47 protein-coding genes (1 of these 47 running past the window's edge) are annotated in these 57,671 nt (G+C 48.1%); 26 read left to right on the top strand and 21 right to left on the bottom strand.

The annotated features are described in order from the left end of the window. Positions 1–214: 214 nt before the first annotated feature. Positions 215–961: a flagellar brake protein gene (locus RN22_RS15240; RefSeq protein WP_046305582.1), complete on the bottom strand. Its 747-nt coding sequence runs from the start codon at positions 959–961 to the stop codon at positions 215–217. Positions 962–1,459: 498 nt separating this feature from the next. On the opposite strand from RN22_RS15240, the gene RN22_RS15245 reads away from it, so the two are divergent. Both RN22_RS15245 and RN22_RS15250 read left to right on the top strand, forming a co-directional pair. Next, the gene (locus RN22_RS15245; protein ID WP_231590910.1) at positions 1,460–1,945 is read left to right on the top strand and encodes a hypothetical protein; all 486 of its coding nucleotides are present in this window, start codon (positions 1,460–1,462) and stop codon (positions 1,943–1,945) included. Between the two features lie 76 nt (positions 1,946–2,021). Beyond that, a complete protein-coding gene (locus RN22_RS15250) occupies positions 2,022–3,473 on the top strand; it encodes an HD-GYP domain-containing protein (protein ID WP_046305583.1) in 1,452 nt (483 codons plus the stop codon). On the opposite strand, the gene helD is transcribed toward RN22_RS15250, so the two are convergent. Next, a complete protein-coding gene (helD, locus tag RN22_RS15255; protein ID WP_046305584.1) occupies positions 3,470–5,554 on the bottom strand; it encodes a DNA helicase IV in 2,085 nt (694 codons plus the stop codon). The genes RN22_RS15250 and helD overlap by 4 nt on opposite strands. Before the next feature lie 219 nt (positions 5,555–5,773). Here helD and yccS point away from each other — a divergent pair, with 219 nt between their 5' ends. The 6 genes from yccS to RN22_RS15285 all read left to right on the top strand — a co-directional run bounded on the left by yccS (position 5,774) and on the right by RN22_RS15285 (position 10,913). Beyond that, positions 5,774–7,948 carry a YccS family putative transporter gene (gene yccS, locus RN22_RS15260; protein ID WP_046305585.1) on the top strand — a complete coding sequence of 725 codons (2,175 nt, stop codon included), beginning with the start codon at positions 5,774–5,776 and terminating at the stop codon, positions 7,946–7,948. A 157-nt stretch (positions 7,949–8,105) separates the two neighbouring features. Next, complete coding sequence (locus RN22_RS15265) at positions 8,106–9,284, top strand: methyl-accepting chemotaxis protein (RefSeq protein ID WP_046305586.1); 1,179 nt, start codon at positions 8,106–8,108, stop codon at positions 9,282–9,284. Positions 9,285–9,510: 226 nt separating this feature from the next. Beyond that, positions 9,511–9,876 carry a hypothetical protein gene (locus RN22_RS15270; protein ID WP_046305587.1) on the top strand — a complete coding sequence of 122 codons (366 nt, stop codon included), beginning with the start codon at positions 9,511–9,513 and terminating at the stop codon, positions 9,874–9,876. Positions 9,877–9,892: 16 nt separating this feature from the next. Continuing rightward, entirely contained in the window at positions 9,893–10,087 is a 195-nt protein-coding gene (locus RN22_RS15275; RefSeq protein WP_046305588.1) for a hypothetical protein, read from the top strand. A gap of 5 nt (positions 10,088–10,092) precedes the next feature. Then, the gene (gene sodN, locus RN22_RS15280; protein WP_046305589.1) at positions 10,093–10,593 is read left to right on the top strand and encodes a superoxide dismutase, Ni; all 501 of its coding nucleotides are present in this window, start codon (positions 10,093–10,095) and stop codon (positions 10,591–10,593) included. A gap of 23 nt (positions 10,594–10,616) precedes the next feature. After that, positions 10,617–10,913 (top strand): S24/S26 family peptidase, encoded by a 297-nt coding sequence (locus RN22_RS15285; RefSeq protein ID WP_046305590.1) that lies wholly within the window; start codon positions 10,617–10,619, stop codon positions 10,911–10,913. A 29-nt stretch (positions 10,914–10,942) separates the two neighbouring features. Here RN22_RS15285 and RN22_RS15290 read toward each other — a convergent pair whose 3' ends face one another. The 3 genes from RN22_RS15290 to RN22_RS15300 form a co-directional block, all read right to left on the bottom strand. Next, positions 10,943–11,473, bottom strand: a complete 531-nt coding sequence (locus RN22_RS15290; RefSeq protein ID WP_156168212.1) for a hypothetical protein — start codon at positions 11,471–11,473, stop codon at positions 10,943–10,945. 108 nt (positions 11,474–11,581) lie between these two features. Further along, complete coding sequence (locus RN22_RS15295) at positions 11,582–12,340, bottom strand: hypothetical protein (RefSeq protein ID WP_052737550.1); 759 nt, start codon at positions 12,338–12,340, stop codon at positions 11,582–11,584. A gap of 168 nt (positions 12,341–12,508) precedes the next feature. Next, positions 12,509–13,078, bottom strand: a complete 570-nt coding sequence (locus RN22_RS15300) for a hypothetical protein (RefSeq protein ID WP_046305592.1) — start codon at positions 13,076–13,078, stop codon at positions 12,509–12,511. 488 nt (positions 13,079–13,566) lie between these two features. On the opposite strand from RN22_RS15300, the gene uvrB reads away from it, so the two are divergent. The 5 genes from uvrB to RN22_RS15325 all read left to right on the top strand — a co-directional run bounded on the left by uvrB (position 13,567) and on the right by RN22_RS15325 (position 19,220). Beyond that, positions 13,567–15,549, top strand: coding sequence for an excinuclease ABC subunit UvrB (gene uvrB, locus RN22_RS15305; RefSeq protein WP_046305593.1), 1,983 nt, complete (start codon positions 13,567–13,569; stop codon positions 15,547–15,549). A gap of 147 nt (positions 15,550–15,696) precedes the next feature. After that, positions 15,697–17,310, top strand: a complete 1,614-nt coding sequence (locus tag RN22_RS15310) for a phosphoethanolamine transferase (RefSeq protein ID WP_046305594.1) — start codon at positions 15,697–15,699, stop codon at positions 17,308–17,310. A gap of 490 nt (positions 17,311–17,800) precedes the next feature. After that, entirely contained in the window at positions 17,801–18,007 is a 207-nt protein-coding gene (locus RN22_RS15315) for a hypothetical protein (RefSeq protein WP_156168213.1), read from the top strand. A 34-nt stretch (positions 18,008–18,041) separates the two neighbouring features. Further along, a complete protein-coding gene (locus RN22_RS15320) occupies positions 18,042–19,028 on the top strand; it encodes a hypothetical protein (RefSeq protein WP_046305596.1) in 987 nt (328 codons plus the stop codon). 9 nt (positions 19,029–19,037) lie between these two features. After that, entirely contained in the window at positions 19,038–19,220 is a 183-nt protein-coding gene (locus RN22_RS15325; protein WP_039850493.1) for a hypothetical protein, read from the top strand. A gap of 168 nt (positions 19,221–19,388) precedes the next feature. Here the strand turns inward: RN22_RS15325 and RN22_RS15330 are convergent, their stop codons facing one another. After that, complete coding sequence (locus RN22_RS15330) at positions 19,389–19,832, bottom strand: VOC family protein (RefSeq protein ID WP_046305597.1); 444 nt, start codon at positions 19,830–19,832, stop codon at positions 19,389–19,391. A 304-nt stretch (positions 19,833–20,136) separates the two neighbouring features. Between RN22_RS15330 and RN22_RS15335 the strand changes: the two genes are divergently transcribed. The 6 genes from RN22_RS15335 to qatD all read left to right on the top strand — a co-directional run bounded on the left by RN22_RS15335 (position 20,137) and on the right by qatD (position 26,164). Then, positions 20,137–20,661, top strand: coding sequence for an RNA methyltransferase (locus RN22_RS15335; protein ID WP_046305598.1), 525 nt, complete (start codon positions 20,137–20,139; stop codon positions 20,659–20,661). 540 nt (positions 20,662–21,201) lie between these two features. Beyond that, complete coding sequence (locus RN22_RS15340; RefSeq protein ID WP_046305599.1) at positions 21,202–21,444, top strand: hypothetical protein; 243 nt, start codon at positions 21,202–21,204, stop codon at positions 21,442–21,444. A 65-nt stretch (positions 21,445–21,509) separates the two neighbouring features. Beyond that, positions 21,510–23,273 carry a P-loop NTPase fold protein gene (locus RN22_RS15345; RefSeq protein ID WP_046305600.1) on the top strand — a complete coding sequence of 588 codons (1,764 nt, stop codon included), beginning with the start codon at positions 21,510–21,512 and terminating at the stop codon, positions 23,271–23,273. Further along, positions 23,273–24,115 carry a hypothetical protein gene (locus RN22_RS15350; protein ID WP_046305601.1) on the top strand — a complete coding sequence of 281 codons (843 nt, stop codon included), beginning with the start codon at positions 23,273–23,275 and terminating at the stop codon, positions 24,113–24,115. Before RN22_RS15345 ends, RN22_RS15350 begins: the two co-directional genes overlap by 1 nt. Further along, on the top strand, positions 24,108–25,439 hold the full coding sequence (qatC, locus tag RN22_RS15355) for a Qat anti-phage system QueC-like protein QatC (protein WP_046305602.1): 1,332 nt from the start codon (positions 24,108–24,110) through the stop codon (positions 25,437–25,439). Before RN22_RS15350 ends, qatC begins: the two co-directional genes overlap by 8 nt. Further along, positions 25,439–26,164, top strand: coding sequence for a Qat anti-phage system TatD family nuclease QatD (gene qatD / locus RN22_RS15360; protein WP_046305603.1), 726 nt, complete (start codon positions 25,439–25,441; stop codon positions 26,162–26,164). The genes qatC and qatD overlap by 1 nt, the downstream gene beginning before the upstream one ends. Before the next feature lie 201 nt (positions 26,165–26,365). Here qatD and RN22_RS15365 read toward each other — a convergent pair whose 3' ends face one another. Beyond that, on the bottom strand, positions 26,366–26,842 hold the full coding sequence (locus RN22_RS15365; RefSeq protein WP_046305604.1) for a Dps family protein: 477 nt from the start codon (positions 26,840–26,842) through the stop codon (positions 26,366–26,368). Between the two features lie 477 nt (positions 26,843–27,319). Here RN22_RS15365 and RN22_RS15370 point away from each other — a divergent pair, with 477 nt between their 5' ends. Then, a complete protein-coding gene (locus RN22_RS15370) occupies positions 27,320–27,904 on the top strand; it encodes a cysteine dioxygenase family protein (RefSeq protein ID WP_046305605.1) in 585 nt (194 codons plus the stop codon). Positions 27,905–28,050: 146 nt separating this feature from the next. On the opposite strand, the gene RN22_RS15375 is transcribed toward RN22_RS15370, so the two are convergent. Both RN22_RS15375 and RN22_RS15380 read right to left on the bottom strand, forming a co-directional pair. Then, entirely contained in the window at positions 28,051–28,788 is a 738-nt protein-coding gene (locus RN22_RS15375; protein WP_046305606.1) for a glycerophosphoryl diester phosphodiesterase, read from the bottom strand. 134 nt (positions 28,789–28,922) lie between these two features. Next, complete coding sequence (locus RN22_RS15380; protein ID WP_046305607.1) at positions 28,923–38,192, bottom strand: retention module-containing protein; 9,270 nt, start codon at positions 38,190–38,192, stop codon at positions 28,923–28,925. A gap of 387 nt (positions 38,193–38,579) precedes the next feature. Between RN22_RS15380 and RN22_RS15385 the strand changes: the two genes are divergently transcribed. Then, positions 38,580–39,749 (top strand): Card1-like endonuclease domain-containing protein, encoded by a 1,170-nt coding sequence (locus RN22_RS15385; RefSeq protein ID WP_002541761.1) that lies wholly within the window; start codon positions 38,580–38,582, stop codon positions 39,747–39,749. Positions 39,750–39,826: 77 nt separating this feature from the next. Here the strand turns inward: RN22_RS15385 and udp are convergent, their stop codons facing one another. The 7 genes from udp to RN22_RS15420 form a co-directional block, all read right to left on the bottom strand. Further along, entirely contained in the window at positions 39,827–40,594 is a 768-nt protein-coding gene (udp, locus tag RN22_RS15390) for a uridine phosphorylase (protein ID WP_046305608.1), read from the bottom strand. Between the two features lie 247 nt (positions 40,595–40,841). Continuing rightward, entirely contained in the window at positions 40,842–43,181 is a 2,340-nt protein-coding gene (locus RN22_RS15395; RefSeq protein ID WP_197076305.1) for a zinc/cadmium/mercury/lead-transporting ATPase, read from the bottom strand. Positions 43,182–43,259: 78 nt separating this feature from the next. Then, positions 43,260–43,733 carry a response regulator gene (locus RN22_RS15400; protein WP_002541755.1) on the bottom strand — a complete coding sequence of 158 codons (474 nt, stop codon included), beginning with the start codon at positions 43,731–43,733 and terminating at the stop codon, positions 43,260–43,262. Positions 43,734–43,745: 12 nt separating this feature from the next. Further along, positions 43,746–45,161, bottom strand: coding sequence for a DASS family sodium-coupled anion symporter (locus tag RN22_RS15405; RefSeq protein ID WP_046305609.1), 1,416 nt, complete (start codon positions 45,159–45,161; stop codon positions 43,746–43,748). A gap of 204 nt (positions 45,162–45,365) precedes the next feature. Continuing rightward, complete coding sequence (locus RN22_RS15410; RefSeq protein WP_046305610.1) at positions 45,366–46,841, bottom strand: MATE family efflux transporter; 1,476 nt, start codon at positions 46,839–46,841, stop codon at positions 45,366–45,368. 121 nt (positions 46,842–46,962) lie between these two features. Further along, positions 46,963–47,382 carry a CBS domain-containing protein gene (locus RN22_RS15415; RefSeq protein WP_002541752.1) on the bottom strand — a complete coding sequence of 140 codons (420 nt, stop codon included), beginning with the start codon at positions 47,380–47,382 and terminating at the stop codon, positions 46,963–46,965. 220 nt (positions 47,383–47,602) lie between these two features. Next, a complete protein-coding gene (locus RN22_RS15420; protein ID WP_046305611.1) occupies positions 47,603–48,916 on the bottom strand; it encodes a DUF945 family protein in 1,314 nt (437 codons plus the stop codon). A 174-nt stretch (positions 48,917–49,090) separates the two neighbouring features. Here RN22_RS15420 and RN22_RS15425 point away from each other — a divergent pair, with 174 nt between their 5' ends. The 3 genes from RN22_RS15425 to RN22_RS15435 all read left to right on the top strand — a co-directional run bounded on the left by RN22_RS15425 (position 49,091) and on the right by RN22_RS15435 (position 52,282). Beyond that, positions 49,091–51,046 (top strand): ATP-binding protein, encoded by a 1,956-nt coding sequence (locus RN22_RS15425; protein ID WP_046305612.1) that lies wholly within the window; start codon positions 49,091–49,093, stop codon positions 51,044–51,046. Next, on the top strand, positions 51,043–51,543 hold the full coding sequence (locus RN22_RS15430) for a response regulator (RefSeq protein ID WP_046305613.1): 501 nt from the start codon (positions 51,043–51,045) through the stop codon (positions 51,541–51,543). Before RN22_RS15425 ends, RN22_RS15430 begins: the two co-directional genes overlap by 4 nt. Before the next feature lie 181 nt (positions 51,544–51,724). Then, positions 51,725–52,282 (top strand): outer membrane beta-barrel protein, encoded by a 558-nt coding sequence (locus RN22_RS15435; RefSeq protein WP_002541746.1) that lies wholly within the window; start codon positions 51,725–51,727, stop codon positions 52,280–52,282. 73 nt (positions 52,283–52,355) lie between these two features. Here the strand turns inward: RN22_RS15435 and RN22_RS15440 are convergent, their stop codons facing one another. From RN22_RS15440 to RN22_RS15455, 4 genes are all read right to left on the bottom strand, one after another. Further along, complete coding sequence (locus RN22_RS15440) at positions 52,356–52,733, bottom strand: hypothetical protein (protein WP_046305614.1); 378 nt, start codon at positions 52,731–52,733, stop codon at positions 52,356–52,358. 19 nt (positions 52,734–52,752) lie between these two features. Further along, positions 52,753–53,202, bottom strand: a complete 450-nt coding sequence (locus RN22_RS15445; RefSeq protein ID WP_002541743.1) for a TetR family transcriptional regulator — start codon at positions 53,200–53,202, stop codon at positions 52,753–52,755. 234 nt (positions 53,203–53,436) lie between these two features. Continuing rightward, positions 53,437–54,357: a DNA-binding transcriptional regulator DsdC gene (gene dsdC, locus RN22_RS15450; protein WP_046305615.1), complete on the bottom strand. Its 921-nt coding sequence runs from the start codon at positions 54,355–54,357 to the stop codon at positions 53,437–53,439. Between the two features lie 182 nt (positions 54,358–54,539). Further along, positions 54,540–55,124, bottom strand: coding sequence for a TfoX/Sxy family DNA transformation protein (locus RN22_RS15455; protein ID WP_002541741.1), 585 nt, complete (start codon positions 55,122–55,124; stop codon positions 54,540–54,542). Positions 55,125–55,579: 455 nt separating this feature from the next. Between RN22_RS15455 and RN22_RS15460 the strand changes: the two genes are divergently transcribed. Together RN22_RS15460 and RN22_RS15465 are read left to right on the top strand one after the other, a co-directional pair. After that, complete coding sequence (locus RN22_RS15460) at positions 55,580–56,500, top strand: HDOD domain-containing protein (protein WP_046305616.1); 921 nt, start codon at positions 55,580–55,582, stop codon at positions 56,498–56,500. A 119-nt stretch (positions 56,501–56,619) separates the two neighbouring features. Beyond that, positions 56,620–57,519: a lysine exporter LysO family protein gene (locus tag RN22_RS15465; protein WP_046305617.1), complete on the top strand. Its 900-nt coding sequence runs from the start codon at positions 56,620–56,622 to the stop codon at positions 57,517–57,519. A gap of 81 nt (positions 57,520–57,600) precedes the next feature. Here the strand turns inward: RN22_RS15465 and ptsG are convergent, their stop codons facing one another. Then, positions 57,601–57,671: the final stretch of a PTS glucose transporter subunit IIBC gene (ptsG, locus tag RN22_RS15470; protein WP_002541737.1), read on the bottom strand. The gene runs 1,363 nt beyond the window's last position; only the last 71 of its 1,434 coding nucleotides appear in the window; its start codon lies off the right edge, out of view; the stop codon is at positions 57,601–57,603.

Here is a 57,671-nt window from a genome sequence, read left to right on the forward strand (position 1 = left end):
AGATGTGTATAAGAGACAGGCGTTTGTGGGGACTTTCTCCTGCGTTATCGGCTTCTCATGTAGGCCTGCTACACATCGAAGCCTCTGCCTTGAATAAAGCCCCCCACAAACTGCTGCAAAAATCATCACTAAAGGTCAACAGACCCTGGAGTTTCTTCGATTTCAGGCATTAAAAAACACCGCAGTTGCGGTGTTTTTACTAACCCTCGCCCAGCTAAGCACCCGGCGTCGGATCTTTTTTCGGGCTCTTGAACACGTATTTTGTCCCGTCGTAAATCAGGTTAGACAGCAACCGACGGCAGTTCGCCTTTCCGGGTTCATCAAAGACCATACCGTAATTCTGCTTACCCCGCTTTTTACGGCAGTTTTTCACGGCGCCACTCAAGGCGTAAGTGTCGCCATTGGAGCCGTTGATAACTTCCAACACAATTTTGGTGTCCACATCAAATTCTGGGGAAATGGCATCAAAACTAAAGCCACACCCACCGGATGAAACGTCGGTCAACACCACACGCAATTTGCGGTTTGAGAGCTGAATATCACCAGGAAGTTTAAGTTCATAGCGCACTTCATTACGCAGCAACACCAGTTTTGCTTGCTGCGGTACAGGGAAAACCAGAAGCTGAATAGGCCTGTACACCACATGTTCTATTCGCGTTCTGAAACGAACCAACGCCCCTTCACCTTGCTCAGAAATGCCTTCAATATCGACGTTGAAACCTTGCATGAAGAACTCTTCATATTCGGTCTTCTGAAGGCGAGGCATCGTGAAGAAGATATGTTGCTGGTCATCAAACCCAATAAAGTTGGATTTGAAGTTAAGACGTTGCCCCAATGGCGTCACAATCTCCAACGAAGCTTCGGTGCCATGTTGGATAAAATCCATGGCCTGAAGCCCCATAATGACGCGTTCTTTTTGTTTTGCCGGCGGCTTTTTCACTTGAGCCGAATTTGTGTTCATCTAACATCCTCGCCGGAAATGCTGCTCTGAATGGGATACCTTTTGCCGTTAACAGAAAGTGGCTTTGATGTTTTCTTGGAGGCACTTTCGGCAAACCCTGAGTGTTACGTGCTTGCTCTGCTATCGACTGAGCTTATTAAAACTGTTGGATATTTTTACAAAAAAATCACAACAAACGTTGGCTAAACAACTCATTGCATTAATAACTTATAGGCAAAAGAACACATTATTTCAAAGTGATAGTTACTGTTTCATAATTAATAAAACTATCATTTCACCTTGTTTATCCAAGGGTTTTCTGAACACTCACTCTCAAGAATAAAATTCACAATTGAAACTTTTTGTTTTCTTTTGTGACAGTGTCATCAAATAATTTCTCAAGAATCTCAGCATGTGACCGCTATTGGCATTAAGGGGCATTGTTCAAAATGTGTGCAATCCCAGCATCACATATCGACGATCGTTCACCTTGTTACGGCGACCATTGAGAGGTTTGTTATGGCTAATCGCTTAGTAAAAACAGTCTGCTTTTTCATGGGGATTCTCTTATCACCAAGTGCGTTAAGTGACCGCAGGGACAACACCTTCCCGGATTCGATTCAAATGAAGAATGCGCTCTTTGCTCTGGGGTTTGACGAACCGTGGAATGCAACAGAAGACGGAGAAAAGCAAACCCTGACCAACGGGGAGTTGTGGATTCGTGAAGGCAATTACTTTGCCGTGATGGCGGTACATGATGACAACGAGCAAGTCATGCAACTCTCGCTGATCAATAATCTTTCTGTCTGTGCGCAATTAGGTATTGCTGCAACAGGTGATTCTTCAAAATCGGTTTTCAGTGCTTTTAGCCATCTCACCGGACAAGCCTTAACCCAGCCAGAAACCACTGCTTTCAATCAGCACCGTGCTTTTCATTACCATGTGTTGATCACCGAAGCGATCGCAGAGAGAACCCTGATGCAATGTGGTGTTAAAAATCAATGAAATAAGTTCGCCGCCTTACGGGTCTCATTATTAAGACTAGAATTTTAGAGATACCGATATAAAGGCAAAGGGACTTATGACAGATACCACACACTATCAGTCGCCGACCCGCGCGGTGCTTCACTACGTCACCGCCGTGTTTATCTTCACGCTCTATGGCGCCAGAGTCTGCCCCTTTATCGATGCCTTGCCCACTGCCGTCCTCTTCATCCAAACCGCGACCGTGTTCATTCTGCTCTATTTTGCCCGTTTGATTATCCGCGCTGTAAAACATGACGAAGCGAGTCTGGCCACCAATGTGGGTTTATTTACGATTGTCGGGATTGGCTTTGCCGCCTGGTACTCGGCTCTTTACGATTTTCCTCTCGATAGCAATCTCAAGGTCATTTTCGGTATGGCCCTGCTGGGCATTGTGATTAATCTGGATTTGGCCATTTCCAACGCTCGCCACCTCTCCAAGCACAAGATTGATAAGAACCAAATGCCAGACAATATCAAACCGCTAGCGGGTCAAATCGGCTTGGGTGCCATGTTCCTCACCGTGATGGTCACCGTGCTACTGGGGCTGGTCGTGACGAAAGATTTGTTGTGGCTGGTTGAACACACTGAACATCAGGTCGACATTGCAGACATCGACAGCATCCTGAAAGAGTTCGTGTATGTTGCAGGCGTCGTTTTGGCATACATCGCTCTGATATCTTTTAACGGCAGCGCACTGATCAACGAACAACTCACCCGCCAGACCAACGCCATGACATCCGCGGCGTCCGGTAATTTCGATGAAAGAGTCCCTTTGAACCAGACCGGTGAGCTCAGCGTCATTGCCTACTACACCAATAAGATGTTTGGCGATCTCAAGAACAGTTATGACGAGATTAACCGCACCCGCGATGCCACCATTATCGGGCTTTCTACCTTAGCGGAAGTCCGTGACAACGAAACCGGCGCGCATATTCTTCGCACTCAGCATTACGTCAAAGCCCTGGCCGACGTGCTGAAACGCCAACCGAAATACTCGAGCTACCTGACCGAAGAAACCATCGACCTACTCTACAAATCAGCACCGCTGCACGATGTCGGTAAGGTGGGTATTCCGGATTCGATTCTGCTCAAACCCGGCAAGCTGACAGACGAAGAATTTTCCATCATGAAAACCCACGCGCAGCTTGGCGCAGATGCCCTCAGCATCACCGAGAAAAGTGGCGATGGCATTGCCTTCCTGCGCTTTGCCCGCGAGATTGCTGCCACCCACCATGAAAAATGGGACGGTTCAGGGTATCCAAAAGGTTTGTCCGGCGAAGAGATCCCCCTCTCAGGCAGGTTAATGGCGCTGGCAGATGTTTACGATGCACTGATTTCCAAGCGCGTCTACAAACCCGCTTTCAGCCATGATGAAGCCAAAGCCATCATTTTGGAGGGACGATGCACCCACTTCGACCCTGCTGTGGTGGATGCATTTCTGGCCTGTGAGCATACCTTTATCGATATTGCCCAGCAGTACAAAGACGAAGATGTGAAGGCGGCTTAAACCGCCTGCAGCACCTTCTTCGAAAGCTTAGACGTGACAGGATAACTTCCTTGCCATAGTTCTTTGGCAAATACCGATGTTTTTTCGGGATGCGAGAACACCCAGCATTCATGTCGTGCACGGGTCAAGGCAACGTAGAACAGGCGTCTTTCCTCCGCATGTTCCATTTCATCTGCCACTGACAGCAATGCAGATTCCAATCCTTCACCTGATGATTTGGCCGGAAACGTGCCGTCATCCACATCCAGAATAAAGCTGTAATCTGCTTCAAGACCTTTACTGCCGTGTGCCGTGACATAGCTGATGGAAAGACTCGGATACTGACTCTGCCACTCACCAAGAGATTCTGGTTTGTTGGCGTTATTACGCCCCATCAACAACAGGCTGGTTGGTTTGTCGCCAGCGGATTTTGCCAGTTTCTCCAATACCGACTCCACCGCATCCGAGGGCATCAAATGCACCGCTTTTTTCTTTTGCTCTCGTGCACTGTCGAGCGGTTTGCTGAGTTGCTGTGGGTCAACCTGAATAAAGGTATTGGCAACAGCGCCAATCTGAGAATTAAAGCGATAAGTGGTATCAAGATAACGAATCACACCAGAAGGAAAACGGCTCATAAAACCCGTGGTCAGGCTGACATCAGATCCCGCAAAGCGGTAAATGGCCTGCCAGTCATCCCCCACCGCAAACAGCGACGGCGCACGGTTTCGTTTACCGCCGCAAAGTGCTTCCAACAAAGCAAGGCGCGCTGGCGAAATGTCCTGATATTCGTCGACCATAATGTGATCGTATCGCGCCCCAAAAGCTTCGCTTTTCTTGGAAAGCAGCTTGGTGGCTTCTTTGATCAGGCTGTTAAAGTCGAAAGCCTTCTGTTCTTTCAGCGCCGCGAGGTAGCCTTTTAGCACTGGCTGAACCAATGCCAGTTCACTTTCGGCTTTTTCGTCGCCTTTAATCGATGCCTTAATCGCAGTTGCTGATTGGCTTTGTTGCGCCAGCAAATCCACCAGTCGCCACAGCCACCTTTGCAGCTTAGCCTCGTGAGCCTGTTCCACCAGCGGACGCTCTGCCGATACCCCCGGAATTGACCACTGCGCCAAATGCTTGAGCCAGCGCTTTTCAACCGTAGGCTGTGCGAAGTTTTCCGCCAGCCACAAGGTCATCCAACTGCGTTTGGCTTCTTCATCCGTCGCTATCGTTGCAATGTTAGCGTCCTGCCCAGAAATCTCTTTGATTGCCTTGAGCGCAAAGGCATGGAAGGTCGAGGTTTCCACGCCATTCAAACCCGCTTTCGCCAAACGCTCCGCCATTTCCTCGCTGGCTTTCTTACCAAACGCCAACATCAGAATACGCGAAGGTTCAGTTTGCTGGCTGGCAACCAAATACTGCGCCCGTGCCATCAGCACACTGGTTTTGCCCGAACCCGCACCCGCCAACAACAAGTTGTGGTTATCGTCCATCAACACCGCCTGACGCTGTGAATCATTCAACGGTGATGATTCCACCCCATCAAACCAGGTTGACCAACGCGCTAACTCTTCATCACGCCATGCAGTATTTCGGGCGTTGCGCTGCGCTTCACCGTTTTGCAGCCAGCCATAGAGTGATTGATAAAGCGCAGGATTGGCTGTCGCCATCACTTGCGGTAACACACCGCACCGCTCAAACACTTCCTGCGCTTTCACCTGCCACGCTTTCAAATCTTCAAATCGCAGAAACCCCGAGAAGTCGCGCAACTCATCACGCAGCGCAACCAATTCCGGCTCCACCAGCATGAACTTGTTCTGTTGCTTACCCAGCCACGCTTGATAGTGCTCAGAGAGTGTCTCAGCAAACTCATGCACCTGATTCCAGGGCAAACCATAAACCGTGATTTTCTGTGCGGGCCGATCTGCAGGAGAAACAATGAAAGTCAGTCGCCCCCAAACCAGACCGCGAGACACGCGGCACTGTCCATCCCAAATGGAAAAAGGGACGGTTTGCGTCATTTGTTTGGATTCAAAAACCAGTTGGTTTTCGTCCAGCGCGATACTGTAGTGATCGCCCTGTACAAACCACTGAGCCAGATTGGAGGCGGAGAGTTTCATGGTTGGATTCTATTTTCCTGTCTATATGTACAGCATATCAATTTCAGGTGTTATTTATAGCCCAACAACGCAAAGAGTTTAGATAGATGAATGAAAATCAAGCAAAAGGACGCTTTCCCTGTCTTGTCCAAGCGAAATAGTCTTCCTTTTTGATCTCGTCCCTTGGATGACACCTTTAATCTGCTATCTTAGCCACACTTGCCTTAACGCTGCATTGAAATGATTTCAAAGAAAACTTCTCTTACATTCAGGGAATACTGGGCCAACAGCCGCATTAACTACAGCGTCCGCGTGTTTATCGCTCTCGTTGGTGTTGCCCTTCCTTGTTGGTGGTATGGCGCCTCAGAAGCGATCACACCACTGGTTCTTGGCATTATTGCCTCTGCACTGGCAGAAACAGACGACAACTTCTCCGGCAGACTCTCTGCGCTGCTCACCACCCTTTTCTGTTTCGCCGTCGCCACCTTCTCCATTGAGCTGCTTTTTGATTACCCATGGTGGTTTGTTACCGGTCTCATGACCTCAACCTTCGGTTTTATCATGTTGGGCGCGATAGGTGCGCGGTATGCCAGCATTGCATTTGCATCCTTGCTTATTGCTGTTTACACCATGCTCGGCGCGCACGAGTCACAAAACCTTTGGTATCAACCTTCACTTCTGCTGGCAGGTGCAGCGCTTTACGGCGTTATTTCACTGATTTGGCTGCTGCTGTGGCCGCACCAGCCGGTACAACAAAGCCTCGCTGCATTGTTTAAATCCCTTTCCGGTTATCTCGACCAGAAATCAGAGATGTTCCACCCAAGTAGAGATTTAAAACCACAGCCATTGCGTCTGCGTGATGCAAAAGAAAATGCGCTGGTTGTCACCGCGCTAAACACAGCCAAAGCCGCGCTGCTAAACCGTGTTCGTGGCGGCAGACTGAGCGACAGCAACCGCCAATACCTCAAGATTTACTTTCTGGCGCAAGACATTCACGAGCGCGCCAACTCCTCGCACTACCGCTATCAGGAACTGGCAGAAGTCTTCTTCCACAGTGATGTCATGTTCCGCCTGCAGCGTCTTTTGCACCTGCAATCCAAAGCGTGTTTGGAAGTTTCTCAATGTCTGACTCTTGGACAGCCTTACCGACACGGTGAAGAGAGCGTAAAAGCGCTGGATGAATTGAACGAATCCCTGCTGTATGTGAAAGCGCAGAACAATCCAGAATGGACACCATTACTGCCGCAGCTCGATTTCCTGTTCCGAAACTTAGCGACCGTAGAGCGCCAGCTTTCCAACGTCAGCAACCCGGATGCCACACAAAGCGATGAAGACAAAGAGATCGCCGATTCAGATGCGCACGGCTTCCGTGACAAGCTTTCGCGCATTCGCGCCCAGTTAACACCGAAATCTCTGCTGTTCCGTCATGGTGTGCGTTTGAGCCTCGCTTTGGCGGTCGGTTACGGCATTATTCAAGGCTTTGACCTCACCCGAGGCTACTGGATTTTGCTGACTATCCTGTTTGTCTGTCAGGCCAATTACTCCGCCACGCGTAGCAAGCTGACAGAACGTATTTCAGGCACTTTGATAGGTTTGTTGGTGGGTTTGCCGCTGCTGACTCTGTTCCCGGATTTGACCGGACAACTGGTATTAATGGTGCTGTTCGGCGTGCTGTTCTTTGCGTTCCGAACCACCCATTACGCCGCCGCCACCGCGTTTATTACCCTGCTGGTATTGATGTGTTTTAACCAGTTGGGTGAAGGCTACGCCGTGATACTGCCGCGCCTTGGCGATACCTTAGTTGGCTGCGCCCTTTCCGTGTTGGCAGTACGTTTTGTGTTGCCGGATTGGCAGGCTCACCGACTGCGCGGGATCATGAAAGATTCTGTTGCGGCTAACCGAGATTATCTGGCGCAGATTATTGGCCAATACCGCATTGGTAAGCGTGACAACATGGCTTACCGTGTCGCCCGTCGTGAAGCGCACAATGGTGATGCCCAGCTTACGACCGCTATCAGTAACATGCTGGCGGAACCTGGCCGGTATCGCACAGCCACTGATGAAAGTTTCCGATTCCTTTGCCTGAACCACGCCATGCTGAGTTATATCTCTGCACTGGGCGCACACCGCATGCAAATGGACGACGACAGCATTCACGAGTTGGTTTCCAAAGCGCACCGTGGCATTCACGAAGAACTGGATTGTCTGGTGTCGAAGCTTTCAGGCGAATCGTTCGAGAAAACGCCGTTTCTTGATGAAGCGCTAGGCAAGCACCTTGAACGCTGGCGTGAAGAAGAAAGCAGCTCTGCCCGTATGGTGCTGCAACAGCTGCATTTGATTCACCGCATCATGCCGGAAATGCACAAACTGACCGATGAACTGGCGAAGAAAGCGTTAAAGAGTTCGAAGTCCTGATTCGGCTCTCAGATGACAAAAACACCTATTTTGAAGGCCTTAAAATGCTCAACTACACTGAGATAAGTTTGCGTCTCAAAAATGAGCCTCACCTGAGAACAGATAGTAAAGGGGAGCTCAATAACATGAGATACGCCAGTTGTGTTGAGGAAGGTCTATGTCATCAAAAAACGGCTTTAAATCGCTATTTACAAGAATGAGGCTCATCCACTGGGTGGGTATTTTGCTTCTTCTCGTCAACGCTCTACTGTTAACCGAAAATACCTATTCTGTCATTATCCAGCTCGTCCTTGTCGGTGTTCTGCTCATCCATGATATTGATGAGAAAAAATGGGGTGTCGACTCTCTGGAACAAACGAAGGAATACCTGAAAAACTTCGAGCGAAATGACCTCAGTGTCAAAAACGAAGTGAAATCCTCACTGAACAGTGAAATGACCGACTTTCTGCGTGTCATAGAAAACTTCAGAATCAATATCCGCAACACACTTCAAGCTATTGATGAATCGTCAGTCGAATCAAAAACACTGTCTGACTCAATGTTTATGAAAGTGAAGAATATCAATGCAGACCTTTTAGAGCAGGACCAAAACTACGAAGTTGCCAGTACCAACCTCTCCTCTTTGAGTTCATTCTCTACTTCTATGGTACAAACCCTCAAAGAGACAGCCTCTTCCACCGAGCAAGTAAGAGGTGATTTGGTGGATATAAGCACTAAAAATATGTCATCGCTTCAGCAATTAGATAACTACGCCAATAGCGTTGAACAGATGTACATGTCGTTTACTGAGCTGAAAGCGCAGGCAGAGTCTATTGAAAAATTTGTTGAGGTCATTAAGTCCATCTCGGAGCAAACTAACCTCTTGTCTCTGAATGCAGCGATAGAAGCAGCCCGCGCCGGTGACCAAGGACGCGGATTTGCCGTTGTTGCAGATGAAGTGCGTCAACTGGCTTTATCGACGCAAGACAGTCTGGGAGACATCACCAAGATCGTCGGAGAAATTCGTAATTCGGTGGTGCAAATCAGTGAGCGACTGACCGCGCAGAAACAAGAGCTGTTAGACATCATCTCTCATTACCAAAGCTCCAACCAAACGGTGGAAGAAGCGGTGGTTTCTATTGAAAAAGTGGTCTCACTGATTTCGGCAGAGGACAATAGCAGCGGGCTCGATCAACTCATCAACCAAATCGAGCACTTAAATACATCGATGTTGAACATCAAAGCTTCAAAAGACTCCATCGTGACGCTCAGTGAGCAGATCAGGGGAGATAACGAAAATCTCGTCAATTCAAATGAAGTGTTAAAGCAACGCGTTGGTCAGTTCACACTGAATTAGCCGCTCCCGCACCGCTTTCATAGACCGCATTAAAAGCTAACACCCCGGCAATCTGCTTGCCGGGGTGTGTTGTTTTTGTCTGTTTCATCGAATCATCCACTCTCGAATCTGCATCACATTTCGGGCATTCCAATTACTCTCTCTTTGGAACTGTCTTTACTTTCCACCCAAATCGATAATAATTATCACTTGCGAATAGTTATCATTATGATTGAGGCGCAGTGATATGGATGATTGGAGAAACTTGATATTGGCGGGGAACCAATACTTCGCCATTGATGAGATGGAGCATGCTGAAGACAACTACTTCGATGCCCTCACCTTGCTGGATGAGAACAGCGAGTCTCTGTTCACAGACCGCGAAAAGCTCTCAGCCTGGCTGGCCTGTCATCACAACCTCGCCACCGTTTACAAGCAATCAGATCAATCTGAGCTCGCCCGATTCCACCTTGAATCGCCGCTGGAAATCATCGAAGTCCAGTTGAAAAAGGCCTCACCGGACCACCAGCATTTTGTTGAGCTTCTAAAAGCTTATTCAGCCGGACTCAGTGAATTGGTCGTGTTTAAACAAACTGCCCAACGCGCTGCCTGAGCGGCCGGAGGAAACCATGTTCAAGAACTTCACACTGCTTGCCCTTCTGTTTCTGTTCAGCACAGAAGCGCTCGCCCACAAAGGCCACGATCACGCGCATTGGACAGCCGATTTCATTCACTTTCTGTGGCTAATGCCAATCCTGTTTGGCTGTGCGCTCATCATCTTTGCGATTACTTATCTGGATAAGAAATCCAAGTCACGGAGATAACCACCATGCTTCATTCTCTGATGGAACGCCTCGACCACACATTCTCTTTCGGCAGAGTTTCTGCCCACTGCGATATTCCCTGCAAAATCTACGATCCGGTTCATGCGCAAATCGCCGTTCTGACGATGATCCGTATGATTGACCTGCTCAACGAGTTGCCAGAGCAAGGTCTGACTAAGCAACAGAAAGCGACGTTTGCCCGCCTGATTGAACAGAAAGAAGAGCACGGTAAAAAGCTGAAAGAAGAAGTTCGGATTATCTGGGGAGATTATTTCAAGCAGCCACAGCTTGACCAGTTTCCGGAAATCCACTCCCTGACCCATGAAATCATGATGCTGGCGTCAGTGGTTAAGCAGGAATCAGACAAGGACGCGGCACTGAAACTGTTGGATAAAGTGAACCGCTTTGCAGAGATATTCTGGGCAACCAAAGGCGTGAAAACCTATACGGCAGACTGTCCCTATCTCCCCGAGTTGCCAACTTTGTATCCTGACCTCAAGCCCTAAATGCCTAAAGCGAAACCTTTGAGATGCTGAAGATCATGCGTATTGCGGGCTCCTCAATGAGCCCGACACTCAACACAGACGATTACGTGATCGCCATCCGCCAACCCAAATGGTGGCCGAAGAAACGCGATCAAATATACCTGTTCGACCACCCAAGCATGGGGTGGATAGTGAAAAGGTTTCAGAAAACCACACTCGGCAGTTTCTTCACATTCCGTGGTGAACACCCGTTCAGCATCACAGAAGAAGCTATTGGCCCTATCGACAATCAATTACCGCTGTATCGTCTAGTCTTGGCGATTAAAGCAGAAGAACCCTAAGCCACCTTAGCTAACCAACGCCGTCCGCATTAAAACTCCAATACCCTGTTAAACACATAACGGACATATCCATCGCGCAACACTGTACCGCGGGAAACAAATTCCACTGTCCAAAGCGGATAACTTCTCGATTTCAGCCCCAGCGAGTCAACAAACTCCATCGCTTCTGATTGGGTGAACTCAACCTCTTTAGGGAACATATCTCCAACGTCCTCTGTCGACTGATCCTCGGGCGCTTCGACACGACAGTGGAAGACGGTATTGATGGGTTCAGGCTTGTATCGGAGAAATTTAGCGTAGAGCTTGGGATGACTTTTGATGTAAAGATCCAAGTCGTGTTCAGCCTCCCCTTTTACAGGGAATAATGAGTTGGGAGAAAAGAATTCCTGAGTAAATGCTGCCTTGCCCGTATCGTCGATAAACCGCTTCGCGAATACTAGCGTTTTATCTTCAAGTGCTTTGCGTGAAGGGCTGAACGCCTTAAAAAGCTCAATACGGTAGATCTGCCAAACACCAGATTGCGTGGTGAACACCCAATCGCCAGTTTTAAATTCAAACATCCATACCTCTCTGGCTGTTTTTTCCAGCGCAAAATCCATTGTTCGTCATGCTCTCATTGCCGCTTCTATCAATACGACACGCTCAGCATTACCTTCGACAATCTGTCGTTATTCTTCCCGCGGTTCTTCAGGTGAAGGCATTGAAGGGTCTTCACCTGTAATATCCTGATAGGCGAACGAGAGCGCGATAACCGCCAAAACCGTTACATAGGAAATCATGAGGTTGGTTGCCAGAATGGCATACAGGGGAGAATTTTCAGGCGCGGTATAGGCAATCAGCGCTGTGATGGGAATAAACACAATGCCAAAGATAAAAGGAGCAATCACCACCACGCCGATCATCAGCCAGGTTTTTTGCACCGTTTGCGCCCAGGCATAAGGAAAAGAGACACCTTTCCCCATCGCAATCGCGGGGAACACCAAGCTAAGTCGACACCCGAAGACCAAGCTGATAATCAACAGGAAAATGAACAGCGAGCCTATCCAATTCATCGCAAAGGCCATGAGCAAATACGCGACACCAAGTCCCATATAATGCAGCCAAAACCAGATTTCGATTTTGCCGAAGGTAAAGCGCCCAAAGGTCGGCACAGAATCCGGCCCCATTAACACAACCCGATGCACGTTTACCGCGAGAATGGTACTGAGCACACTCCACAAGAAGTAGTCGACCCACACCATCCATTCACTGTCAGAAGAAAACGCAGCCACTTCCAGTGCGGCCGTCAGAAGAATGGGGATGAGAGTGACGCGAAACAGCAACCCCTTGTAGCTATATGCAAAGTTAAACGCTGAGGAAAGAATGTTTCCGAACATCGCCAAATCCTTTTCAATCCATTGAACCCACTCGCCATAGAAGCGAGTCACTGCATCCTTTCACCAAACTATCGCAATTCTCCTTACAACTATCGTTCAAAACTAAGACGCGATGGAGAAAATTGATAAGCAGGAATCCGTCATAGGAAGAGGTTTTGCGCGAGAAGCCTTCCCTAGGTAAGCCCCTAGAGAAGGCGAAAAGAAAGTGGCGGAAAATGCCTAGTAAAGAATCACATCAGAGTCGCTGGCTCGGGGAGAACTCACCTGCCCACCAGCACTTGGGTCAAGGTCAACTTGCAGCGTCACTTCCTCACGCAGTGGGCGCACAAACGTCGCATTCACGCCGACAAAGGAATAAGTGCCAGCAGGGAAAACACCGCCATTGCCGATGTAGGTAAAAGTGTGGAGACCACCGACCGAGCTGTATGTCCAATCCGCATTACTCACGTTGCGACCATTTAAACTCATCAATGTTGGATCATACTCCACCCCAAAGTAATCGCCTGACGGAAGGGTAAATTTCACCGGATGGACGCCATTGCTATCGACGCCATTAATTTCGCCGACGAACACCACAAAGCTCATGTCGCCGACATCCTGACCCGCAAAGTTACTCGATCCGGTTATGATGCTCGTGACATAGCTCGGCGGGTTAAACGTCAAGAAAGGGAGTTTTTCTTCAGCGCTGGCCGCATGGCTAAACAGGATAGACAGAGAAAAAACTGCCGCCAAGACACCGGAACTTTTCATGGTTTTTAACGATTGGGTAAAGCTCGAAAACGGACGCATACTCATACCTCTTTGCAATGCAGAGAATGCAAACAGGTAAAAGTGAAATATTGGCCTGCATTCCCGCATGAATCAGATACACAACCGGCGAATCCGGCTGCGCTCGATACATTGAAGCGTTGGCAGACTGACTGTCATTCCTACGTCTAGGGCGCCGCATTCATCCGAAAACGGTTCCCTAATCTGACCTCACCAAGTGTTCAATCAGTAAATAAGCTAATGAAGGAAAACAGGAATGGAAAGGTAATCAGGCAGGCATTGATAGGCGGATACATCAATTCAAACACTGACTACATATCTAAGATATTTATACGTGGAGGTACAAAAATCTGAGCGGCTTTGCCAGAAATCACACGTCAGACAATCCACACCCCGAACAAACACCCTTTCCAATCAACATTCCCAAACCTAGAACGCTATGCGGTTTGACAGGTCCCTGCACACCACCCTTTACTTGATGATTACCTTTTTTGACTAAGGAATCAGGCATGGGTCAGGAAACCTTTTTGCTTCACTCAAAGAACGCACCGGCCGGTGATCAGCCGGAAGCCATTGCCAAGCTCATCGCCGGCATTGAGGAAGGGAAAACCCACCAAACACTCCAAGGAGTCACAGGGTCTGGCAAGACATTCACCATGGCAAACATTATTCACCGTTTGCAGCGCCCTACTCTTATCCTTGCCCATAACAAGACACTGGCTGCGCAGCTCTACCATGAAATGTTGGCCTTCTTTCCAAAAAACGCGGTGGAGTATTTCGTCTCCTATTACGATTACTATCAGCCAGAAGTCTACATTCCGGGCAGTAACCGATTTATCAGAAAAGACTCCGCCATCAACGCACAGCTTGAGCGGCTTCGGCTTTCCACCACCAAAGCGCTGATTGAGCGAAAAGACGTGATAGTGGTGGCGTCAGTTTCTTCCGTTTATGGCTTAGGTTCACCAGATGACTACCGCGCGCTCCAGATCCCGCTTCAACCCGGAGACCGGTTGAACCTCACAACACTGGAGAACCAGTTAGCCAAACTTCACTACGAGCCCGGCGGTGAGCCTCTCTCTCGTGGGAGTTACCGCATCAGTCCGCATAAAGTAGATATCTTCCCGGCAGATTCTGAAAAAGATGCGATAGTGGTGATGCTCGACAATGCCCAAACCATCACTCAACTGCTGAGAGTGGACAACGCCACGGGCGAAATTCTGGGTGACCTGGAACATTACCGTGTCTCACCAAAGACCCTCTATTCCACCTCGCCGGAACAAATCGCCCGCGCCTGCAAAGCGATAGAAGCCGAGCTTGAACAACGCACTGACGAACTCAGTCGAAACCATCAAGTCGCTGAAGCAGCAAGACTTTATGAGCGCACCACAAGAGATTTGGAGATGCTGCGTTTGCAAGGTTACTGCGGGGGGATTGAAAACTACGCATCGTATCTGACTGGCCGAGACCCCAGCCTGCCGCCTACCACCCTGATGGACTATCTCCCCAAGGGTGGCCTGCTGTTTATTGATGAATCCCATGTCATGGTGCCGCAGATACACGCCATGTACAAAGGAGATCAAAGCCGTAAAGATACGCTGATTGATTACGGCTTTCGCCTGCCTTCGGCCAAATTCAACCGCCCACTCGCCTTTGAAGAGTTTGAGAAGATAAAACCACAGACCATTTTTGTCTCCGCGACACCCGGCGACTATGAAGTAAAACGCTCCGGTGGTGTCGTTGTCGATCAAGTGATCCGCCCAACTGGACTGCTGGATCCTGAAATCGAGATAGTGCCATTGGCACAGACTCAGGAAGACCTGCTGCGCCGCATTCGAAGCTGTATTGAACGCAAAGAGCGGGTATTAGTGACTACCCTCAGTAAGCGGAGTGCAGAAGCCCTTTATCAGCAATACACAGATGAGGGGATTCGCTGCCAGTACATACACAGTGACGTTAAAACCGAAGAGCGCGTAGAGATTATTCGCCAGCTGCGACGCGGCGAATTGGATGTGCTGATTGGTATCAACCTACTGAGAGAGGGACTGGATATTCCGGAAGCGTCTTTGGTTGCAATACTCGAAGCGGATCATGCCGGCTTTCTGCGTTCCACAGAGGCGCTCATCCAAATCATTGGCCGCGCGGCCCGCAATGCCAATGGTAAAGCCGTGCTCTATGCCGACAAAATCACCCCAGCCATGAAAAGCGCGATGGATGAATCCAACCGCCGCCGGGCAAAACAGATCGCCTATAACGAAGCACATCAACTGCAGCCTAAGAGCTCAAACCGGACGATTGACCCGACAATCAACGCCCCCATGGAAAACAAAGACCCGTCCATGTGCGCCACGCTTGAAGAGCTTTGCCATCGCATCACACACACTGAGCGAGAACTGTTCAGGCTTTGCTCGGAAAAAAATGCAGAAAAACGTGCTGACACCGATGCGCTGCGACAAGAGCTTGATGCCCTGTATCGACAATATATTTTTATGTAGCGGCACAGCTCGTTTTAAGCATGGATAAATAAGCAAGGAACAGACCCACTGATAACGCTGGGTGGCTGTTCCTTTTAACCTTACGTTTAAACCATGACTGTGCAAGAATAGCCACCTATGTGATATGCCTCTCATTTTGGTACCCGTATGAAGCGCCAGATCCCTCTCTTTCTCTTCACGCTGATCGTCGCACTCTTCTTTGCGTCGGCGCAAAATATCGCGCTCTGGCAGCATCTAGTCAGCATATTGAATCCCAGCATTCATGCCGACTCAGGCTTTCTCTTTTCTATTCCTATTCTTATCACCATGCTGTGCTTTGTGCTGTTTGCCTTGCTGATTTGGCCGTGGATATACAAACCTTTGTTGATTGCGCTGCTGCTCTTTTCTACGCTCGCCTCATATGCCATGGTCTCGTATGGGCAGTATTTCAACTACAGCATGATTGTTAACGTCTTTGAGACCAACCAAAGCGAAGCAACCAGCTATCTTTCCTTCTCGCTGCTCTTCTGGCTGGTGTGTCTGTTTGTCATTCCCGCCAGTATCGTCGCCAAAGCAAACGTGCGATTCCCCGCATCAGTCAAGTCACTGCTGCTTCAAAAGCTGGGAATGCTGATTGTCGCCATTGCTGTCACTGGGGTTATCGCTTCCCTCTATTACAAAGACTATGCTGCACTTGTCAGGAACAACAGCGAAATCAAAGCGCTGATCAACCCGACGAATTACCTCAGTGCGTCATTCCGGTATGCCAAATACCGACTCTATGAGAAAGACATCCCCTTCCAGACAATCGGGACCGATGCCAAAGACACCCGAAACACAGGCACACCCAATGTGATTGTGCTGGTCGTGGGCGAAACATCGCGCGCCATGAACTACTCGCTCAATGGTTACGAAAGAAATACCAATCCGAGGCTATCAAAAGAAAACGTGATCAGTTTTCAGCACGTGACCTCATGCGGAACCGCCACGGCGGTGTCGGTTCCCTGCATGTTTTCCATCATGACCCATGACACGTACAACGCGACCACAGCCAGACATCAGGAAGGCGTTTTGGATGTGTTAAAACACGCGAAGGTGAATGTCAGTTGGATTGATAATGATGGCGGGTGCAAAGGGGTTTGCGATCGAATTGAACACCTGAGCATTGATCCCAACTCCTTTAAAGAGGATTGCGCTCACGGCAGTTGCTATGACAGCGTATTGCTCAATGGCCTCGCCGACAGAGTGAAAAATGCCAAGGGAGACACAGTGATTGTCTTGCACCTGATAGGCAGCCACGGCCCAACCTACTTTGAGCGTTATACGCCTGAATTCCGCGTCTTCACACCAACCTGTGACACGGCAGATATTCAAAACTGCAGCCGTCAGCAAGTGCTGAATACCTATGACAACACCATTGTTTATACCGATTACGTGCTCAGTCAGGTGATTGATATTTTAGATAAATATGACAACTCCCATCAAACCGCCATGTTGTATTTATCCGATCATGGGGAGTCACTGGGTGAAGACGGTATCTTTCTGCACGGACTACCCTATGGCATTGCGCCGGAAGAGCAAACATCCGTCCCGATGATTCTTTGGATGTCACCTTCTTTCCAAAACGGCCATAAGGTCAATCAAACCTGCTTGAAACAGAACGCCAAAGACATCTCCTACTCTCAGGACAACCTGTTCCACACACTGCTCGGAATGGCATCAGTATCGACTGGGGCTTATCAGCCAAGCTTGGATATGCTGCATCAATGCATGAGGCTATGATGAATTGTGCATTTTCACCACGCACACTAAAAAGCACCTATGACGATGAAATAAAGATCTCATGCTTTTTATTGCGACATGCCTAAGGTCTGTTGATCGTTGATGGTTGAATTTACTTCAAGCCATAAGCGCTATCGGTGAGGTGAATTTAAACTTGTTCTACCCGGCATCTGAGCTCTACTACCAAATATAAAATCTTACTAATACTCTCTTTATTTCCTTCAAACCCAATTAAAAATAAAGATACCGTATGGCAGCATATATTCACTCAATCAAGCAGTAGCACGCCATTATTGGCACCGTCAATGAATTGTTTAAAAATTAGACAATCATCACTATTATCCCCTGATATATATGACAGTATAAAATTAAAGCTTTGGAATATTCAGTCGGAGTCAGCATTGCTTATATTTATCAATATAAACGTATGAAGAGATTATTATTTTTTGCTGTTCTTCTCATTACAACTCAGGCTTGCACGGTAACTTACGTGCAAGAAGATGGGAGTAAACGAATAATTGGTTTCGCTGACATCGTTATAGAAGAGCCTAAAGACAAGGCTATACACAAAACATCAGTGAAAAACATAGGCATTACCATTTTTAACTCGGCTTTGATGGGTGGTATTGGAGTAGGGTATACCGAGGAGTCGATCGTTGCTGTTGGTGATAATACCTGCGTTCTTATAGAAGAATAATGAACATAATCATTAATTTATGTAAGGCGGCAACATGAAAAAGAACATATTGATCTTTTTAGTCACCCTCAATTTAGCAGCATGTGCCACATCAAATAGCGTAATGTTCTACACAAAAACATCTATCAGCATACTGGATGCCGATACTGCTCCGGTTGGTGTGAGCATTGGTTATGAGCGTGATGAAGGCTTTATCGGACCAAGATACGAGAATGGCGCAGTCCCACCTGTCATTGCTTCCGTTGAATCAAACGCTGAAATCATAAACCCTACCGTTAGCGAGCTTTATGCCACAGGAGGGGCAGCCATAGCAGCAACAGACGACAATTATCAACCTTCCTCCTCACCACCTTTAAGTGGTAATAAAGAACTAATGTTTTTTGGTACGTCTACCTCATTGGGGCTTTCTGTTAACGCACTTAATAACGTGCCTAACAGTATTTCAATCGGATACAAAAGAAAAACACTCAGCTATATTCCACTTGGAACTGACCCCCAAGAAAAAGTTGATACCTATCCATCAGTTTTCGCATCAATAGAAACCAATATCCAAACAATCGAAAAAGATGGCTCCTACAGCCAATTAACACCCTCTGTAAAGAACAAGCAGTATATCGCCACTGGGGTATCTGCCGAAAACATTGCTAATAAGCTAAAAGGTAAGTTCATCGAACGTGCCAATAATCCTTTCAATCAATCCGCTTTGTCCGCCTCTCTACTCGCTTGTTACTTTGGGGTTAAAAACGAACAAAAACTAAGCGTATGGAGAGATGCCGATCACTTCGATCTTTATCACGAGGCGGAGGACAAGAAAGGAACCACGTTAAAAGACCTTGAGAAATTACATGGTGAAAACGAGATCGATAAGGCGGATAGAATTTATTCCAGCCTAGTTATTATAAACATCGAACAAGGTTTAAATCAGAGAAACAAAGACGGTGAGAAGCCAGACATAGAGCGAGCCAAAAATCTTGCTCGCCACAAAGATGCCGTTTGTATGCTTTCTAGAGGAAATACATGAGGATAGCCCATGACTAAAACAGTGAGATGCGTTGACTGTGATACCGCTAAGGCGGAGATTGAAGAGTCAGGTGTTTTGGAAGTAGTTAGCTGCAATCCCATTCGAACTTTTGATGAAAGCGGTAACGAAGTGATTCAAGTTGACGAAAATGGATATGAGCTATGCGAATTGGAATTCAAAGTTAAAATCTGACCTTTCGCCTGCCATCTGAAAACATGTCCAAATAACATTGGGTGTACCGATAAGAACGAATAACTGCACTTAAAAGAATGTTGGGAGCCGCTCAATAAGCGTTGCCAATAATCACAATCCTAAGTGCAGTGGCTCGTTACTGCGCTTGTTAAGGCGTCAGCTTCAACATTAGACTTGAGGGAAGCCAAGAGGTGCGGGATTGAACTGGTCAAGCTGACACCTCAGCTCCACCACATTTCCCTCTGGGTCTTCAAGATAGATGGAATTACCATAACCTTGCGCGCCATATCGGCTGGCAAAGTCTTCATAGGCAATCCCGTGTGCGTCGAGGTGGTCGAGAATGCTTTGTTCAGACACCGCTTTAATCTGAAGACAGAAATGATCCACGTTGCGCTCTGATTGCGTGGGCGCGCCGCCGCCCATCTTACCCAGCCTGCTGTCCACCACCACGATATCGATCAATGCATTGCCCGCGCGCAATTGCGTTAAGCCGGTTTCCGGTGGGGTTTCGCGTTCAATCGAACACCCCAACACTTCGGTATAAAACCGCAACATCTCTTCCAGTTTGGTGGTTCGCAAAACAATGTGGTCGATGGCCAACACTTGGATCATCGTACAGCTCCTTTCGATATTGAGTGACAGCTCATTAATCATAGGAAATCGCCCTGCCCTCACAACTTAGCCAGACCATGATGCGATGCGGACTTCACAATCACTGTGCCTGTTGCAGAGTCTGTAGCACGCCTTTTTGTCATCCTGCCAGATCGTAACTTTTGGTAACGATATTTGGCTTAGCTTGGCCTGGCTTGGATTAATCACGGATTAACCCTCATCGCCATCCTTCTCGAATATTTGCTAGAATGCTGCCCTTTCAGACTTTACCAGCAATACAAACTTGCACAGAGAGATGCATTCCATGACAGAACCGCGCGTAATCATTGGCCTATTTAACCCAAAAAGCCCAACCAATGTGGGAGGCGTGATGCGTGCCGCCGGATGCTATCAGGCAGACAGTGTCGTCTATACCGGTACGCGATATGACCGGGCAGCCAAGTTCTACACAGACACCCAAGACGCGATGGAAACCATTCCCCTGACTAATGTCGAATGTCTGGTGGATGACCTGCCGTCTGACATGAAAGTGGTGTGTGTGGAATTGGCCGTCGGCGCGACGCCGCTTCCGCATTTTGAGCACCCAGAGAAGGCAATTTACATCTTTGGCCCAGAAGACCACTCTCTGCCTCAAGCGGTGGCAGACAAAGCGGATCACGTTGTGTATGTGCCAACCATTGGATGCATGAACCTCGCCGCGACGGTCAACGTGGTGCTGTATGACCGTCTTTCAAAGGCTGAAACCTCACTCGCTGGCGATGACTTGATTCGCCAAAGCCGCGATAGCCGCAATCGCCTGACTGTAAAAGCGTCCCCCGAAACGGCGTAAACCGCTCTCCCAGATACCAATAAGGCCGTCACAAGACGGCCTTTCTTTTGCCCTTCATTCCTTCCCTTTCCAAGGGGAAGGCTAGGATGGGTTTTGGCTCTTATGCCCTCACCTGCTTATGCCTTTCCTGAATCAATCTCTCATTATGCAACTTGTTGGTTTTATTGATAGAAGTCGCAATTTTTGTACGGGCTTATAGATAAAATATCGCCCATGTTTATGTACATGGGTCCGAAAAGTGTTTGGGTCCTGAGGCAGATAGGAGCAATTTGCTTTCTGAGAGTTTGGCATTTGGCATTGCAAATCGATATTGCCTCAAAGTGAATCAGCATTCTGAATATCTTAATGCTTGAATTGCCTCCCAAAGACCAAGTTTTTCTCATGAAGAATAGCTGTATAAATTTTTAGTAGAGTGCATATAGTGGAGATTTTCACAAGTGTTTGCGAACTATTCGGGTATCTAGCTTTTTGACTAAACGAGCAAGTTGAACCGCTAATAAGTTGTTAATGCTTTACGTTTATTAGGAACATGTGGAAATAATGAACATTAAAGAGTTGGAAAAAAGAATGGCAATTTTTTCGACGCCATTGGATTTAGATAAATATATTGATGATGGAGTAATTAGCCGTTATAAAAACACAAAGACTCAGTTTGTAATCCATTGTAGAAAAGATGAATTACCCGAAGAAATCAATGCTCGCACAAAAGGACTAAAGTTAATACAAAATAAAACTAATGGAAATACTTTAGTCTTAGAATTGGACTTAAAAGTAAGAAAATAGCAAAGGCCATAAAAGAGAATTAAGACAATCTTAAAACTATTAATTGGTACTGTCAGGATATAAAGATGTGGTCAGATAAAGAATCAAAGATCGATTTTTTAAATTTCAATGATATTGCTGAATCAATCAAAGATCTCATTACAGAGAAAGAATTAATGCCAATATCTATTGGTGTATTTGGTGATTGGGGGGCCGGTAAGTCAACAATTTTAGAGTTGACCGCTAAAGCACTTGAGAAGGAAGAACAAGAGTACATCCAGATTCAATTTGATGCATGGACATTTCAAGGATACGACGATGCAAAAGCTGCACTGCTGGAGACCATTGCAGCACAATTGGTTGAAGCAGCCGCTGAGGATGAAAAGCTACTTGAAAAAGCACTTGATTTTGCAAAACGTATCGACAAAGTAAGGTTTATGGGGTTAATCGCAGAAGGTGCTGCTACTATTTCTGGAATGCCTACATTCGGTGCAATTCAAAACTTTTTTGGTTGGGCCGGGGATGCCTTCGATGAAGATGAAGAATTGAATTTCGAAGCAGTTCAAAAGGATGCTAAAGCAATAGGACAGATTGGCAAAAATTCTAAAAAACTTGTAAAAGCTAAGGAAAAATTCTCTCCTCCAAAAGAAATTAGAGAGTTTAGAAAATCTTATATATCGTTGCTAAAGGCTTTTGATAAACCCGTAATTGTTTACGTTGATAACTTAGATCGGTGTTTACCAGAAAATACGATATCGACATTAGAAGCAATTAGATTGTTTTTGTTTATGCCAAATACTGCATTTGTTGTAGCGGCTGATCCGGACATGATCCGCTTGGCAATTCCTCATTTCCATAAAGGAGCTACTGTACGTCACCAAACTGACTACCTAGATAAACTGATTCAAATCCCTGTACATGTTCCAAAGCCTGGTTTTGCTGAGGTTAGAGCCTATCTGATAATGCTAATTGCCCAAGACAGAAGTATCCCAATAAAAGAATTCGAGCGCTTGAGGATTGGATTGGAGGAATCACTCAGGTTTTCCTGGAAACAGGGACAAATTTCGGTAGATGATTTGCTAGAAAGGTGTGAGCTTGATGACGCTGAGCTTCGAGAAGAGTTTAAAATAGCTGAACAAATGGCTCCAATATTGGCAGAGTCTGCGAACATAAATGGCAACCCAAGAATCGTAAAGCGCTTACTTAATCAAGTTAAGATGAGGAAAAAAACTGCACATCGTAGAGGTATGCAGCTAGATGAGCGAACAATAACCAAGCTAGTGATTTTTGAACGCTGTATGGGTGTTCAAGCAACAAATAAGCTTTATGAGCTCATTGATTCGGAGAGTGGTAAACCAGAACTAATTAAAGAACTCGAACGAACAGATATAGAGCTTGATGTCGAATGGCTACCTGCTGAATGGAAGAAAGAAGTTAATTTCCTAAAAAAGTGGGCTCGATTAAAACCTTTGTTTACAGGTGTAGATCTAACTGCAGCAGCTTACTTGAGTAAACAAAATATCCCGATGGGCTCTGTTAATAGCGTCATGTCAGGTGCAGCACAAAAAATGTTCGAAGGATTGTTGAAACAGAAAACTAGATCCAGTAATGCAAGTACTGAACTGATTAAAATTACAACTGGTGAAGAGTACATATCAGTGATGGATAGCCTCATCGAAGAGTTACGTAAAGTTGAAGATTGGAGCGTTAAAACCCCCGGAATATATGGAGCAAGGCAATTGGCAGCGCATGATGATAGGTGTAAGGCTAATTTTTTAGCTTTCGTGAAGAAAGCTCCCAAGAAAAGATGGCTAGAATCATTGATTAAAGAATTAGAGGCAACTAAATAATGGGAACTTCAGCATCAAGTACCGGACCTAATAATAAGAGCCCGTTGTTACCACCGTGGGCAGATCAAGGCGGTTCAGTGGAAGTTGGTTCTGATAATGGAGCAGACGTTAGCTTACCACCACAGGAAGTTGATAATGGAAAAGTACAAGAACAGATTCCGGGATCAGTTCCTATCATTCCTTCACCAAATCGACTTACAGGGGCAAGACGGGCATTTGGGGATTACGCAAAGTCAGGAAGCGACAGTTCTAATTTGAGGGGCTCTCTTAAGAAATACTCTAGAAGCTCCGGAGGAGGTTCTGGAGTAAGCCGCAGGTTAGCGAGCGGCATCACTGCAGGCTCCGGTCTATTGGGGATGATGCAAGGTGACAGCGTTAGATATAACGATAGAACCCTTTCTTTATCTGAGTTAAATGGATTAACTACTGACCAAGCTATAGATCGTATTAGCGATCATCTAACTCCTGATAATGGTGATGCTGAATCTGTGCGTTTAGCAATAGATTTTGCATTAGCTGAAGTGTTGCCAGATGACGATAAATTTGATGAGTCCATGTTTACAGATGATGTGATAAAAGAAGCTATCTCTTGCTATTTAACGGACCTGATATTTCAGGATGTTGTTAATGGAATGGGTAAGGCTTGGTTTCATGCTGAACACCCTAGTAAGCATCACAAAATGGAAGAAGAACTAAGGGATCTAATAAAAGTGATAACTCAATCTAAGGTAGAAAAGATCACGAGTAATAATGGAGGGAATTTATCACAGGGTAATATCACTAAAATTCAAATTGACGCGATATCGCAAACTGTAGATGAATGGGAGTCTTTTAATGATTAATTTCTATTTTAACAATGATCCTTCTTTGCTTCCCGAGTATTCCGAGATTTGCCACCCAGTGCAACTCTTCAATACACATCCACACAACAGCTCTAAGCATAGTAGAGCTTCTGGCAGTTTACTAAAGAAAGTACGTGAACTTGGGGTTAGTATTGATGCAAATGCTTTAGATTTAATAACCATAGCAAGTTCAGTTACTGCAGCTGAGACATTTGAACTTCGAAGTAATGCAGCAGATGCATGGTCAAGGGTTATGCACTTGCATATTCCGGTTATTAACGAAAAATTATGGGAAAATTTATCGGATCGTCTTAGTTCTATCTTGAGCTTCTTAACTGGTGACCAGTGGAAGTTTACGTTTACGAAGACTTTGCTTGAGGTGCCTAAACCTATTGCTAGTAAAAAATCCAAAGCAAGGTTAAATAGCCTCAAAGGACTAAACTCAGTTTGTCTCTTCTCTGGTGGGTTAGATAGTGCTGTTGGCGCAATAGATATACTAAATGGTAAATCCAATTATAAACCGCTTTTGCTTAGTCATGCTTACCGTGGAGATGGTGTCAAGCAAGAGAACATCAAAAGGCTTTTAAAGTCAAAATATGGTGAGCTTTCTTACAGCATTTCACCTAGTTTAATGACTGGGTTGAAAGGTAAAACTGATGTCACGATGCGTGGAAGAAGCTTTAACTTTTTAGCTATGGCTGTGTTGGGGATTTCAGCTCTGAGGAATGCTAACGAAGATAGTAGTATTTCTACAATTATTGTTCCTGAGAATGGATATATTTCAATCAACCCTCCACTCACTAGGCGACGAATTGGAAGCCACAGTACACGAACTACTCACCCATATTTCTTGAATCGTCTTGAGGAACTCTTAAAAGACGCTGGATTTAACGTGACATTTGTTAATCCATACCAATTTCAAACAAAGGGTGAAATGTTAGAACAATGTGTTGATCAAGCTGCAATTGCTAAGGCGATTCCGTTGAGCGTGTCCTGTAGTCATTGGCATCGAAAACATATGCAATGTGGTCATTGTGTTCCTTGTCTAATAAGACGTTCATCTGTCCATCATGCAGGGTTCGCACAAGACGCACCATATGTCAGTAAGAACTTAAGATTTGTTCATAACGAAAAAGGCACTAGAGATGATTTGCATGCGGTGCAGACTGCAATTATTAGGCTCAATAAATCTCAAGACTACAAAGGATGGATTAGACAAAGTGGCTCGTTACCAAATGAACAAACTACAAGAGAAAAATTAGAGGCTACGATAAGACGTGGACTTAAAGAAGTAGAAACGTTTCTTGAGGTGAATAAAATATAATGATGGATATGCATTGTCATGTCGATCTTTACCCCGATTATGACATAGTTTTAAAAGACATCAGTGATACTGGTTGCTATCTATTATCCGTTACGACAGTACCTTCTGCGTTCAAAGGTACTGTTGATTTAACACGTGATATAAAAAACTGCCGAACGGCACTTGGACTTCATCCCCAGTTAGCTCATCAGAGAAAAAATGAGCTTGCCTTGTTTGATGCCCTGATAAAAGAAACACGGTATATTGGAGAGATTGGGCTTGACGGTTCAAAGGGCTATAAAGAACATTTTGACGACCAGTTGTTTGTTTTTAATCACATTCTCAAAAAATGTGAATCACAAAAAGATAAGATATTAACTATTCATAGCCTAAATGCAGTCGACACAGTTTTGCAGTGCTTAAAAGAGCATCCAAATGCTGGTACTCCTATTCTTCATTGGTTTCTTGCAACAAAAAGACAAGTATTGAAAGCAATCGATCTTGGCTGTTACTTCTCTATAGGGCCAGCCATGTTGTCCTCGATGAGAGCGAAGAATGTCATTTCTTGGCTACCAAGAGATCGAATTTTATTGGAAACAGATGGTCCATTTGCCAAGGTGAAAGGAAAAATTCTATATCCATCCGATGCGACCAGTGTTATTCCATATCTATCTGAATTATGGGGATTTTCCCCTCATGAAGTAAGAAATATACTTAAAGCTAATTTGAAAGGCCTTGTTAGTTAGGCTGGTTTACTTGGTTTTACCCAATTCAGCTTATCCGAAGGTGCAATTTGGCAACTGACTCTAATTCGTTTTTGTCCAAAACCAAATCCCCTCCTAACCTCCCCCTTAGAAAGTGTGAGGAACCAAAAGCCAACAACACAAAGACCGCCTCCCGGCGGTCTTTTGTCTTACGGAACATTGCTTGCTTTTAATCTTTACGGCTTAGCCGTTTTCACGCATGGCGCGGAGCATCCAGGCGGTTTTCTCGTGCTCTCGCATACGGTCTGATACCAGTGATGCAGAAGATTCATCGTCAGCGGCCTGCGCAACTTTCAGCACTTCCCGTGCGGTACGCACCACTTGCTCGTGACCTTGGGTGAGTATATCCACCATGTCATCAGCGCTTGGTACACCTTCCACTTCTTCAATCGCGCTCAGTTCAGCAAACGCTTTGTATGTGCCCGGTGCAGCGACGCCCAAGGTGCGGATACGCTCTGCAATTTCATCGACGGCCAGCGCCAATGCGTTGTAGTGCTCTTCGAACAGCAGATGAAGTTCGCGGAATTGTTTACCGGTAACATTCCAGTGGAAATTGTGCGTTTGCAGGTACAGGGTGTATGAGTCCGCCAATAGGCGTTTCAGCCCTTCTGCGATCGCGATTCTGTCTTGTTCTTGAATGCCGATATTGATGCTTGTCATAACCCCTTCCCCACTTGTCTTTTGCTTTCAAAATAGGCGTTAGCGATTGGCGCTTTGCCTTAATGTCTATGGGGATAGCTTATTGCAGTAGAGTTGATAGGTATAATCGTTGGTATTTATAGATTCAATATGCAGTACCTATTGTTTTCTAGCGCGCCTTATTTTGTGAATGAGGGATATGGCCGTAAAAATAAGTTAGTTCCCACACGATCACTCCCTGTCACCATCTGGCGTGGTTATGCAGAATTTTATATTTAAGCTTCTGTTATTAAAGACTTTCCTTAATCACTCATGCCGCCATGCTGTCAGGATTTTGGGCATGTGCATGTTTCAAAGGTGAGTTTCCTTCCTGTGAATTCGAGACCTTTTGCCCAGATCAATAAGAATCCAGTTTTCGCATCTTGTGGCACATTGCATCGGCGCTATATTCCATAGAGGTTTAACTCATAACGTTTGGCTATTAATGGATAAGCACTCATGGAAATGACAAAGCCAATGCCTTTATCTCTTACTCCGTTGTTTGATTCTGATTACCAGTTCACTTTTGATTCGTTACTCGACCAATTGGCTTTAACCAGCAAACCGCTCTCTTTAGCCAGTATCCGGTTTGTGCTGGAAAACCTGAACCTTGGCGACGAGCAGATCAAGGCGATGTCGAGTTTCACGGCGGAGTCTTATTGCCGTAAGCGGTTGTTTAAAAACGAATGTTGCGAGATTTTGATTCTGAGCTGGTTAAACGGTCAGCGGAGTAAGATTCATGACCACAAACATACCTCTTGCGGGGTGCGTGTGCTGAGCGGTGAAGCCACGGAAACGACCTTTGATATCGCGGCAAACGGTCATGTTTACGCTACTCAGTCTTCGTTGTTCTCTACGGGCTGTGTTACGGCCAGTAAAGATGAGGACATTCACCAGATCTCTAACCTTCAATGTGATGATAAGCCGCTGGTCACGCTGCACATTTATTCTCCGCCTTTAAAGCAGTTCAATATCTATAACCTTGAAAATGGCAAAGTCACTGCGCTTGATATGGTCGAAGACTCTTGGATATATGAGATTTGAGCAGCGAAGAGGAAGGGTTCTCTTTGTGGAATCGTTGAGTGCGGCTGCAAAAACGGTGATAGGTACCTTGGGGAACCGTTGCGGCTCGGGCCTTAAATACCTATCACCTTAAATACCTATCACCTTAACCTATCACGCTGTCACGTTTACTCTTGGCGGTAACGCGATGGGAATTGGTGGCCGATGTCGGTGAAAATACCGTCTACGCCCCAGTTAAAGAGCTGGTTGGCGCGCATCAGGCTGTTTACCGTGTACACGTTCACTTCTAAGCCAAGCCCTTTGAACTCTTCCACTTTGGCTTTGGTCAGGCCTTCATCGGCGACATGGATGGTGTCTGACTGACAGGCCTGCATAATGGCAAGCCAATCTGTTGGCATCTCTGCTTCGAACAGGCATGCGACGGGAATGTCCGGGCAACGGCGTTTGAATTCGGCCAATACCAGTGGGTTGAAGCAAGAAATCAGCACGCTGGCGTCTTTGTTGAGGTTTTTCATGCCTTCAATCACGCCGCTGATGAGCTTCTCGGTGTTTTCCCAACTGCTGGTGCAGGCTTTGATTTCTATGTTCGCATTGAGCTTGAGAATGTTCATCAGGGTAATGAACTGATCAAAGGTTGGCAGCTTTTCACCGATAAACTCGTCTCCGAACCAGCTTCCGGCGTCGATATCTTCCAAATCTTCTCGGGTGAAGTCGTAGAGACTTCCTGAATGGTCAGTGCAGCGGTCGAGGGTATCGTCATGGCAAAGTACGATAGTGCCATCAGCGAGGATATCCACGTCGCATTCGACCCATTTCAATCCGTGCTCCGCACAAAGTGAAAAAGCAGCCAGTGTATTTTCAGGGGCCAGGGCTGACATCCCCCTGTGGGCGTAAAGGGTTTTCATGTTTTTTTTCTGTTTTGTTTGAGTGACTAAAACTTACATCAAGTTTTGTGTTTACGACATAAAAAAGCACTGCTTATTGCAGTGCTTTTGTTATTTGCTTCAAGAATTAAACGCCGTTATCTGTGATACCGCGCTTAATCCAGCTTGAGCGTTTGCAGTTGAACCAACTCGGTCAGGATTTGCGTGGTGGTTGCACCGTCTGCAAGGCCAAGATCGGTCAGGCCGACAGAGTCCAACACGATATCCTGCGCTTCCATGCTGCCCGCGGTTTGCGAGATATGCAGGGTTAAGCTGCCATCTGCGCCTGCTTCTGGGCGAATGTAATCCAACAGCTCTTCAATGCTGGAACCACTGCCCACGGCTTCTGGCAGCAAGCCGGAGATGTCCAGCTTGTCGCCGGTGGTTTCTGTACCGACATCAAAGTCGGTAATGGTGTCTACCGTGAGCGTTGCCACGTCCACATCTGACTCCGCCCAGGTATAGGTGTCATCGCCTGCGCCGCCGGTCAGGGTGTCGTTCCCTGCCCCGCCCATCAGGAGGTCGTCTCCATCGCCACCGCTGAGGATGTCTTCGCCATCTCCACCGACGAGAATGTCTTCGCCGAGGCCACCTGTGACGGTGTCATCACCCTCTCCTGCGTAGATGCGCTCGCCGTCGTCATCTGCGGTGAGGGTTTCATCCGCTTCGGAGCCGAACTGTGTGGTTGCTGGGTCAAATACCACCAGCTGACCCGTCATCATCATGGATTCGAGGATTTCATCTTGCGTGAGTCCTGTTGCGTCCATACCTAAAAGGTCATTGAGCGTAACGCCTTCGACAATGATGTTCTGAATTGGCGCGCTGGTGTCATCCAACACCTGAATGCGGGTGTTACCGTCTACAGTCTGGATATCCAAGCGGTTCGCCAGATCGGTGAAGGTGACAATGCCCGTTGAATCAAATGCATCTGAGATGTCGATAACATCAATGCCTGATTCAAAGTCTTTAATGGTGTCGGTCGCTGCTGCTGCGGCGTTGCCGAAATCACCAGACTGCCATTTGAAGGTGTCTTTGGTGCTGTCGCCTGTGCCGCCGAGTTCACCGCCCCACATTTCGTCGTCGCCTGCGCCGCCAACGAGAATGTCTTCGCCGAGGCCGCCGACCACAATATCTTCTCCGTCACCGCCATGGATTGCGGTATCAGCATCGCCATCAATCACCAGATTGTCTGCGCTGCTGTCGGCCGGTGCGGTGTTCAGCTCGCCTGTAGTTTCGGTATCCACCACGTTCGCGTTGATGGTGAGTGTGGCTTGTTGCGGATCGCCATCGCCCACATCAGAGAGCGCCGTGACGGTAATGTCGCTCGGTGGCTGTGCGCTGAAGCGAAGGTTGAGGTCGCTCAGCGTCAGGGTTTGCAGTTCTGTCTGGCTGAATGTCCAGGTGCCGTCGCCATTGTTAGTACCGACTGGCGTGCCTGCTGCATTCACGATTTCAGCCGCTGTACCCATGCCACTGAAAGTGAGGCTGAACTCGTTGTCGATAGGGTCAACCAGCGACGTCATCAAGCCCAGCAGCGGTACCAGCACGCCTGTGGCTGCGCGCATTGACGCCAGTTGCGTCGCGGCAGTGAGTTCTGGTAAATCCGATTTCGGTGCAACAATGATGGAAACGGTATCGAGGTCAAATTTCTTGCCTCCAGAACCTTGCTCTCCTGCTGTTGCCTCGTCAAAAGTTTTCATGGTGAGGCTATCTTCACCAGAAGTATTCTCGCCAGCAAACCTGTATTCCACACCGCCTGCCAGCAGTGTGTTAATCAAGTCAATATTACCCCTTAAGATCAGAGAACCTGTGCCATCACCCGTGACTGTAATATCAGTGGTGTCAGACATATCCGGTAGTGTCAAACTGCTACCAGCCCCAACAGACAGCTCAACTTTAACAATACCGTTGCCGTCACGAACATCAACATCCTCTACCTGAAGATCCGTGATGGTCAGCACCACATCTTCTTCTGCTTCATAGCTGTCAGACAGGATGTTGACAGGGGCATCGTTCACTGCGCTGACGCTGACGTTGACTTGCTTGTTCACCACATCATCAGAGACTGCGCCGTTATCCACGGTCTGTATCGCCAGATCCAGCGTGTAGGTACCGTTTCCATCCTGTGGTGGCACAAAGGTCAGGTCGGTGAGTTCCGTGGCTGCCACGGCAATGACCACGTCGCCGCCGTCTGAGGTTTCCGGTGTCACTGTGCCTGTTACGCCGTCTGGCAGTACCAATTGGCCGCCTTCCGGCACGCCAGAAACCGTGATGAGCAAGGTTTCTGGTTCATTTTCCGTAAACGACACGCCCGGAGGCTGAGTCGCGGACAGGGTGTCTGTGTCGTCTTTGACAGAGATATCCAAATCCAGTGCGATCTCGGTGTCTTCCTCACCTGACGCGCTGCCATCAACAAACGCAATGGCACCATCGCCCTCTGGCTCAACCGTCAGTGAAAGTTCCTGGCTTTGACCAACAACGAAGTTTGCGCCCGCTTCTTTCGTGTAAACCGTCATCAGCAGGTCAACTTCACCACTGAAGTTAGCCGGAGGGATAATTTGCAGCTGTGACAGTGAAGAAAGATCGGTCACGTTACTTCCGGCGATGACCCAGATGCCAGTGCCTGCATTCACTGCAGGTGACGCAAAGGTAAATCCTTCCGGCACGTTGGAAATAGAAACCGATGACAGTGATTCAGAGCCGTCAATATCGGAGAAAGACGCACCGAGCGCGGCCAACGAGAGCCCACCAGCAGCATCTTCTGTCATGGTCAGTTCTACGGTGGCGTCGTCCTCAATTTCTACACCGTCTTTCGTGAAGGTCACTTCATCATGAACCGGCAACACGTCAAACGAGAAGCTGGTTGATGTGGTGCGACTGTCGACACCAGTTGTCGCCGTGTCTGTGATGGTGAGCTCCGCAGATATCTCAACCGTGCCACTGAAATCTGCCGCGGGTTTGAAGGAGAAGTCAGACAGATCTGCGCCAGTGAGCGTAATCGTTGACGACTCGGTGCCATCAGCCGCGACAAACACACCCACGGATGCCGGTACGGTCAGTACTGCGGAAGAGATAGCTTCCAGACCGTTGGCACTGTCTACATCTGCCAGAGAACCGGCAATGCTCAATGAGATAATGCCGTCTTCCAGCGCTTCATCTGGGTAAAACTGCTCTGTATCTCCTGGCTCTACCGGCTGCGGTGGCGTTTGGTCGTTCAACCCATTGGTACCGTTCACAGTCAAGCTGAAAGAGAAGTCGGTTGAGTTGTCGCCCGGTTGCTCCGCACCATCCGGTGGCGGTAAATCAACCAGCGGTTTCACGTCGACCTGCACATTCACCGTGGTGGTTTCGGTATCACCGCTTGATGTGTCCAGATTGACAAAATTGACCGGAATGTTCATCACGCCCGCAAAATCGTCCGGTGGCGTAATGGTCAATGTTGATAGATCAAACCCTGACGGATACGGGTTACCGCTGCTCTCTCGTGGCGGGCTGAAAACGTAGGTGTCATTTTCAAAGTGATAGATGGCGCCGGTGATAACGGTTCCTTCCGGAATTTCATCACCCTTGATCACAATCGTCACCTGATCGAATTCGACGTCTTCCGTCAAACCAGAAGGCCATTCGATCGCATCGCCCAGCCCTTCCAGAGAGATAGCGTTATCTTCATCGCCTTCGAGAACCACTGGCGTCGCGGGTTGTTCAATAACCTGAGCCTGATTAGCATCGACATTCACATTCTGATAGTTAAGGGTGATTTGGGTTTCGATGGTCTCAGGCAAACTGGTATCGCCTTCACCCGCATCACCTTCGTCAATCACCAGCGCTGAGATGGTAAAAGTTGTCTGTTGGACAGTTGGGGTATTGGCGGGCGCCACAATGCTGAAATTATTCGGGTCACTGATCACCCAACCCATTTGGCCGTCGTATACCGCGCCAGTCACCAAGAAGCCGTCGGGTAAATCACTGATGTAAACATTCAGGAAGCTCTCGGTACTGGAGGTATCAGGGCTAACAATCTGAAGTGCATTTATAAGGTCAATATTGCCCAGTGAATCTGTGGAGATTTCAGTGGTCGGGTTGCCCGCGTTGTCTCGGAACACAAGTTCGCTATCTTCCGTTTCAACCACCGCCTGAATATCAACATTCACCGCGCCTGAGATTTCTTTTTCTACCTGGCTTTCGCCTTCGAAATCGACCTGACGAACCGTGACTGTGGTTGAAAGCGTCAGGTCAACATCGCTGTGCTCTTCACGCTTCACCTGGAGTTGGTAGCCATCTGCAATCTGCGCTTCGGAGATCACTACAGTGCCGCTGGTTGGTGTCAACGCAATGGTGGTCCCATCACTCTTGATCAATTGAACCGAATCCGTGTCGGCAAACCCTGAAATCACCGCACCCACTGCCGTTTCTGCCACATCAGCAGTGGTTGAATCGGCAACACCACTGATAGAGAGATCAGGCATCCAATTGATGGTGACCCACTCATCTTCTTTACCTTCAGAGGTCGAATCTACGTAGTCTTCTGCATCAATAACCGGAGGATTGATTTCAATGTTGATGGTTGTGTTGATTGAGGTTTCATCACCATCATTTTCTGTCGCAACCAACTCCGCATTGATTGCAATATCTTTGGTCGAGCTTGGTGGCAGTTTCAGGTACACATCACCGGCTTCAAACACAGAGACATCAATCGAGTATGTCGGTACAGACATGCCCGAGCCATCGGTAATCCACTCTACAAACGCCAGTTCGACTTCCGTTGTTGAACCATCATCGTTTTTGGTCACGAAGGACGCGCCCTCAGGAATATTTGAAACGATAAGCGACAGACGTTCTGAGTTGTCAGATGGCGACAAGGCTTTCTCTCCAGAAACAACGGAGAAATCCAGGAGCACCAAACCATCGCCATCGACCCCATCTTCAGGAACCGTGGTAGAAACCGTGCCTGTGGTTTCATCAACTTGCCACTGACCGGCATCAGTACCCGGATTGTCTACGTTGAATTCCGGCGTATCTGCCACACCTGCCAGAATCACATCCAGTGAGGTGGCTGGGATAATGCGTTCGTCATCCGGCGAGTCCGGTGAGGTATCAACCACGATCCCTTCTACCTGAATGGTGAAGTTCTCGTTGCTGTTCACTGGCGGCACAATTTCGATCTTGTCGATATCGTCCACGGAAATGCGGTCTGTGTCGGTCAAGGTGGTGATGGTGCCACCATCATTCAACTGCAGCACGGCACCGTCTGGCAAATCGAAGATGCGCACGAACATTGACTCTGAACCGTCATCGTCAGTGCCCAGCGAGGTCAGGGTAATCTTGCCTGCCAGCGAAATCGCGTCGCCTTCCGCCACGTCAGGGTCAGGATTGCCTGCATCTTCGTTGTCAAACACTCGTTGCACGCTCAAACGCGCATCGTCTGCCTGCGGTTCTACCCGCAGAATGAGAGAAGTTTCTGTTGACGCTTCTTCCACGCTTGATGGCGAGGATTCGGTAGAAACTGCTTTGATGGTGAGCGTAATGTCACCACTGAAATCCTCATCTGGAACGAAACGCACTTTGTTTAGTAGCGAGGGGTCAGACAACACGTAAGAACCATCACTGCCCGAAATGAAACCACCTAAAAGCTGACCCGAGTCCGGTGACAGAGTGAATTCATAGTGCAAGGTTTCAGAGCCGTCAGTGTCTTGCAACGCCCCTGCAAGCAGTTCATCCAATGTAAATTCGTCCGGACCAAATTGCTCGTGATCTTCTTTGAGTTCAAAGACACCATCGGCCGCCTCGCCAATCAGGCTGAGCGTTGGCACATCAGCCACGCCTTCAACAGTAATTTCCATTGGTGACGCTGACGTAACAGGGTTATGGCCGTTGACTTCCAGTTCGACATCAAACTGGATCAGATTGCTACCGTCGTAAGAGGAGTAATCCGGATCCGGTACGAAGGTCACGCCCGTCAAATCAAAGGTGATGGGGTCGTCCGTGCTCGAGGCTTCAAACATATCGGCGCTCAGGACGATATTGCCATCAGCATCCGGCATGATTTCGGTGCCGTTAAAGTAGAACGTGCCGCCGATATCGCCCGCATCATCACGGGTTGCAAGGGTGACTTCACCATTCAGCACCAGTTGACCATCTTCTTCCAACGCTTCGCCGAGGTCGTTGTCGCCGATGTTAAGCTGCATGTTGATTGGGATACCCGCAGTGCCATCTACGCCCGCTGATTCGGTGTTGGTGTCAGCCTGGCCCTGGTCTTCGGTTCCTGTGATATCCCCGGCTGTATCTGGCGCTATGGTCAGGGTTGGTGTTTGGTCAATAAGACCGAGAGAAATTTGCCCAGTCGCTCTGTCCCCATCAAAGTCAGTGACTTCATATTGGAAAACCTGACCTTCTAAGTCTCGAGGGTTTGCCAAATTTGGATCCATTGTAAACAGTATGTTCCCAACTGGTTTAGTCATCGGGTCGATTTCGACCGTACCAAGCTTCACACCTGACGACGAAAATATATCAACCGTAGTTCCTACAGTCTGCGAAATGTCATCGACCCATTTCGTACCATCATAAATACGAGTGATAAAGGTCGTTCCATCAGCACCAGCAAGATCTTCAATTCCCGGTAACGAGCTTGGGTCTTGCAGAGCCAGAACATCAATGGTCGCCGTAAAGGCACCTGAACCGTCATTGTCGAGGTTCAGCGCAATGTTACCTTCCGTGTGAGGCACGTCATCAACCACGGTGATTGGAACGTTGATTCGTGGAGATTCATCGCCGTCTGCATCGACTGTGTAGGCTTGCAACGCAAAGGTGGCTTCATTGGTGCCATCACCCGGCGCGTGGTCAATCGCAGACAAAAGTTCGAACTCGAAGGTGCCGTCTTGATTCACGGTGACTTTGAATACATCACGCAAATCGCCCGTGCCGTCATCTGCGGTACCGAAATAGGTTTTCGGATAGGCATCGCTAACCGGGCGTTGTTCCAGAAGAATCGGGTGAGCACTTGCTTGCACAGGCGTGCCGTCTGGGTAGACGACGTAGTCTGTCACCAGATTGAAGTTTTCAACGGTATCGCCGTTGTCTTTATCGACTTCGAGCGAGAGCGGGTTGCCGTCATCGTCTGTGCTGTCGATGTTCAGGGTGCCGCTGGCTTTCGAGCCTTGGTTTGCGCCTGTGCCATCATCAATGCTGCTTTCATCTACACGAACGGTATCACTGGAGCTAAAGCCAAAGGTGGTGGAATCGTCATCAATGACCACGAAGCTGATCACGCGCGGTGATTCAACGCTTGGGTCATCCGGATCGACCAGTTTGTCACCGTCGGTATCGGCAACCTGTACCGGCACTTTGATGGTGATATTGGTGCCATCCGCTGTCACTAAACCTGAGGTGTGTTCTGTTTCAGGATTTTGCGGGTGGATCAGCGGCTGGTATTGGGTAATGGTGGATTCGAGATCCACATCCAAACCGTTAGCGCCTTGTGTCGCGGTCATCACCAATTCCAGCGCTACGTCACCGTTAATGCTGGCGGTGATGGTGAACGTTGGGTTGCCATTGGCATCAGTGGTTTCGGTTACGGTGACGGTATCAACATTCTCGCCAGCGTTGTTTTTCAGCTCTTCCAACTCGGCTTTCAGTGTGTCGAGTTGTTCGATAGTGACTGTGGTTGGGTCGAGTCTGTCTGTCGCAGCTTCAATGGTGAAAGTGTCTGTCACCGTGCTGGATGTCGATTGCTCTGTCGGCGTACCCTGCTCTGGCAGTGCCAGTTTATCAATCGCAGCACCATCTCCGTCTACGCGCTCTCCACCTTGTGCCACTTCGCCGTCGATCAATTTGAACGACACTTCCGACTCGTTACTGACGTCGCCATCTGCATCTGTCACGGTGAATGGGAAGGTAAAGGTGGTGCTTTCATCATCACCATCGCTGTCACTATCGCCGTGTTGGTCAAACGGCTGATATTGAGTAACCGAGTATTGCGCGGGCTCTCCCGGGGTGTCAGAAGGCTTGAGGGAAATCTCCAGCACTTTTTCAGGTGTACCGCCATTGTCGGTGTATAGGGTGATCACGCCCGGAACCGAGGTATCGACTGTTGTTGGCTGACCATGAGTGGTGATGCCAGCAAACTGGTCTTCCGCTGCCCTTGCATCGAAGTTCACGCTGACGATTACATCACTACCAAGATCGACACCGTCTGTTGTCGATGCAGTGTTCCCCACTACAGACGCGGCAACTTCGGTCAGTTCAACGGCTGCTTCAGCAATAACCGGCGCTGCGCCATCGTTACTTTCCAGCGTCAATTGCGCTGGGTTCTGCATGAGGTCGCCGCCTGTATCAGCCACTTGCAACGGCAGATTGATGGAGATGGTATCGCCATCAATATTGACGTAGGTGCCTGTGCCGGAGGTGTGATCGAGCGGGCCGCTCTGGGTCAGCGTGGCGCTGATATCCAGATCATTTCCGTTTTGGGTCGCAGTGATCACCAGTTCAACAACGGTTTCACCATCCACGGTGCCTGTCAGTGTTGAGGTGAAAACGCCATTGGCGTCAAGGCTGGTTTGACGAGTAAAGACTACCGCCTCTCCATTAGAGGTAATTTCAGCAAGCTCTGCCTGCACAGCCACCCATTCGGTGGCAGCAATTTGCAGCTCACCGGGAACCAGTGCTTCGGTACCCGCTTCTATTGTGAAATTGGTGGTGGCTGGCGTACCGTACGGATCGTTGTCCAGATCGCCTTCGTTGACGGAAAGTGAAGCACGCTGGCCCCCTAATGCATCAATGTCAGGTCTTGGTGGACCAGGGAAAGGTGGGTCAACAGGATCTACGGGACCACCGTCGCCGTCACCTCCGCCAGTGATGCTGCCAGTGCCGTCGTCGCCACCAAGGAAGTCTTGGGTGTCATCCAGACCGCCCAGTGGCCCTAATGTGTCAAAGCCTGCTTCTGTCAGCGTGGCGGCATAACCGTAGTCGACCACAATAAAGCCTGCATTCGCGGAGCCATCACCGCCCTCGCCTGCTGCAGTTTCTTCAAAGACTTCTGTTGGGTCGACACCATCAACAATCAGCTGTTGTAGTTGGGCAACATCGATATCAAGGGGAACATCGGCGTTTAAAGCATCGCCGTTAAATGTGAGGCCATGAGTCGCGGAGTATTGTGCAAATTCATTATCGCTTAAAGGCACCAAGCAAGATGCACACTTTCCATCAAATACAAAGCGTTGGTCAGCTTGGCTAACCAGAACTGAACTGTTTTCATTTGTTAGTACGACTTGGTTGGGCGCAATTTGCATGCCCGCGCGAAGAGTGATGATGCGTGCATCATCTGCAACCAAATACGCTTGTCCATCCACCTTGTCGACGTTTAAACCGACATCGAACTCATGACCAATCATAATTCTTTCCCAACTTCCGTTCGCATTTTTTCACGCGAATCCATGTCTTTAACTGTTGTGCAGAGAGTTTAACCAGCTAGATGCGCAGTGTCTTTCCGTTACCCAGCTAGTTTCATTTCTTGCTCAACATTGAGAATTAGTGAGACAGAATTTCATGCGATTCCATCTCCTTACTGACACAAATGACACTTTTAAGATTAGGAAATGAGGGCTATTCGTGGGAACTTTTCTTAGTGAAGTCTCATGTATGCACAAAACAGCCGTACTTTTCATAAGAATCTGAGCAGTAACTACTTGAATATTCCGCTCATAGCCCAGATATTGTCTTAAAGAACAATGAAGGATGGGTATGAAATAAAGTCAAAACGTCATCCTAATGGAGAATATATGGCCACACATGTCGGTATTATTGACCAGGATCCGGTCCGATTGGTCACTGCCTTGCTGCACCGAAAGTTCAAGGCCGAAAAAGTGATTTTCATTGGCGTTGAATGTCAGCTTCCGCAGTATGAGCAGCTGAGTCAGGTTCTCACGCCGAAAGGCTTCGAAACCGAATTTTTCCAGATCCCTTCAGACATAAACATTCCTCTTATCAAGGGCAAAATTGAAGAGCTTGCCCGTCGTTTGAAAGATGAAGGGACAGAAGTCTTCTTCAACGCCAGTTGCGGGTTGCGTCATCGCCTTTTGACTGCTTACGAAATTTTCCGCACCTACCACTGGCCGATTTACGTGATTGAGCCTTTCAGTGACGAGCTTTGCTGGTTGTACCCTTACGGCAAAGAGCAGGAGCAAGTTGAAGACCACATCAACATCAGCGATTACCTGACCATCTTTGGTGCGCGCTGCGAGCTGCCAGAAGATGATATTCGCAGTGTGTTGGACACCACGATTGAAAGTGTCGGCCACAAATGGGCAAGCAACGCCTATGAGTTGGGCCCAGGCTTGGCAACCTTGAACTATTTGGCGACCACCTGTCGCAAAGAGCAAAAGCTGGATGTTGAGCTTAGCGACAAGCAACAGGGCTATCGCGAGTTGGGCATGTTGATTGATGATTTGAACGACGCGGGTCTTTCAACCTATCAAAACGGTGTGCTGACTTTCTCAAGCGAAGCGGCACGCCGATTTGCAAACGGTGAATGGCTGGAGTGGTACGTTCACCATATTGTTGAAGAAATTAAGCGCGAGCTGCTGACGATTCAGGATTTGTCGCTTGGTGTGCAGGTTTACCGCCAGATTGGCGATAAGGAAGTGCGCAATGAGCTGGATGTCGCGACAGTGGTGAATAATAAGCTTCACATCATCGAGTGTAAGACGAAAGGTATGTCTAGCGACGGTGATGACACGCTTTACAAGCTGGAATCGATTCGCGATCTGTTGGGTGGCCTGCAAGCACGCGCTATGCTGGTGAGCTTCCGCCCTCTTCGTCATCACGACATTACCCGTGCGACAGATTTAGGGCTGGCATTGATTGGTCCCGATCAGTTGGGTGATTTGAAAACGCACCTATACCAATGGTTCCTCCGCGCGGGCGGCCATGACAAAGGTCTGTTTGACTGATTCCTTCAGCGACAAAACAAACAAAAAAAGCCGACGCGGATGCGTCGGCTTTCTTTTGGGTTTCGCTGTATCTGTGGTTATGCGTTAAGCATCTTACGAGCAGACTCTACAACCACTTTGATAGAACGCGCTTCGGTCGCTGCCATGGTTTCTGCATTCGGGATTTCTTTCTGTGTGCGGTTAACGATAACACCCGCTACACAACCCGCTTTCAGGCCTGAACTTGCACACATGGTCAACAGCGTTGCTGATTCCATTTCGAAGTTCAGCACGTCCATCGCTTGCCACTCTTCCATTGAACCCTGGAAGCGACGTGTAACACGACCGCTGAAGGTGTCATAGCGCTCTTGACCTGGGTAGAAGGTATCGCTTGAAGCTGTCACACCGGTGTGAACTGCTGCACCAGACTCATCTGCCGCTTGTTTCATCGCCGTGGTCACGTCGAAGTCAGAAACGGCTGGGAACTCCATTGGTGCAAAGTGCAGGCTCGCACCGTCAAGACGGACAGAGCCAGTCGTCACGATGATATCACCCACATTAATGTGCGGCTGGATAGCGCCGGTGGTGCCAACACGCAGGAAAGAGCGAACACCCAATTGCGCCAGTTCTTCTACCGCAATAGACGTTGAAGGGCCACCAATGCCGGTTGAACAAACCACCACTGAGTGACCGTCCAGCTTACCGAGGAACAGAGTATATTCGCGGTGGCTGGCCAGAAACTTTGGCGAGTCCATCAGCGCTGCAATTTTTTCCACGCGCGCCGGATCACCCGGAATAATCGCCATGGTTGCGCCTTCAAGATCAGATTGGTTCACGCCTAAGTGGAATACGGTTTGTTCGGTCATTATTTAGCTCCTCAGTCATCGACACAAAGGGTCGACACATCTAAACGTAGGGTATGAGCTCCTCTCAGTGGGAGCTGCTATTTCATGCTCCCACCATACCAATCACGGAGGAAAATAAAGTGACAAACCTCACTTTTGATAAAGTTTCATTTCATTACATTTCAGTTTTTAGTGACATTAATCACTTTAAACAATGAAACAAAGTGCACTCTATCCAGAGACGGTTTTTGAGCGCTTAGAACGCCACTCAAGCTTTAAAGCGAAGTAACCTCAGAGCATTCAGAGTAACGATAGCAGTGGCACCACTGTCTGCTAAGACTGCAACCCAGAGCCCTGTAAAGCCAAGCACACTGGTCACCAGGAACACGGCTTTTAAACCGACCGCCAAAGCAACGTTTTGTCTGACATTGCGCATGGTGGCGCGGGACAAGGCTATCACTGATGGAATCTGCTCTATGCGATTTTGGCTGAGTGCAATGTCTGCCGTCTCCAGCGCGACATCTGTGCCTCCGCCCATGGCAATACCAATAGTGGCGGATTTCATTGCCGGCGCATCGTTAATACCATCCCCGACCATCGCCACGCGGTGTTTCAGTGCGATGTCATGAATAGCTTCCACTTTGCCTTCAGGCATCAGACCTGCCCTGAAGTCCATATTCAGACTTCCTGCTAATCCTCCAGCGGCATGGGGGTTGTCCCCTGTCAGCATCACTGAACGCACACCAGCTTTGTTCAAAGCATCAACGGTGGCTTTGGCGGTTGCTCTCAGCTCGTCACGCCAGGCAAGCGCGCCAGAGGCAATACCATCAATGAACACAATGGCCACGGTTTTGCCTTGGTCGGCAATAGTCTGCGCAGCATTCTGCCGCTCGGCACTGACAGTGTATTTCTCATCCAGCTTGTCGAGTGCCAACACTTCGAGGTGTTTGCCTTCTACTTCACCGGAGACGCCTTTACCTGCTGTGGCGATAACATTCTCGGCCGTCAGGCTGGCTAGTCCTCTCGCGTTGGCTGCTTCCACCACGGCTTTTGCCAAGGGGTGATGAGAACCCTGCTCGACCGCTGCTGCCTGTGCAAGAAGTGCGTTGTCATCGCCTTCCCAAACCAGTACGTCAGTCACGACAGGCTTACCTTCCGTGAGCGTGCCGGTTTTATCAAAGGCGACCCACTCTACTTTGCTCAAGGCTTCGAGCGCGGCACCGCCTTTAATGAGTGCGCCTTGCCTTGCCGCTGTTGCGAGACCGGAAGTCATTGCGGCAGGTGTCGAAATCACCAATGCACACGGACAGGCAATCAGCAACAATGCCAGACCGCGATAAATCCACGTATCCCAGCTCTCACCGAACATCAGCGGTGGAATAGTGACCACCAGCGCGGCGAGCACAATCATCAGTGGTGTGTACCAGCGGCTGAATCTGTCAATGAACCTTTCTACCGGTGCTCGACGCGACTCTGCATCTTCAATCAAATTCAAGATACGGTCGATGGCGCTCTCACCTTGCTTTGACACAACTTCCAATGAGACAAGTCGATCGACGGCCAAGGCACCAGCCAACACTTTATCGCCCTGCTGTTTTTCAACAGGTATGGACTCGCCGGTGAGTGCGCTCATATCAAAAGCGGCAATCTCGTTTTTCAAAACCGCATCCGCTGGCAACCTGCCACCCGGTGCGATTTCGATGGCGTGTCCCGGTTGCAATGAAGACACGGAGACAGACTCTTTTCTGCCGTCTTCAAAAATACGGGTGACGGTTTCTGGCACCAACGCCATCAATGCTTGGATTCCGGCACGCGCTTTTGCTGAAGCGTAACCTTCCAACCGCTCACCAATCAAAAACAGGACTAGCACCATGGCGGCTTCAACCGTTTCTCCAAGGTAAAGGGCACCAAACGCCGCAATGGACATCAGCGTTTCGATGGAAAACGGTGAGCCGGAGCGCCCAAGGGTGATGGCTTTCTTCACGATGGGGATAAGGCCGAGCACAGTCGCCAAGGTAAACAAGGCGGAGCCTGCTTCTGGCATCCACTGCAACAACACGGCGGCGAACGTCATCACGGCAACCAATGAGATCAGTAAGCCGTCTTTTTTGAAGGTAGTAAGCCAGCCGGATTCTGACTCCAGGGGTTTGGTTTCTGTCAGGCTAAGCAGCGGAAAACCGGTTTTGGCGGCCTTGGCTTCAATCGTTGCTTTCAGCTTATCGCTGTCGGCTTGGTTAAGGTTCACGATGAGCTTTTCGGTCGCAAAACGCACCTGTGCGGATTCAACGCCGGTGATGCCTTTGAGTGCGGTTTCGAGCTTATTGGCGCAGCTTGGGCAGTCCATATTGGTCACGCGCCATTGCAGACTGTCACTGAAAAGGACGGGTTCAGAAGGTGTATCGTTATTCTGTGTTTGGCTGCTGCATGTTTGACTGCTGCAACAGCCTTGGGACGATGGATCGTCAGTGCCTCCATCAGATATTTCTGTGGTAGAACAACTGCTCTCGCTCACGGTATGTGATGAACAGCAAGCCTTCGGTTGGGTTTCCGGCTTGCTGGTGTGTTGAATCGGATTTTGGCATTTCACTGAATGACATGAATGGCACATAGGTTTATCTCCTTAACCAAGTTTCATTATCAGTGTAAACCTTGGAGCCTACTCCAAGGTCAACCCAAATCTGTGAAATTACTTCAATCTGTCCAACACTACCTGCGTATCGAGCACATCAGGGAAGTCTCGATAATCCAGCCCTGCATCAAATACATACTGAGTCACCAGCTTTTTGGCTGCGCCAAGCAATGCTTCGGCATCCCATGGTTTTTCAAAGTAGCGTTCAATGCTCGCATTGTTGATCGCTTCAATGGTATCAGCATGGGTGGCCTGCCCTGTCAGTAGGACTTTACGGGTAAAGCGAAAACGTGGGTCCAGCGAAACTTCGGTTAACAGTTCCACGCCGGTTTTCTCTGGCATCACGTGGTCAGAGATGATCAGCGCGACATGCTCGCCTTCTGCATCTAACTCATCAATCAGATCCAGTGCTTCATCTGCTGACTCACAGTCTTCGATATGAAAGGCCACCGCCAGAGAAGAGAGATCTTTCAGTACGGCACTCAGCACCTCGCGTTGGTCATCAACGCAAATGATGTTTACTTTTTCCATCTGTTTCCCTCATTACAGGAATTCCACCATGCGTAGAATCCATACCATTACAAAACTGAGCGCGACACCGACCACGCCCAAAATAACACCTACTTTCGCCATCTGGTTGCTACTGACATGACCCGTCGCATGCGCCAACGCATTCGGTGGTGTACTGATTGGCAGAGACATACCCAGTGAAGCGGCGAAAGTCACGACAAGAATCAGTGTGGTTTCGCCACCAAGTGGTGACAGCGAAACCATAGACACACCCAGCGCCGCCATGATCGGCATGAGCAAGTTGGCCGTTGCTGTGTGAGACATAAAGTTCGCCATCAACAAACAAAGTGCCGCAGCGCCAAGAAGCACGATTTCCGGTGCGTAGTTTTCAAATGGGATGCTGTTTACCAGCAACGCCGCCAGTCCGGTTTTATCCAGTGCCAGACCCAATGCGAAACCACCTGACACCAGCCAAAGCACATCCCAGGAAACTTTTTTCAGATCTTCTTTGTTGATGATGCCTGTCATCGAGAATACGGCAACAGGGATTAATGCCACGGTGTAGGAGTTCATGCCATGGCTTGAACCCATCAGCCAGAGAAGCACGGTGACCGCAAAGGTGACATACACGGTGATGGCTTTCGGGGTTTTAAGGAAGCGCCCTTTGATAGCCAGATTGATTTGTTTTTCGTCTGCCGGAAACAGGAAGCTGAGTAATACCCAAGCAAGAAGGAGCATGACGATAACAAACGGCACACCAAATGCCATCCATTCGCCGAAAGTGATCAGGTTTTCGCCTGTCAGGTATTTCAAGGCAATCGCATTGGGAGGCGTGCCGATAGGCGTACCAATACCACCAATGTTTGCCGCGACCGGAATTGACAGTGCAAAGGCAATTTTGCCAGGGTCATTGGGTTTAAACAGTGCGAGGATTGGCGTGAGGATCGCTAGCATCATCGCCGTGGTAGCGGTGTTGGACATAAACATGGAGAAGATGGCAGTGATCATCATCAGGCCAGCCATCACCATTTGTGGTTTGTTGCCAAAAGGCTTCAATAACACCCGCGCAAGGTTGATGTCCAAACGGTATTTTGTCGCAGCCATGGCAAGGAAAAACCCGCCCAGGAACAGCATGATAATCGGGCTCGCGAACGTCGCCATGATGGTGTTGTATTGCAGCAAGTCACCAAATTCGGCGCTTCCCGCGTTGCTGCGAAACCAGATTAACCCTTTGTCTGACAGGAACAGGAGCTCGAGCACAATCACCACCACAGAAGTTGCGTAGATGGGTATTGGCTCTAGCACCCAACACAGCGCTGCCAGCAAGAACAAGGCAATGGCTCGCTGCTGCATCACGGTGAGGGTTTCAAAGGGAAACGCAGATGCCGGAAGTATCAGCACCAGCAAGGGGATAAGAATTGGAAGTATGTATTTCGCCTGAATGCGCATAATCGCTTGTAGTCCCTTAAAAGCTAAAACGCCCACTTCGTAACCTGCCGAATCCGTGGGCAACTGGATTATTTTGCGCGCAATGTCATGATCAGTTACTGAATTAGATCAATAAAATGCGGTGTATTTTCAATAGTCTGCATTCCGAATTTTCAAATAAAAAAGGACGCTCAATGGCGTCCTTTGATAAAGTCATCGTTTTGGCTAAGAGCGTGATGTGTTCTTGGAGATATCCTCGTCTGATAGCAACTCATCAGCATCTTCCGCCATCATCTCTCGACAGCTTGTCAGGCCTGCGGCAGGAACATTTGGCTCCACAGGAACAAGATCTTCTTCTTTTTCCTCGTGGTCATCTGCCAACTGGTTGATAAGACGTTTAACCAGGAAGTAACCCGCGATGCCAAACAGCACAGAGCCGACAGCCTGACCAATCAGCACCCCTTCTGCACCTGCGTAATGACCACCCACATACACAAATGGAATGGTTCCAAGTGTCGCCTTGCCCACATTGAGCATGGTCGACCATGTTGGTCGGTTAAGGTTATTAAACGCGGCATTGGAAACAAACAAGGTACCGTTGAAGATGAATGTAATGGCGATATAGGTACAGAACAGAGCCACCATGGAAGCGGCATCCCCATTCAGGCTAAAGGCATCAATGATTAACCCTTGCGAGAAGTAAAGGATAATCGCGACGCCCACACAATACGCTGTCACGAACTTCACCGAGTCGCTCAAGGTCAATCGCACCCTATCAAAGCGCAGTGCACCGTAGTTCTGTCCGAGGATCGGGCCTACCGCACCAGAGAGGGAGAAAATCAGTGCAAAGGAGACTGGTAATAAGCGCCCCATCACCGCATAACCTGCAACATAATCTGCGCCAAATTTCGCAATCTGAGCAGTCACAATAGCGTTACCGATGGGCGTTGCCGTGTTAGTGATGATGGCAGGGCCCGCGATATTGGTGATGGCTTTGAAGTGGGTTTTCAAATCTTCCAACGTTGGCATGGTCACCAAATCGTGCTTACGGTGTACGGCTTGGAACGCCACACCGAACATGACGAAGCGCGATATTAAAGAAGCGGTTGCTGCGCCTTCCACGCCCATGGACAAAGCGAAGATAAAGATAGGATCCAATACGGCATTAGCAGCACCTGCTGCCAAGGTTGCGGACATAGAACGTTTTGCATCCCCCACGCCTCTTAACGCCGCACCACCAGCCATACCCATCGCCATTAACGGTGCGCCAGGGAGCAAAATCCAGAGGAAGTCCGCCGCTTTCTGTGCCGCTTCCCCTTCTGCGCCAATAGATGCAAGGATAGGGTCAAGGAAAACCAGAATAATCCCTGCGGTGATGATGCTAACCAATGCTGAAAACACCATGACGCTGCCAGTAATTTTACGGGCTTCTTCACGTTGACCTGCACCTAGCGCACGACTCACCAAGGCGCCCATGGCAATAGAGGTACCAATTGAAACTGACGTGGAGAAAAAGATGATGGTACCGGCAAAGCCGACAGCGGCAGCCAGCTCGACTTGCCCGAGCAGACTGATGAAGAACATGTCAGCCAAGTCGACTAAAAACAGCGCCATCAAACCCACAGCACCGGATGTCGACATCACGGTGATATGGCGCATGATAGAACCATTAACAAACTTGGCCTGAGATTGGTTTGGCATGAAAAGTCCTGTTTTCTATGTGGTTTTATCTGCCGTTTTACGGCTAACAGACTATGATGCCACGAAAAAAAGGTGCCTCAAGCACCTTCTTTGATACAACACGTTCTATTTCTTTTAACAGTTAAACCGGATGGTGGAACGAGTCGTCAATTTGCGCTGCTATCGCACGCAGAATATCGCGTCGTGAAATACAACCGACCAGCCTTTCATCTTCGTCAATCACCGGATAGACCTTTGGCTTGGCTGGCAGCATTTCTTCTGCAAGGCGGATGATGCTGTCATCAGGAAGAACAGCCTTCACATCACTGTGCATACAATCTGCAACGTTGTTACTGTCCTGACAGTAATAACCCGCTTTCAGCAGTTTGTGAATCAAGTCTTGTTCGGATAAGAATCCAACCACCTTGTTTCTGTCATCAACGACGGGGCCACCCGTCTGGTTGGCACTGAGCATTTTCTCCAACGCCCTGGAAAGCGGCATGGAAGCGGTGAAGGTAACCGGTCTTTTGTTCATGTAATCTTTCACTTTGATCGATTCCATGCATCCCCCTAGTTTTGTTTGATACGTTGTTAGAAACAGGGACAAATCTCTGTAGCTTGTACTAACAGTGTTGACCAACCTGAAAAAATTACTAGCTGCCACAAGGGTATTTTTACGCTTTGTCACAAATGGAAGGCGGTTTTCGTTCATTTTTTCACGTAACTGAAACAGAAAAGCCGGTCGCAATGGACCGGCTTCATTTACTAGCAAATGCAAGACGTTACATAAACATCATCATGAGTAGACCAATTGGAATGCGCTCACCCGTTGGGGAAACTGCTTGGTCGCCTTCAATCTTTGCTTCAAGCGTCACGCCATTTTCGCTTTCGCTGATAAAACCATAAGGTTCAAGGTTGTTCAGTGAAGCAGAAATTGGCGGTACACCATGAACATAAGCCGCTGGAACATTCACCAACAGGTTACCTTTCAGCTTGGACATCAGCGCGCCAAAGTTTTGGGTCACACTGCCAAGGCCAGGCTCAACCGTTAGATCAAACTTGGCATCTACGCGGCCTTCAGGTGTATCCACTTCCAATGGCAATAATTCGAAAGTCATGCCGCTTTCTACCAACCCATCCAGAGACGTCGCCAACTGCATCATATCTTCGTCTGTTGGCTCTGCATTTAAGCTGTCCGCTTTTTCTGCCAGCGTCAGCATGGCGGTGTAATCCAGATCTTTGAAGTTTACGCCCAGCTTGAAGTTATTCAGCTCGATGGTTTCTGGCACATCAAGATTCTGGAATGAAACGGTATTTTTGCTTGTAATACGCAGTTCTTCAGGCGTTGCCGTCGCGACATCACCATTAGTGGCATCCATTTCATTTCGGACATCAAGTCCAAGGTTGGTCACGGTCGCCGCCATACCAGTGAGGTCAGTCAGGCTCACTGTCTTGGCATTCATGAGTTGTTGACCAACCCACATTTCATCGACCATTTTACCTTGGCCAGAGCCGGTAATTTCAGTAAAGGTAAACTTCTCGCCCTCAACACCGGAAAGCTCAACAGAAGGCATTTCCATCTGATAAACAATGTTGCCATCTTTGTCCGCGGAACCTGAGACATTGGCTGGTGAGGTGACAATCTTGATCTCTTCGTCGCCGCCATCCATCGCACGAACGGTCAGGTCAAACTGCGTGTCCCCAAAAATCGACGTTTCACTGACCAGAGTGATTGGTGACTCACCTGACGGCCAAAGCACTTCAGACAATGCTTTAAGTTCTGGGGTCATATCAATGATGGAAATTGAACTGATGCTAAGGAAGCCATGGTCGATTTCACTCAAGACAGTGAAAGACGTTGGTAGGCCTTCTTCTTCATAAACGGTTTTGGTAGAGCCTGTCAGCGAAAACTTGGTCACTACATTTGAAGATAAGTAGCCACGATCGTAAGAAACGTTTTCAACCGCCATGTAAGGGGATTTGGCTTTCTCAACCTCAGCTTCATATTGAGACTGACCAATTTGTCCCGTCGCAAACGGCCATAAGACAGCAATCGCTACCGCACCTGCTACAGCCGCATATTTTCCAAAAATCATTTTCACTCCAACTGACTCGACTTTCTAGTGCTTCCGAGTGTAACCCATTGGTTCTCATAACCCTATTAGGCAGCTGCGTTTTCTTAAATTATGTGTCAGTTTGCAGCGCTCTTCTCAGCTTAAAGACGGGCAAAGCGATACACTCACAAAAAATAGAGATTTAACGGTAAACGCATGAATTCCAATGTCATCCTATGTCTGGACGACGACCCTTCTGTATTGGCGCGAATTGAACGCGAATTGGCTGGTTTTACCGAAACCTTCGACCTTATCTGTGCCGACAATGCTGCGGCCGCCAGTGAAATATTAGAGCAACTCAATCGGGAAGATCGCCGGGTCTCCCTTTTCATTTGCGACCACGCACTGGGAGAAGATGAAGGTATCAACCTTCTTATTAATATCGATAATCATCCTGCCTCTCATGGTGCCCGAACCGTGCTGCTTAACGACCAGCCGGATTTGGAAAAAATCATGCAGGCCGTCAACGAAGGGCGATTGAACTATTGTCTCACCAAGCCTTGGGCGGACAATGAAATCAGTGAGTTGGCAAAAAAAGAACTCACGCAATTCGTGTTGGAATTTAATACAGATGATCTTCTGCGGTACTGCAACACACTGGATCAACGCCGGTTGTTGGATGCTCACATCGAGAAGAAACTGGCTTCCTATCGCAGCGGCTTTATCGAATCTTCACTGGGCGTCTCGGACGAAGAACTGTCGAAGCAGCTGATTGATGGCATATCGGATTACTTCGAGCAAAGCAGTGAGCACAACGTTAGTCGTCTTTACAGCGAAGACCATATTCTTACCCATGAAGACAAACCCAACTCATTCCTTTGGTTTGTGGTGGAAGGCGAAGTCGCGCTGCTGAAACGCGATGAAACTGGCGCATCACATGAAGTGGCAAGGCTTGGCCAAGGCAGCTTGATCGGCGGTATGTCTTTCGTTACTGGCGATGTCTCTTTCTCAACGGGCATAACCCTTGAGCCAACCAAAGTGTTGAAGCTCAACAGAAATCTGTTTTCCCAAGTGATGCAGGCCCGCAATGACTTATTGCCTCTGTTCTCTAATTATCTACTTCGCCACTTTAACCGTCGCCTGAAACGCAGTATTACAACTGAAGTGAAACTGCAGCAAACACTGCAATCGCTGGAATTGGCGCACAAGCAACTTATCGAGAAAGAAAAGATGGCGATGCTTGGGCAACTGGTCGCTGGTGTCGCTCATGAGCTCAATAACCCGGTTTCTGCGATTTTACGCAATAGCGAAACCCTTCGCGATAACATTGGCACCCTCATTAATGTTGAGCTCAATACCCAAGCGCGCGAGAAAGCGAATCAAATCATGGCGGAAGCTCTGCTCTCTCGTCCGATGTCGACAGCCGATGCCCGCAAACTCGCCAAAGACGTTGAGCCGCTTGTAGGTAACCGCAACCTCGCCAGAAAAGCCGTCAATATGGGATTGGATAATCCTGATGATGTGGCGTTCTGGACGAAGGCATTGGGCAATGAGTTCCAGCACACCCTCAATCAATGGGACATGTTCTATCAAGCAGGCAGCTTGCTTCGTTCGACCAATGTCTGCGCAAGACGTATCGCCGATATGGTGAAAAGCCTGAAAACCTATGCCCGTCAGGACGATGAAACCATGCATGAAGTCGACATTCACGAAGGCATTGAAGACACCTTGGTGATGTTCGAGAACCAGCTAAAGCGCATTACACTGGTGAAAGATTATGGCGAGTTACGCCCTATTCGCTGCATGCCCATTGCATTGCAACAGGTATGGACCAACCTGATTTCCAATGCGCTGGATGCTGTAGGGCAAAATGGCGAGGTTGAAGTCAGAACCCGCGAAACCGTTTATCGCAGCCGCAAAGCCGTCAAAGTCACCGTGATGGATAACGGCGTCGGTATTCCTGAAGGGATCAAAGATAAAGTCTTCGAACTCAATTACACCACCAAGCGTGAAGGCCATTTCGGGCTTGGTATTGGGCTTTCTGTCTGTCGCCAGATTGTTGAGCATCATGGCGGTGCCATTAACGTCAGTTCGTCACCGGGCGAATTTACAGCGATGACAGTGACCCTTCCCTATTCTCCCCTTATCGCGCCATACATGGAGGACAAATGAGTAAGTACCTTATTTTATGTGTAGACGATGAACGCGATGTTCTGGATAGCGTGGTAAACGACATTTCATCGCTGGAAAGCCATTTTGTGATTGAAGCGGCAGAGTCTGTCGCAGAGGCCAAAGAGATTTTGGCCGAAGCCAGCGCCGATGAGTTGCGGTTAGCTCTCATTCTCTGTGACCACATAATGCCGGAAGATCTTGGCGTGGATTTCCTGATTGAGCTGAATAGCTCGGCGGAAACCCAAAAGGCCAGAAAGCTGTTACTAACCGGACAAGCTGGGTTGGAAGAAACCGTTCAGGCGGTCAATCATGCCAGCCTTGATTACTTTATCGCCAAACCTTGGAGCGGCGATACGTTGCAACAAGTGGTGATTGACCAGCTCACCACCTTTGTTATTGAGAACGATAGTAATCTGCTCCCTTGGGTAAGTGCGTTGGATGCGGAACGCATTATGGAAGCTATCAGCAATAACCGTCTGAGCTACTCTGACAACTGAATCGACACTTAGGGTGACCAGACCCGAATTCCTGACATTCAATGTCGTGAGTGGTCAAAAAACCAGCCTTTTAAGTACAAAATAACGGTCATAGCGCCAGATTAAGGTGCTATGCTGTTGTTTCGCAAAAGCGACTTCTATTAGAATACGCACACAATATTTTCTTCACGAGACCCTTTTGATGCGCAAAACCAAGATTGCCGGTATTTTGCTGGCTGCCGCGACTTCTGCTGGCTTCTCTGCTGCAAGTGCTGCTAACGACACAACCATGAGCAACTTCAGCTACGACTACTTTGAAGCTCGCGTTGGTATCAGCCCAGTCACTTACGGTGTTGGTTTCAGCACTTCGATTCACCCGAATGCGCACATCCGCGCCGAAGTCGACACTGAGTTCGAATCTGATTTCGATACCACTGCAGCAATCGGTTTCCATGCGCCAGTAAACAACTGGGCAGACGTCTATGGTGAGCTGGGTCTTCGCACCATGAAGCAGCGCGGAAAATACAACCACGACACAGAGTTTGGTGTGGAAGTAAACCTGGGTCTTCGTCAGTGGCTGACTCCACAACTGGAAGTAGGTGCTGAAATTGGTCACCTTTCTATCTCAGACGATGATGATATTTTCGGCTCTGTGAATGCTCGCTTCCACGCAACTGAGCTGTTCTCTATCGGTTCTCAGCTACGCTTCAATGAAGCTTACGGTGACCAGTTCATGTTCACCACCCGCTTCAAGTTCTAAGCGACGGAACATTAAAAAGGCCTCTCAAATGAGAGGCCTTTTTTCTAGGTTCTGTTGACCTTAGGTGATAACTCTATTGGCAATCCACCACATTGAAACCCTGAGGTGTGTCTTCAGTGATCAGCGTTGCGACAGGCTCATAACCCATGGAAGCGGCCAAGTCTTCATAACGTGCATTGATGGTGTGAACCAAAATATCACCGGTTTTTCCACCACACATCTGGGCAAAGCCCATCCCTTCCAACACTCCACATTGTGAAGAGACAAGATCAACGCCGCTATTTCTCAGCAAGCTCTCACTTTCAAAGATACTCATGCCTGACGATTCACACTGAACCGCACCCTTGGTTTTATACACTGTGATTTCTTCTGCGGGCTTGATGGCACAACCTGTCAAGATAACTGCGAGAGCAGCTCCTGACGCCAATCCTCTCAGACCGGTTTTTCTCATTACCTAGCTCCTGAAATGATTATTCAATGTCGATTTCTAATAAGTAAATTGCTGATAAGCCGATAAGCTCAATGACCATGGGCTGGCCAAATTGCTCAATCAGTTTGGAAACACCAAAGGCAACTTTTTGTTTGCCTTGGTCACCACCATTCACCGCACCCAATAAATAACGGATGCAGTTAGAGAATTGGGTTTCAGAGAGCGCTTCAATCCAGGTTCGTTTAATAGAATCACTGTCAGTCGTGTCGATTTGGCTGGTGACGTAAGCCAGTACCTGCCCTTGAAATGCACTCACCATATCCTCTTTTGTCGGCACGACACGTTGGATACCGCTTCGGCTCAGCCCGGTTCTTTTGGCGATAGAGCCGTAAGTGACAGCATCCCAACCTTGTTCCATAAAGATTTCAACGATGGTGCGATAGATAAGCGCCTCTGTTTCTAAAGCGCCTTGCTTGGTGTTCTTCGCCATTATTCCCTTAAACCCACCCAAATCAGCGCTCAGCGCTGGGTTACATAGCCATCACGCTGTTGCTCGCGCGTTTATCTTCAGATAGCTCACATCCCTAATCGCAAATGTTACCTGATTTCGCAGCGGTTTTTTATATTTAGCCGTCACTTTATGTAGCGAATCCAAGTTTACGCCAGCGTGAATTAACCTGATGACAGGATAACCATGCAGCACTGTCCAAATTGACAAGTGAAGTTAGGCGTCATTCAGCACGCTTAACTGGCTGTCCAACCATTGTTTGAATGCCAGTATCTTTGCGTTTCCCTGATGTTCTTCCCGATAGACCAGATAGAAGCTGTAGGGTGACTTAACAGGGCGATCCACCGGTGCTACTAATCTTCCAGACATCAGATAATCCTGTATGTAGGCCATGCGGCCTATCGCCACACCTATACCGCATGTTGCTGCATCCAAAGCAAGATCTGCCCGATCAAAACTATGGTTGGTGCCATTGAGTTCAAGCCCGTTAGCATTGGCCCAATAAAGCCACTCGTCGCTGAGACTGGCGCTTGCCCAAGGGGCCGCATCATGCAAAAGCTGGCACTGAGCCAGTTTCTCTGGGTTGTCGAAAAGTGAATGACGCTCTGCATATTCAGGGCTGCAAACCGGCACGATGGCATCATCCATCAAGTGATGGCTGATTAAACCGTTGTAGCGTCCATGACCAAAGTAAATCGCACAATCAAAAGCTTCGGCTTTGAAATCGATAAGATCGTTTCGGGTTCTGAGATGTAAGGTGACATCTGGGAAAGCCTCGGAAAACTGAGCAAGTTTTGGCACTAACCACTTTTGTGAAAACGTCGGCGGGGCTGAAATGATGAAGTCACCAAAAGGCTTGGCCCGATTGAGTTCAAGGAGTTTAAAGCTGATGGCAGAAAACTGTTCGGTCACCACCAACTTTAGCTGCTCACCTTCGTTGGTAAGGGATAAATGGCGGGGTCTTCGAACAAACAATGACACTTCCAGTCGCTGTTCTAGTTTCTTAATCCGGTGACTAACCGCACTCTGTGTCAGATGGAGCTCTTCAGCTGCGCGTGTGAAGCTCATGGTTTCAGCAACAACAGAGAAACAGTGCAATCCGGCAAGTAAGGAAGAAGAAAGCTGAGGCAATTTCATTGTTTTATTTTGTTTTTGGGTGATACCGAGACTTTAGCAATAATCACCATTTGGGTACACATAGCCAATCAACAGGCGAGATTCATCACTTGAAATAACAGATCTGGTTTTAACCCTAAAACTCTAAGATACAGGCATAAAAAAAGCCGCTTTAAGCGGCTTTTTGGGCATTGAGATATAAGTTAGATTGCGCGAAGTAGTTGTTGTTTGGTTTCTTCGCTCAGCAATGTCCAGTGAGTACCGTTTTGGGCACCAGCGAACATCCACAGTAATTTCACGTCGACATCGTAACCGTGTGCTTCCTGCACTTTACGGAACAATTCTTCCGGGCTCATTGAGAAGAAGGTATCTACATCTTCTACGCCCGCTTTTTTAAGCATACGCTCAATGGTCAAACGCAAGTTGGGTAAATCGCGCAGACGCTTGTTGAGCTTGGAGTCGCGGTATTCTTTCTCTGCTACCGAATTCTCTACGGACTTTTTTACCATCACATCTAACCCCTGATCCTCCGTTTCGTAAAGATCAGTGATGTCATAGTAGTTCACGATAGCGGTAGAGCTTTTCTTAACGTGAACGAATTTCTTGCACTCTTTGTCGATGAGATTTTGCGTTAGGTCGTTACCACCACGCAGGTAAATACGGTCTTCCTTAACCAGTGCGAACATAGCTCCGCTCACGAAGAAGCCAGTTCCACCGAACATTGAACGTTTTTCAGTCTCGCCAAACTGCGACAAGTACTCTACAAAGCCACTTTTAACTTCCAACACGTGTGCCTCCTTTCTCCCCAAAAAATAAACCAAAAAGTTTCGGTTTAAATATCGTAATTTCTCAACGCGAATTAATGATGACGCATTAGGGCATAGAAAACCATGCACCAGATCACCCAACACCGAAAACTGTAGCCATTTTGCAACATCCGTCACGGTTATTGGATGTAATTTTTATGTTTATATCATGTTAATTGAGCGGTTACACTCGCAAATTGTTACGTTTTTTTGCAGGGATATTTCTTCACAAACGTTAGATTACTTCAAAAACTGGCACTTACAGCTGATCAATCTTGCGTTTTATCTACTAATAAGATTGTCAACCAGCACCCTGCATGGATAGCTATACAAGAAAGGGGAACAAAGTGCCTTTCGTTCAAATTTATCAACAGATGTATTTCAATTAAAACACGAGACAATTACTATTAACTCAGCGTTCTTTCGAGTCTAAAAAGATGGATCATCTATCGTTATTCTGGGTCTCCCCTGACCGTGAAAAATACCTCAGAGCCATAGAAACTGATTTTTTCCAGCGTGTTTATCGCAAGCTGAAAGATGGCACTCTTGAGCTTCCTCCCATTCCTGACGTCGTCGTTAAGCTCCAGCGCGCCTGTAATCAGCCCAATACAACCGTCCGTGATGTTGCAACGCTCCTCCTGGATGATGCCACATTGACCGCGGCGGTGATTCGCTCTGCAAACTCAGCGGTATTTAGCCCACGCACCAATCGTCCTTGCCATGACATCAACATGGCTGTATCCCGTTTAGGCATTCAACGCGTACTCGGCATTGCAACTGCTCATGCGATTCAAACCTTGAAAACCAACTCCCCTTTCAGCAAGGAATGTAATGCCCTTCTGAAAAAAAGCGCGACGTCGTCCCGGGAGTTTGGCTCCACCATGGCACTGCTATGTCAAAAGGTGCGTGGTTATGATGAAGAAAACCTCCATCTCGAAGTCGAAAAGTCCCTGTTAATTGGCTTGTTAGCTGACATTGGTATTTACAGCGCAGTGAAGGCGTTTCACGACTACACAGAAGAAGGTAACTATCTGGATTTTGAAATCGCCAGCCACGTCTTTTTCACCGTCAGTCGTGAAGCCAGTCGTTTCATCCTTAAAAGCTGGGGCTTCGATTTAGACTTTGTGGAAGTGTCGCTCAACCGCCGGATCAGAAAAGCCAGCGAAGACGTTTCTTATCTGGATGTCGCTAAGATGGCGAATCATTTGCTGATGTTCAGAGCCAAAGATGAGGACATTGATGAGCATGAAGTGGAAATCACGTTGGCAGGTGCTGAAGCGCTCTATGAGCTGTCGAATTTGAATGAAAGAGACTTCCGAAGTCAACTGAATAACATCATCGATAACTGTGGTTTTTAATGCCGGCATTCCAGCTTCCAATGAAATTTTGACCTGGTTTTCGCACACAGATTGACCTGATTAGATCGCGACTGATACTCTCATCGCGATTTCTTTTTTATCAATAAGGTCTTACGCGAATGCTTCCCGGCATGCTTTATATCTTCCTGCCTCTGGTCGTTGGCTATTTCATTACGATCAAAAAGGCATCTTTGCTCGAAAAAATCAATCGTTCCACGTCCCATCTTGTCTTTGTCATTCTTGGCTTAATGGGACTCAGCCTTGCTGCGCTGGATAACCTTTCCAGCAACCTCAATCAGATCCTGCTTCTTGCAGTCACCTTCTTCTTTTGTATCGGAATCTTTAACCTTTTAGCCCTGCCGCTTTTAGATAAGGTACTCAAAACTAAAACCGAACAACACAAACGTGAAGTACCGATTTCTGCTATGGCAATGGAGTCAATCAAACTGGTGTTTGTCGTGGGTGGTGGCCTCATTCTCGGATTAGTTCTTCCGATTCCTCTGGATTGGGTAGATCCTGCCAGCGAAGGTATTCTGCTTATCCTTCTTTTCCTGATTGGCATTCAGCTTCGCAACAGTGGTATGACGCTGAAACAAATTATTCTGAATAAGAAAGGGCTGGGTGTTGCGCTGATTGTCATCGTTACTTCCTGGCTGGGTGGGCTTCTCGCTGCTTGGATTCTCGACCTTCCCTACAACTATGGTTTGGCGATGGCTTCCGGCTTTGGTTGGTATTCTCTGGCGGGGATTTTGATGGGTGATGCGCTTGGTCCTGTTTATGGTGGCGCCTCATTTATGCTGGAACTTTCTCGCGAGCTTGTCGCGATTATTCTTATTCCTCTGCTTATTGCCCGTTACCCTCTCACCGCTATCGGTTACGGCGGAGCGACCTCAATGGACTTTACCCTTCCAATCATTCAAACCACGGGCGGCGTGAAGTGTGTACCTATTGCTATCGTCAGTGGGTTTATCCTGAGCTTACTGGTTCCGATACTCATGCTGTTCTTTGTCGCTCTATGATGAATAACGCGACGAGATGACAAAGGAAAAGGAGAGCCGAAGCTCTCCTTTTTTAATAGCGAGGGGGAACGCTATTATCAATTAGTTGTTACGGATCCACTCGTCCATGTCTGATTTCAGGTTGTCAGACTTGGTACCGAAGATAGCCTGAA

The sequence above is a fragment of the Grimontia sp. AD028 genome (assembly GCF_000973155.1).
Classification (GTDB): Bacteria; Pseudomonadota; Gammaproteobacteria; order Enterobacterales; family Vibrionaceae; genus Enterovibrio; species Enterovibrio indicus.

What these genes read in the sequence shown, in the direction of transcription:
- RN22_RS15285 (WP_046305590.1), top strand. Translation starts at nt 10,617, where the DNA reads ATGCTGAAGATCATGCGTATTGCGGGCTCCTCAATGAGCCCGACACTC.
- RN22_RS15430 (WP_046305613.1), top strand. Translation starts at nt 51,043, where the DNA reads ATGAGTAAGTACCTTATTTTATGTGTAGACGATGAACGCGATGTTCTG.
- RN22_RS15350 (WP_046305601.1), top strand. Translation starts at nt 23,273, where the DNA reads ATGGGAACTTCAGCATCAAGTACCGGACCTAATAATAAGAGCCCGTTG.
- RN22_RS15370 (WP_046305605.1), top strand. Translation starts at nt 27,320, where the DNA reads ATGGAAATGACAAAGCCAATGCCTTTATCTCTTACTCCGTTGTTTGAT.
- RN22_RS15385 (WP_002541761.1), top strand. Translation starts at nt 38,580, where the DNA reads ATGGCCACACATGTCGGTATTATTGACCAGGATCCGGTCCGATTGGTC.
- RN22_RS15240 (WP_046305582.1), bottom strand. Translation starts at nt 961, where the DNA reads ATGAACACAAATTCGGCTCAAGTGAAAAAGCCGCCGGCAAAACAAAAA.
- RN22_RS15325 (WP_039850493.1), top strand. Translation starts at nt 19,038, where the DNA reads ATGACTAAAACAGTGAGATGCGTTGACTGTGATACCGCTAAGGCGGAG.
- udp (WP_046305608.1), bottom strand. Translation starts at nt 40,594, where the DNA reads ATGACCGAACAAACCGTATTCCACTTAGGCGTGAACCAATCTGATCTT.
- RN22_RS15380 (WP_046305607.1), bottom strand. Translation starts at nt 38,192, where the DNA reads ATGATTGGTCATGAGTTCGATGTCGGTTTAAACGTCGACAAGGTGGAT.
- RN22_RS15290 (WP_156168212.1), bottom strand. Translation starts at nt 11,473, where the DNA reads ATGTTTGAATTTAAAACTGGCGATTGGGTGTTCACCACGCAATCTGGT.
- RN22_RS15440 (WP_046305614.1), bottom strand. Translation starts at nt 52,733, where the DNA reads ATGAGAAAAACCGGTCTGAGAGGATTGGCGTCAGGAGCTGCTCTCGCA.
- RN22_RS15375 (WP_046305606.1), bottom strand. Translation starts at nt 28,788, where the DNA reads ATGAAAACCCTTTACGCCCACAGGGGGATGTCAGCCCTGGCCCCTGAA.
- RN22_RS15250 (WP_046305583.1), top strand. Translation starts at nt 2,022, where the DNA reads ATGACAGATACCACACACTATCAGTCGCCGACCCGCGCGGTGCTTCAC.
- RN22_RS15310 (WP_046305594.1), top strand. Translation starts at nt 15,697, where the DNA reads ATGAAGCGCCAGATCCCTCTCTTTCTCTTCACGCTGATCGTCGCACTC.
- RN22_RS15275 (WP_046305588.1), top strand. Translation starts at nt 9,893, where the DNA reads ATGTTCAAGAACTTCACACTGCTTGCCCTTCTGTTTCTGTTCAGCACA.
- RN22_RS15330 (WP_046305597.1), bottom strand. Translation starts at nt 19,832, where the DNA reads ATGATCCAAGTGTTGGCCATCGACCACATTGTTTTGCGAACCACCAAA.
- RN22_RS15245 (WP_231590910.1), top strand. Translation starts at nt 1,460, where the DNA reads ATGGCTAATCGCTTAGTAAAAACAGTCTGCTTTTTCATGGGGATTCTC.
- RN22_RS15365 (WP_046305604.1), bottom strand. Translation starts at nt 26,842, where the DNA reads ATGACAAGCATCAATATCGGCATTCAAGAACAAGACAGAATCGCGATC.
- RN22_RS15410 (WP_046305610.1), bottom strand. Translation starts at nt 46,841, where the DNA reads ATGCCAAACCAATCTCAGGCCAAGTTTGTTAATGGTTCTATCATGCGC.
- RN22_RS15340 (WP_046305599.1), top strand. Translation starts at nt 21,202, where the DNA reads ATGAACATTAAAGAGTTGGAAAAAAGAATGGCAATTTTTTCGACGCCA.
- RN22_RS15400 (WP_002541755.1), bottom strand. Translation starts at nt 43,733, where the DNA reads ATGGAAAAAGTAAACATCATTTGCGTTGATGACCAACGCGAGGTGCTG.
- RN22_RS15265 (WP_046305586.1), top strand. Translation starts at nt 8,106, where the DNA reads ATGTCATCAAAAAACGGCTTTAAATCGCTATTTACAAGAATGAGGCTC.
- RN22_RS15320 (WP_046305596.1), top strand. Translation starts at nt 18,042, where the DNA reads ATGAAAAAGAACATATTGATCTTTTTAGTCACCCTCAATTTAGCAGCA.
- RN22_RS15425 (WP_046305612.1), top strand. Translation starts at nt 49,091, where the DNA reads ATGAATTCCAATGTCATCCTATGTCTGGACGACGACCCTTCTGTATTG.
- RN22_RS15465 (WP_046305617.1), top strand. Translation starts at nt 56,620, where the DNA reads ATGCTTCCCGGCATGCTTTATATCTTCCTGCCTCTGGTCGTTGGCTAT.
- qatC (WP_046305602.1), top strand. Translation starts at nt 24,108, where the DNA reads ATGATTAATTTCTATTTTAACAATGATCCTTCTTTGCTTCCCGAGTAT.
- RN22_RS15420 (WP_046305611.1), bottom strand. Translation starts at nt 48,916, where the DNA reads ATGATTTTTGGAAAATATGCGGCTGTAGCAGGTGCGGTAGCGATTGCT.
- RN22_RS15270 (WP_046305587.1), top strand. Translation starts at nt 9,511, where the DNA reads ATGGATGATTGGAGAAACTTGATATTGGCGGGGAACCAATACTTCGCC.
- RN22_RS15460 (WP_046305616.1), top strand. Translation starts at nt 55,580, where the DNA reads ATGGATCATCTATCGTTATTCTGGGTCTCCCCTGACCGTGAAAAATAC.
- RN22_RS15405 (WP_046305609.1), bottom strand. Translation starts at nt 45,161, where the DNA reads ATGCGCATTCAGGCGAAATACATACTTCCAATTCTTATCCCCTTGCTG.
- RN22_RS15435 (WP_002541746.1), top strand. Translation starts at nt 51,725, where the DNA reads ATGCGCAAAACCAAGATTGCCGGTATTTTGCTGGCTGCCGCGACTTCT.
- RN22_RS15345 (WP_046305600.1), top strand. Translation starts at nt 21,510, where the DNA reads ATGTGGTCAGATAAAGAATCAAAGATCGATTTTTTAAATTTCAATGAT.
- uvrB (WP_046305593.1), top strand. Translation starts at nt 13,567, where the DNA reads ATGGGTCAGGAAACCTTTTTGCTTCACTCAAAGAACGCACCGGCCGGT.
- yccS (WP_046305585.1), top strand. Translation starts at nt 5,774, where the DNA reads ATGATTTCAAAGAAAACTTCTCTTACATTCAGGGAATACTGGGCCAAC.
- sodN (WP_046305589.1), top strand. Translation starts at nt 10,093, where the DNA reads ATGCTTCATTCTCTGATGGAACGCCTCGACCACACATTCTCTTTCGGC.
- helD (WP_046305584.1), bottom strand. Translation starts at nt 5,554, where the DNA reads ATGAAACTCTCCGCCTCCAATCTGGCTCAGTGGTTTGTACAGGGCGAT.
- RN22_RS15395 (WP_197076305.1), bottom strand. Translation starts at nt 43,181, where the DNA reads ATGTGCCATTCATGTCATTCAGTGAAATGCCAAAATCCGATTCAACAC.
- RN22_RS15300 (WP_046305592.1), bottom strand. Translation starts at nt 13,078, where the DNA reads ATGCGTCCGTTTTCGAGCTTTACCCAATCGTTAAAAACCATGAAAAGT.
- qatD (WP_046305603.1), top strand. Translation starts at nt 25,439, where the DNA reads ATGATGGATATGCATTGTCATGTCGATCTTTACCCCGATTATGACATA.
- RN22_RS15335 (WP_046305598.1), top strand. Translation starts at nt 20,137, where the DNA reads ATGACAGAACCGCGCGTAATCATTGGCCTATTTAACCCAAAAAGCCCA.
- RN22_RS15415 (WP_002541752.1), bottom strand. Translation starts at nt 47,382, where the DNA reads ATGGAATCGATCAAAGTGAAAGATTACATGAACAAAAGACCGGTTACC.
- RN22_RS15445 (WP_002541743.1), bottom strand. Translation starts at nt 53,202, where the DNA reads ATGGCGAAGAACACCAAGCAAGGCGCTTTAGAAACAGAGGCGCTTATC.
- dsdC (WP_046305615.1), bottom strand. Translation starts at nt 54,357, where the DNA reads ATGAAATTGCCTCAGCTTTCTTCTTCCTTACTTGCCGGATTGCACTGT.